Below are 57,671 nucleotides of genomic sequence, written 5' to 3' on the forward strand. Positions count from 1 at the left end.
AACAGATCGTTGCTCTGCTGCCGGTTTTTTTGTTTTAAACTAATGTGTCCCGTTTTTTATTCCTCAGTAAGAAACAAGCATATCCTCTCATCGCTAAGCGACGAGACTGATTAAATTGTTATCGGGGTCCTTAATAAGCGCATATCGCTCTCCCCACGGTGTATCTCGCGGCTCGAGGAAGCCGTCATACCCAAGCGTCGTCAACTGACGGTACACGTCGTCCAGCGCTTCGTTGCTGGAGAACTGAAAGGCGAGCTCGGTCCGGTAGCCGACAGGATCTTCCCAGCCTTCAAAAACATTCTTTACCGATTCCACCATATCGAATGCAAACACAATTCCTTCTTGCTCCACGTCTACGTGATGCGCTTCGTCGGCGCCGTCCGGAATAGCCAGCCCCAGTACGCTATAAAAATCCAACGCCCTCTTCATCTCTTCTACATAAATCGCGACTCGTTTCAACTTTACCGTCATGCTTTGCAGCTCCCCTCGCCTTGCTTAATTTTCACTCCCATTATAGTAATTGTCCCTCATTGCAAAATAGTAAAAAACGGACTTTCTCACTCCTGCTTGGTCAGCCGTTTGAGTGGAAGTCCGTAATATCGCTTAAAAACGCCAGCGAAGTGCGACTGATCGTAGTATCCGTGTTGAAGCGCCAAATCCGTTAAGCTGAAATAGTCTCCGCTGTACAATTCCTCAAGCACGCTTTGAAAGCGGACGATGCCAAGCATCTCCTTCGGGCTGAGGCCAAGCTCGAGTTCAAAAGCCCTTCGCAGATGCCTCTCGCTGAAGTTCACTTTATCCGCCAAATCCGTTACGGAAAGATTACCTTTGACCTCGTATATATACTGCATGCTCTGGTAGACCAAAGTGAGAGCAGGCGCCTCGTTCGTAGCCAATATTTGGCCCAATTGCTGCTCGACGATCTCGATCCTTTCTTGAACCGATTGGGCAATCAGCAGCTTTTCGACCCAATCGAGAGCCTCTTGTCCCCAGAGATCCTCCAAAAACACACGATTTGCCGTTAATGTCGATATGGGAGACTTCAGAATCGTGCGAGCCGACTCCGAATAGAGCCGGATTCCCCATACCGAGCGTGCTTTTGCAAATTGCAAAACTTCGACCTGCGTCGTTAGCCCCACGACATAAGCGGCCTGCCTGCTTGATGAAGCGAACAGGTCCACTATAATATCGACACAGCCATCGGGGATGACTCGATGCCCCGGATTTCCCGGTACTGGCAGGAAATTCACCGTCCAATAGGCAGCTACATGCGATGCCAGATGACGGCTCGGCGCAAACTCCCGGAAGTTGTGGGAGTGGAAATGCAGCTGCGGCTGCAATTGCGGGGCATGCAAGGGTCGGTAAGGATGGCTCATCTGCGCATCTTCCTCCTATTACGTGAAAAATCTTGACACCTTGGTGGAATTCAAGGCTAGCTTGGCTCGCCGAGGACTGTATCCGGCCTTATGAATGTATTGTAACAAATAACTGATATAAGCCGACATATGTCCTTTTCATCTCATTCTGAATAAGGGATCTCTACAAATGGACTTGTTTTGTTATCCAATCATCAATAGATCTATGTCTACCAAGCCCAACTGTGTGGAACTCATCTTTACCATCTAACTTTGATACTTAGTCGTCGGAAACGTTAAAAGCTCCTCTAGAGCGGTTACCCGGCAGTCTTAGAGGAGCAGAAAAAAAGGTTATGTACCTATGGTAGACAATTCGGGCGCGTTATGCCAATTAGAATAAACTAAGACGGATTAGAATCTACTTATTTACATCGATATTTCCTTCAAATTGGAACCCCCCCCCCGAACACCCGAATGCGGGATGGCGAAGCGTACAGTAATACCTCAATCGTTTGTTTAAAACTCGTTCCAGAAAAGCATAATAAAGGTAATCTCAGCGCGGGCTGATTCAGGAGGTGAACGATACAATGACGGCAATCTCTTTAGAAGCTTTAAAGCAGCGCCTCGCCCTAATGGAGGACGCGGAGATAATTGATCGAGAGACTACAAACGGACTTCGTTTGACATTTATTTATCTTGAAACCTTAATCGATCAGGAGCGTCTTAACGAATCGATTCTTGAGCCTGTCGTTCGGTCATTCCAAAGTTCGGTGGAAAAAAGCCTGACCACAGTCAAAATGAATCGCTTATCCAATTTGGAGCAAGCCCTCCAGTATCTCATGAAGGGTTCAGTTCTGGTTCACGACTCATCCAGCGCGCGATGGCATGCTATTATGCTTCCCAACTCGCTCACCCGGTCCATCGAAACATCCGAGACAGAAACAATAATGTTCGGCCCAAAAGACAGTTTCAGCGAGCAGCTGGAGCAAAACATTTTGCTGATTAGAAGAAGGCTTCCTTTAACAGCGCTCAAAACAGAGAGATTCTCCGTCGGCTCCTTAACCCAAACAACCGTAGTCCTTATGTACATCGACGGGCTTATCAATCCAGAATTTGTTACGATCGCGAAAAAAAAGCTTTCCAGCATCGACTTCGATATGTTTTTAGACTCTTCACATATTGCAGCGTTTATGGAAGATCATTATCATAGCATCTTTCCTCAATATCTTCAGACCGATCGGCCGGATTCCTGCGCATATGCACTAGGTATCGGAAAATTGGTCATTTTAGTCAATAACACTCCTTTTGCCTTAATCGCTCCGATTACGCTGTTTCACTTGTTTCAGTCGCCGGAGGATTATATAAACCGCTGGTTGGTAGCTAGCTTTTTGAGGCCGTTACGCTATCTCAGTTTCCTTCTTTCCATTACTCTAATTCCGCTTTACGTGGCATTAACGACTCATCATTATCAAATGCTACCCCTGCAAATTTTATATGTAATCATCGAGTCTCGTAGCAAACTGCCACTATCCCCCTTCTGGGAAGCGTTTTTTATTCTTATTACGCTAGAAATTATGAAGGAAGCCAGCCTAAGAATGCCGACCAAAACGAGCCAAAACTTGGGGGTAATTGGAGGAATCGTAATTGGACAAGCTGCGGTAGAAGCGGGATTCGCAAGTAAAGTGCTAATCGTATTGGCAGGCATTTCGGCGATTTCCAATTTTCTCGTTCCGAACTATCTGGTTACCAAATCCAGCTTACTGCTTCAATTCATGTTCTTGATTCTCTCGTCCTATCTGGGCGTTCCCGGTATCTTGCTTGGACTTGTCGGCATGATTGCCCATTTGAACGGGCTCACTTCCTTGAAACAGCCCTACCTGGCGCCGGTATCTCCGTTTTATTGGAGAGATTGGGTAGATCTCTTCGTCCGAGGGCCGTTACACGCTATGCGCATTCGTCCCGAAGCATTGCGTCCTTTGATTAAGTATCGTATTAGCCGAAGGAGAAAATGAACCTATGAAAGCTATATCGCTGTTTCGAAAAACCTCACAGCAAGAAAGCGGTTTTTACGCGCTCTTCCTCACCAATAGGATTCAAATGCTTTATTACATGATTATCATGCCCTCAGCCATCGTGCAACCTTATATGTTATTGGCGATTGTAGCAATGGGCATAGCCTCCCAATTTTGCCTATATATGCTGTCCAAGTGGTTCGCAACTCCCTACTCTACCCAAGGGTACAAGGGTTTTGAAGAATTATTTGGAAAAACAGGAATTAAAATATTAGCTTTGACAGGCTTGCCGTTCCTTCTGTTCAAGATCTCTTTCATTTCAATCAGTTATGCCGCTATCATGCAGCAATTTGTTTTTCCCACTATGGACCGAGAATGGCACATTGTGTTTCCTTTTATCTTATGCTGCTATTTGGCGCTGTTTGGAATGGAAAACATGATACGGTTCGTAACGGTCGTGTTCATTGTAACGATTGGGATCTTTTTTATGTATATTCCGTTTTTTTTGGTGCAATCAAATTCGATTCACGATCTATACCCTCTCATTCCCATTGGCCCAGAGCCGTTTGCATGGAAATCCCTACTGCTCGTTTTTTCGTCGTTTTCTGGACCGGAATTTTTAATTGCTATTTCATACTGGCTGAATCCGCAACAGAAAATGCTGAAATATTTGACGATTGCTAATACCATCTCGGTCGTCGAGTATCTCTTTATTTCCATTGCGGCCTTGCTCTTCTACGGTTCCAAATACTTGCCAACCATCAAATACCCGAACTTGGAGATGGGACGTTACCTGCAATCACCTTTATTAGAAAGGGTGGATATTATCCTGATCTCAGCATATATGTTCAGCATCCTTTACTCGCTCGCCTTGTTCGTGCTGATGGTATACGGCGCTTCCAGCTTGTTAGGCAAGACGAAGACAGGCACTAGTCGTGTTGGGCTGGTCGTCAGCTGCTTTATGGCGATAGCCTGCACTCTGCTGATCAGTAAATGGTTTTGGGAGCCTGGAATCGAACAGGCCTTTTGGCTTGACCTGCAGATGTGGTCAGGATCCACCACTTATTTATTATCACCTCTCCTCATCTGGATCGCGATCAAGCGGAAAGCCAGGACAACGTCATGAAACGCTTTATACAAGCAACGCTTGTGCTGCTATCGTCTTGTTTGTTAATACTCGAGTCCGGATGCGTCCTCTTACCGGAAAACAATATGATTGAAGAAATCACGCCGATTATTTTCTGGTCTGTGCAGGAAGCAGAAGACGGAAAGATAACAATTAGCACGCTCGTCCCTCCTCTTATCAAGGAGAAAAAACGAGTGCTTAACCTTAAGGTGTCTCTTATAAACGAAGGCAACAAAGGGTTTAATTTGAACTATCATAACGAACTGAAAGCCGGCCAAATCCGCTTGCTGTTGGTGGACGAAGCTTATGCGAAACGGGGACTAACCCGTCTTATCAATACGGTTCTGACCGATCCGAACATTTCGCAACGGTTGTATTTAGTCGTCACGAAAGGCGATTTTAATGAATTTCTCGCCAAACACTTGGATGAAACAGACAATATCGATTATTACATCTATCGTATGTTCAAACATTACGAGAAGAAAAAACAAGGCGAAATTACTGTCGTCAATTTGCACCAGTTTATGAAAATGTTGTACTCTCAGGTTTCCGATCCACAGCTACCAGTATTTCGCGCGGCAGGCGACCAGTTTCTGTATGAAGGCACAGCATTTTTCGACCAGGACACTATGGTTGCGGAGATACGTGGAAAGGACGATCAAATCAACCAATTGTTGTATAGAGACAGATTCGTACGATATTTAGTTCTTCCTGAGCTCTCGGTTACATTAGGGCATATTCGCGCGCATACCCGTAAGAAACTAACCCCGGATTTATCATCCCTGTCCATCGAAATCGACGTGAAGGGAAGAATTAATGAATTGGATTCGCTCGCAAGAATAGAGGATAACTACCAATTTGCCGCGCTCTCACAAAAAATCGAACGGTACTTGGAGGAGAATGTTATTAGCTTGCTATCCCAAATGCAAAAATTACAGATTGACCCCCTTCAAATCGGGGCGTTGACTGCTAAACCGTTCTCCAGACCAATAACGAGAGATACATGGGATCGGCATTGGTCTACTATGAAAATTAATGTAAAAGTGCGGTTACATTTAGAGCCTCTGACGAAAGTGAAATAGGAAGTCAGGATAACACCAAGTATTTTCTTTACAAAACGAACCTCACCTCTTTACTACCACATATTGGAACTACCCTGTCCATTACGTCAACAAAAGCTGCAGTGGATCTTCCGATCTCTGCAGCTTTTGCTTGACACTCTCACTCGAGATGCCGTTGGACTAACATGCGTTAGTCTCAATGGATAAGTGGTATTAGATGAAGAATCATTTATTCTTGAATACCGTCGATGTACTCTCTTCAGTAATCCACAATCCAGTCGTTATACTTTAAATATAGAGTCTTTAAGCTTCCAATAGAAACGGCATGTGCGATGCACCCTCTATCATCGTACATGTGAACCTACTTTAAACTCATCATTGCTTCATCGCTAAGTCCGATGTCCTGCTCAAATAAAGCTCTAAAACCCTTTCCTTTCGGCTCCATAGCCCAATATATTTTTTCGTTCATAGTCACTCCCTGACACCCAGTTGCACTTACTACCGCTTTAGAGACTAGCTTAGATTCAAGTGTAAACGTTAGTTCATATTGAACTCCATTGTCAGCAGGGCAACTGATTGTCCCTTGCGGAAAAGAAGGTAGGCTTAATATCTTTTCGTACAACTTCTTAACTACTTTTTTGTCATCTATGTTCTTAGATAAATGTACATCAGATTGATGCAATGGGTCTAAACGTTCCACACTAAGATTGTCAGGCTGATCAAGTTTGCCGGGTTGTTTATTAGTCGATGATTCCTTACACGAAGTCAAAACGATTATTAAACAACATGCGAGAATTACTTTTAAGAACTGATTCAAACCTCATCCTCCCATCATCGCTAACTAATAATTAGACTGTATTTATGCTTGGATTGTTGCGTTATCCTGCCCGTTACTTTAATGAAAACGGCAGCTGACCATTATGTCAGCTGCCGTCGTGTTGTCTTGAGCTATCGTTCTCTGTTAGGTTAATAAGCATTGCATAATAACCGCTTGTTGTACGAAAAGTAAATCCTTTTTGAATGTATGACCAACGAAGTATTCTGAGGATATGGCTTCCTCGCTTACTTCCTCCTCCCGAAAAAAAGGCGGACACGGATTCAACATCGCTCCATTTGGAGCCAGTTTCATTCTCTCGAGAGTGATCTGGTACTTTGCTATGTACTGTTCATTTCGAAGTTCATCAGGTAATGAATCCGTTAAAACAACATCGCTAAACCTAATGACTTCGTTGAGGTCAGTATAAAACTTATAATTTTTTGAATCGCATCTCATTTCGTGGCCCTTCAAAAAAACGTGATTAAATTTTAAATCCATCACTTCTGCTGCGGTTAACCATGACCTGCAAATATTTCCACCAGGTCCGACAAAAGTGTATGTGAGATTCTGAAATTGTTCCCTTCTTTTATGTATAGCGTATAAGTCAGATAAGATCTCACATGGATGATTAACAGCCGTCATTGCATTAATTACAGGGATATTGGAGTGGCGAGCTAATTCAGTTATTTTCAAAAAATCAGCATGCCTTACAATCACCCCGTGAGCCCAATTTTCGATGTATTTAATCACATCTTTTAATTGCTCCTTTTTGTCCAAGGCCTCTGGCGGGAATATTATGCATTCTCCTCCCAGATCTTTTATTCCTCTCTCAAAAGAGATTCTTGTCCTTAGGCTTGATTCTGGGAAGAATAAGATAAATGTTTTTCCTATCAAAAAATTTTTATGCATGCCCGTTTTTAGTTCATCTGTTAAGCGGAAGATGTTAAAGATGTCACCGTACGACAATTCATTAATGTCTAGTAGGTTCATTCAATCACCCAATCGCATATAAATTCACTATATAGTATATTTATACAATACTGGGGTTGCATTGTCCAACATTAGTCATTGGAACTATCCTGGAATAGCGTAACAAAAAAGCAGCCTATATCGGCTGCTTCCAAACGATTCTTTGGTTAAATCTGCTGCGATTAACTTATCGCTATCATTAGTGGTTCATACCCTTCATGCCATCCGTACTATTCTCGCTATTACCGCTAGTTGACTTTGATTCTGCAGGTGACAATTCGCTTTCGGTTACCCACATATGATTTTTCACCGGTGCTCCGCCATTTGTTGGGGTGTAATCAACCATGTATACAGTCGTTTGCTCAGCAGACACAATCTCAGCTGTTGCCCCCATCATGCCAGGCATATGATCAGCATTCAGTACGACTTGAGCACCCGGTTGCAGTTCTTTTTCCCCGGCGTCTTTCATTTCTTGTTGAATGACCCATTTATGGCCCCTTACTTTTTCCCCGCCATTTGTAGGTGTGTAATCCACTACATAAGCTGTTGTCTTATAAGCTCCAACAATCGTTGCAACCGCACCTTTCATCCCAGGCATATGCCCCTCTTGTATAACAGCTTGACTTCCAGGCTTATAGGTAGGGTTTGGCTCCTCTTTTAAGCCTGCGGGTATTTCACCCGAACCGGAATGGCTCATGGCGGAATGTTCCATATTGGAATTCTCCGCGTTATTGCCACAGGCGCTTAATCCTGCAATCATTACAATAGCAATGATCAAAATCCATGATTTTTTCATTGACCTAACCTCCAAGTGATTTTTTAATCCAATCTTCGTTGTCCTATCACAAGTATAACCACTACTTGTGAAGATCTTATGTAGAGTACAAAATGAGACTAATGAAGGTCGGATTTCTGTGGAAGTCGGATCGTAATGACGGCTCCATTCTGATTCTCCGCCCATACTTGTCCTCCGTGAGCAGTGACTAATTTCTTAACGATCGATAATCCTAAACCGCTGCCACCCGTTCTTCGGTTTCGCGATTTATCAGAACGATAAAATCGTTCAAATAGATAAGGAATATCCTCTTTTTCAATACCGCTGCCCGTGTCGTGTACGCGGATTAACACATCATGCCCTTCTTCAACGGCTTCCACGTGCACTTGTCCGTTTGGTGGAGTAAATTTTAGTGCATTGCTAAGCAGATTGACCAATATTTGAGTTACTCGGCTGTGATCGGCAAATATTCGGATATGCGGGCTGCAGCGAAACGTAAGATTCACCTCTTTTTCAAGATAAGCAGCGGAAACAATAGCTACTACCTGTTGGATTAAGGCAGACAGTAATTCTTGTTTTCGCACCAATTGAAACACCGGTGAGTCCATATGTGTCAAGTCCTCCAGTTCGGCCACCATTTTTGTAAGCCGCTCGATCTCTTCATAGCAAGCATGGATACGCTCGGGTGTCGGCTCCCATATCCCGTCTTCAAAAGCTCTCATATGACTTTTTAGCGTGGCTAGCGGAGTTCTTAGTTCATGAGCTATATCTTCAGTCATAATAACCCGGAGCTGCTCTTGTTTATGAAGCTGCGCGGCTAGTTCGTTAAGCGACAACGCAAGTTCAGCGAGTTCATCCTCCCCGTTCACAGTTATCCGCTTATCAAGCTGCCCATTAGCCATGCTTTCCGCTATTTTTTTCATATTTACAAGCGGCTTCGATATTCGTTTTGCGAAATAAAACCCGATTAAGGCTGCAAGAACGATTGAACCGGCAAATGTCCATATGATCGATTGGATGAGAGCTTGCTCCAAGTGGTAATCCAATCCGGACACATCATGGTTCATGCTCTCTGCTTGGTCATGGTACATCGAAATATGGTAGTGGGTAGCCAGTAAAACGCTTAACGCCGAGATCAGTAAAATGCACGCAGCGGTACCAATAATAATGAATGCTAGTCGGTTATGCAGCCGTTTATTCATGTTGCGCACCTGCAAAACGATAGCCAGACCCGTAAACCGTAACGATATACCGGGGATTTCTAGGATCCGGCTCAATCTTGTGGCGGATATTCTTGACATGCTGGTCAATAGTGCGGATATCGCCTTCGAAGGTATAACCTAGAACTTTATCAATTAATTCATCACGAGTAAAATGCCGCTGGGGATATTTGGCCAAAGCAAGCAGCAGCTTATATTCATTAGGCGTTAGATTAACGGGTTCCCCATGGCAGGAGACCGTTTGTTGCAGGGAATCGATTTCTAAATGGCCATTGTTAAAGGATAAGCGGTCGGCAAGCAGCTGACTATCATCCGTCCGCCGCAAGATTGCCCTGACCCTAGCTACAACCTCGCGCGGATCAAACGGTTTCGTCAAATAATCATCAGCGCCAACGGACAACCCCCTGATCCGGTTGTTTTCAGATACCTTTGCGGTAAGCATAAGAATAGGCAAGGAGTTCATTTTTCTGATTTTCAGGCAGACCTGTTCCCCATCCATATCCGGAAGCAAGAGATCCAGTATGACCAGATGGACAGACGAGCGTTGCAATATCTGCAAAGCTTCATTCCCAGAGGCAGCTTCTACGGTCAGAAAACCCTCCTTTTTCAGATAAGATACAACAACGTCCCGAATTTTGCTTTCATCATCCACTACCAAAATGGTTTTCAATCTTATTTGCTCCTAGTCATGCCAAGTTAATTTGTATAGTTCCCCTTTTGATACCCGTTCGACGAATTTTGAAAACTTTTCTTTCTTTTTACCCCATTCTTGAAAAACCGTAATGAGGCGGGTAACCAGGGGGATGACTTTCATCTGAACTATACAATACCCCCCTAGGGTATGTCAATGAGGCGATTTTATTTCAGTAAAAAATAGGCTTATTGTATAAACTATCCTGGCCAAGCGCTTAACAAAAAACGCAGCCGAGCGTATACGCCCGGCTGCTGCCATGCTGTTGAACTATCGTTCCGGCAGGGGATCTCTGATCTTCTGCCGGCTTGTTATTGAAATTTTATATTCTTCTGGTTTCTGAAGTTCGTATATCAAACCTTTTTCTTTTTTAATTTCGGCGGTAAGAAGCCGGCTTTTTTATTAACTTGAACATCAAAATATTCCAGCTCATTATAAGAACTATCTATTCTTTCGCCGAAATATTTTATTTTCTTTAATTTCCTTTTCATCATAAAGCCTCCCGAAAAATAATATTACACTTTATGACTAAAAAAATAATCGGACTGTGCATTAGTCTAATTAGCCAATAGTTACGTTATAGCCAAGCCTAGAGCTCTATGATCCCATAGTATATCCTCCACAACGGATACCTGATTGGCGTCACACGTTACAATGAGTATGATATCGCCTTTCTTCCCTTTTCTAAGTTGAAGCTGATTTTTGTTCCGCTTCGAAAGGTAAAGAAACCAGTTCAGGGCAACTCCAATAAGAAAGCCTATAACTGAACCAGCAATTCCCCAAATAATTGGTCCCCCTTGCCATACGAACCCTTTACTTGTACCAATGGTTCCAAACATAAAGGCAAATATCATAGCTTTATCGATAAAGGAAATCCCATCTGACCGGTGAATGCTGTCCAGAAGCCTCGGTTCTTTTTTACGCAAATCAAGCGGTACAGCGTAAATAGCTGTGATCCCCTTTTCCTCAAGTTCAGAAATGGCTATTTCAACAAAGGTTGAATGCTCGAATGTGGCCAAGACCTGCATCGTTACTTCTCTCCAATTGTGATGAGATGCCCTGCTGGCTGGTAATTTTCCAAAAGAAATTGTTTTTGAGCATCATCAAACAGTTTATTATTTTCTACGGTGTTCGTATAGGCATCATATAAGGTAAAGAAATAAAAAGAAGGGAAATACAATAACCATTGTTTATCGAGAACCGACGAGGAGCCTCTCACATCACCTAAAATTAGATCGTGAATGGCTAGCATTATGTTGGAATACCATGCGATAAAAATCGTACTGACCAAAATAAATGTGGCTAAAACAATGCGATGTAAGTACAGTTGACCAAGGCTGGGGATTCCCATGGACCAAACAAGAGCTACCCATGGTTTGCGTTTATCGAGATAATTAATCTCCAGTGCCCCGATGCTAAACTCATTAAAGCGGCCCTTTTCCCTCTTCGCCAGAAGATAGACTTTGTTCAAATCAACAGCCGTTCGATAACTATCATAAATCGCAAACAAGTAAACAGGGATATAAAGCAACAAAAATTTAGGGTCCAATACCTCTCTAGCTGCTTGGAATTGACCGTTAAATGTATGAACGATAGATAAATTCAAATGTATTTTCTGATTAATAAAAAACTCCCATAAAATTAGAGCATATCCGCGTAAATATTTATTTAAGAGTAAATGTCCAAAACCGGGAAAAGCCATTGACCAACAAGCTATACTGATCGGATTACGCTTATGTAATTGTGTTGTTCCCAATACGCTGGCGTGTGCAATGTACCGCCTGTTGCGATACTTATCCCTGAAATTGTCCACAATTAGTCCTCCCCCTAACTTTTACCAACAAGATTATATTGCCTTCCAATTAGAGGGAATATACATTTAGCTATTCTCTTGTCTGCTCTTGCGAATAATGGTATCCTGCCAATCGCTTGAAAAACAAAGAGCAGACTGCCGTGGCAATCTGCTCTTTGTTAATTCAACTAAATTTCTCCGTCAGCCGACTCGGCATGCCCGCCGCCGAACACCTCCTCGACGAGCCTCTGCATTACCTTCTGGAACGCCACTGCCAGGGACATTGCGGCGTCGTCCACATAGTTAATGGAGGCGGTCAGGGTCTTCCTGCCGTCAGGCGTGCTGTACATCAGTGCCGCGTAGCCCGAAATGCCGCCGTTGTGGGTGATGATGGTACCGTCGCCGTTCGGGCCGGCGTCCTGCACGAACACCCCCAAGCCATAGCCGACTTTGGGATGCGGCTTGATCATCTCGGCCAGCAGCGGGGCCGGGAGGAGCTTGCCGCCCATTAGCGCGGAGATGAAAGTGTGGAGATCCTGGGTGGTCGAGATCATGTCACCGCCGGTGGAAATCCAGGAGGGGTTCTGGCGGGTGATGTCAACCGTCTTCTGCTCGCCGGCGTCCTCGTATCGATAGTAGGCGTGGGCATGCGGTTCGGGGATCTCCGGCTGAGCATCTGGTACCCGTGTGCCCGACAGCCCAAGCGGCCCCAGAATGAGCCGCTGCATCTCCTCGGCGAGCGAGCAGCCGGTGACCTTCTCGATCAGCAGTCTGGCCAGCACGTAGTTGGTGTTGGAATAGCTCCAGTCCGTTCCCGGATCGAATCGTAACGGCCTGGACAATGCCAACCGTACCAGCTCCTCCGGCCGATAGGTCTTGAATCGGTTGTCTACCCACTCCTGACCCTGCCAAGGGATCCCCGGTACGACCGTTCCGTCTTCATAGTACTCGCCGGTGAAGTTGAACACCCCGCTGGTGTGTTGCAGCAACATCCGCACCGTGATCCGTCGGTCCAGCCCGAACTCGGGCAGATAGTCTACCACCGGATCGTCCAGCCCGATCCTGCCCTCGGCGACCAATTGCAGCACCACGGTCGCGGTGAAGGTCTTGGTGTTGCTGCCTATCCGGAAGTGTCCGTTTGTAGGCGGCTTCGCGGTCTCGCCCAACCTGCTAACCCCGGCGCTGCCGACCCACTCTCCCTTCTCATCGTGCACGCGCAGCTGTACCCCGAGAAATCCGGAATCGGCTATCTCCTCGATGGCCTTCTGCAGCTCCGGGCGATCCTGGTCATTAGTGAATGTTCTTTCCTTCCTATTTTCTGACGAACTTGTGATCTTTTCCATTTTGTATCCCTCGCTTTATTTTTTTTGTTTTAAACTATCCTCTATCAATGAATCCGCCTTTGTTTCTCTTTAAACGACTGTAACCTTAGACAAATAGGCATCCATGCCTTTGAGAGCAGCAAAGGTCAATTTATCCATCGTTGCACCGTCAAAGCAGATGGTTTTGATCATACGGTAGTACTTTTTAGTCAAAGTAAAGCCCGGATGGAAAGAAACATTCTTAAATGTAGCGCCCTTGAACGAAACGTCGGTTAACGCGGTTTTCTCGAACTTGACGCCAACAAACGTCTGTCCGTCCAAACATTTCCCGCTCAAATCGGCCTCCTTGAAGTCAACCCCGTCAAATAAGCAATCTTCAAAAATCGTTTTTCTAAGATCGGTTCTCGCTAACGTGACATCCGTCATTCTCACTCCTCGGAATTTGGCCCCATCCAGCACGGAGCTGGTGAAATTAGTTCGTACAAGGATCGTCTTATCGAAGCTTGCATTTGTCAGGTCAAGCGCGGTAAGTTTGCAGTCCGTCAGATCCGCGCCGTCAAAATCGCTTCCGCGCATCTCGCTGCTCTTGAACGTGCTGCCGGTCAAATTGGCGCCAGAAAAGTCGGAACCGGAGATCGCACTGCCTTTAAACTGTCCTTTAGGGGCCGTAACGCCCGCAAAATCGCTTTTTACCAGGTTGCTTCCGTTAAAGTTGGTCACTACATTCCGTTCTTTCATTGTCGATTTTTGATTCATATCATTCACATCTCCTTAGAATAGTTTTTTAGTTTTGAACTCAGGTTAGTTATACATACCAACCGATGGTATGTATAACTGTAAAAATAAAGCTGCCCTTAGGCAGTTTACTTCTTACTTCTCTGTGCTGACTTCTCTAGCTGAAATACGGAACAGTTCCTCGTATCTTTGAAGCATTTGCTCATCAAACAGGTCAAGTCCCAGGCCTTTCAAGATTTCATCGAATAGCTTTACCTTGTTTAACATCATCTCGGGCGAAGCCGGGATAACCGACGGGTTAAGCCATAGATTGGTGAGAACAAGCAACACTTCGCTAAGCTCCCTCGGATACTCGGTTCGGATCGAGCCGTCTCGCACCCCTTGTTCGATGATGGGCTGGATATAGACAGGTATCGCTTTTTCAATCATGTGCTCGATCTGGGCTGCCAGCAGCTTCGGATTGCGCAAAAGGTTTGGTGCCACAGCTGCCATTTCGCTCTGAGCGGGATTGCTGAGCGAGACGCTGGAAATCTTGCGAAGCTTCTCCAGACCATTTAACTCCTTGTCGTCCCGGACCCCGGACAACATCTCGTCAACATCTTTGTACAGATGATTGATTACGGCCTGCATGATCTCTTCCTTCGACTTGAAGTGATGATAGATGGCCCCTTTTGTCAGTCCCCCCAGTCCGTTGATGATATCCTGAATCGAGGTTTGCTCGTATCCTTTTTCAATAAAGAGATCAAGCGCCACGGTTAGGATTTGGTTGGTCGTTTCCTCCGGATATTTATTTCTTGCCATTTGCTCTCTCCTTACATACATTCGGTTGGTACGTAAACAATATATGCCACTTCCCTTTAAATGTCAACACCCTGAAACAAAAAAAGCAACCGGACACAATGTGCCGACTGCAGCCGCAAACTGCCTTTATACTACAAAAGCTGCAGCGGTTCCTTTGATCCGCTGCAGCTTTGCCCTCTGCATCGACAGGTTTTTAGTTTTCCATTTGAGTTACTCGGTGCGTTTATGTGTCTTTTACACGGTTCCAAAAAAAAGATTGAAGGCCTATTCCGACAATAACACCAGCACCGATACCTAATAACCCAAGCCAGACCGCTCCCAAAAAATACTTTGAATAAACAACACCAATCGTCCCAAAGAAGGCACCGAAAGCAAAAGGGAGTGAAGCATTCACTTTTAGCTCTTCACCTGCATCCTTGTAGGCGTCCCAAATTCCGAACATGTAGACACAAGGGTAGAACATTAGCCATTCCATATCTGCTTGCTCGATTAGCGGGAGATTCCCATGAAAGCTCGTGATAATAACCCAATTCAAATGAGACTTCAAGTTAATAAGAAATTCCAAAGTGATCAGCAGGATTCCCTTTATATATTTACCGTTAAGGAGCTGACCGAATCCTGGCAAAGCGACACTCCACAATAACGCCTCGGTGCGGGACGCTTTGGCCATTTCCTACCCCTTTGCTAGCGCATTACGATCCGCCGCTTGCGGGGGCTGTTCCATCCAGCCCAAATCGATCATGGTGTTGGCTCCATCCTCAACGTAATTTCCTACAAGGCAATCGGTAAAAAATTCACGGACATCCGGCCGGCTCATAAAAGGTACAGCGATTCCGTAAATACTGATCCCCGCTTTACTTGTATACTTTAAGTAATGCAAATAAAATTCATCGGCATACAACCGGGGAGCTTCTACATTTACGTCTTCTTCCGTATAGCCGATCGGTACCGGATGACCCTCTTGGGTGAAAATATTATCTACCGTTCTCGTGAATCGGTCGGCTAACTGAAGTGCTTCATTCAGAACATCTCGAATATTTGCATCGTCCACATTTTGCAGAAAATAGCGCAGCACGCACCGTGCCATACTGTTTCCCATATAAGTTATCCATAGTTTTCCGATTTCAGCTGACGTTAATTTATTTAGACATATCTCCTTCTGTTTGGCTCTTGTTTTCGTCTTGTAGTTTTTGCATGGGCCACCTCTTATGTATTTAAATTGTAACAACATCCTTTTTTTGTAGGTAACCACGTTATTATTTGATTTTGAGCCACAATAAATACTTAGACAATGCAAACATCGTCCAATTGACCATAGTCTAATCAGACTATATAATATTTTTAGTCTAATTAGACTATAACAGTGGTGCAAAGGAGTAAAGATTATATGATAAAGTCATTTCTAATGTTGGGCCAGTCTAATATGGCGGGCCGTGGATTTTTACATGAAGTCGATCCTATCTATCATGAAAAGATAAAAATGCTGCGCAATGGACAGTGGCAGATCATGACGGAGCCGATTAATTACGACCGTCCGGTTTCCGGTGTAAGTCTGGCGGCGTCTTTTGCCGATGCCTGGTCAAAAGCCAATCCCGATGAAGAAATTGGTTTGATTCCTTGTGCGGAAGGCGGCAGTTCCTTGAATGACTGGCATCCGGAAGGCATCCTTTTCCAACATGCTTTGTCCGAAGCCCGCTTCGCCCTGCGTTCCAGTCAAATCTGCGGAATCCTTTGGCACCAGGGTGAGAGCGACAGCTATCGTTCGCTGCATGAAACTTATTATGAGAAATTAACCCTTATCATCGAGACCCTAAGAAACGAATTGAATCTTGATGAAGTGCCGTTGATCATTGGCGGACTTGGTGATTTCCTTGGGAAGACTGGTTTTGGACAGCACGCAACAGAGTATCGGCAGATCAATGAACAATTGCAGAACTTCGCTAACGAACAGCAAAATTGTTATTTTGTAACAGCAGCAGATTTGACCGCAAATCCTGATGGCATTCATTTAGACGCGGTTTCGCAACGCAAATTCGGCTACCGCTATTTCGAGGCTTTTTCGAAAAAATGTCATGTCATGGAACCCATCCCGGGAGAGGAGCAGTCACTGAAAGTGAAGCGCGACTATTCGAAAACAGAACAGATTTACATTCATAGCATGGATTTGGCTTTGGGTAAAATGACGTATGCGGAATTCGAGGCGCAGATGGTGAAGGTGATGCAGCCTTGATCCCCTTACTCATCCTTGGCTTGCTCATCCAAAACCCCGGCGCTCACGGCTATGAACTACTGGCCTTAATGGAAAAACGCCATTACAAATATATTGTAAACTTCACGAAAGGCTCGTTTTATTACAATCTGCAGCAGCTTGAAGAGAAAGGTTGGATTGAACAGACTCAGCAGAATCCTTCAACCAGTGGTCGCGAAATTCGGAACTTTAAAATCACCAGATCGGGAATGGTTGAATTTGAAAAATTAATGGTCAAATACGGCACCAAATCTGAATATGTGAACCTGCAATTTTATGGGGCGCTGCTCTTTGCCGATGAATACGACAAAAACAAATTACTGGAACTGATCCAATCGCAAATAGATCAGACTAAAACCCGAATCGCCCTCCTTGATGAGTACCTGTCCAACACACAAGAGCTTCCCGGCACAATCGATTACTACCGCCGCATGAACGAAAATTCCCGTTCCCATCACCTGGTTAACTTAGAATGGTTTGAACAATTGAAAGCAGAAATGTCTCCTTTTTAGCAATAAGAAAACCGCCTTTTTGCAAAGGCGGTTTTCTTATTGCGTTAATTCCTCAGCTATCTGCGGATATGAACTATAAGCTCTGGCTAATTTTGAAAAACTGCCGTTCCAAAGGCGACAACTCGTAATTTGTTCGAGTAACTAAAAATTTATCAATGTACCGATATTCCTGCGGAAGCTCCATGAAATCGGTAACTCCAAACTCTCTGACAGTGGTCTTGGAAACAATATAAATCTCCCATAAATAAGGACGAAAAATACAATCAATTGTTGTGCGAGTCTGTCCTTTCGCTTAATAAAAAAGGAAGCAGCTGCGCCGGCAGTCTGCTCCATGGATAGTTCAACTAATGTTCCTCGTAATGATTTTTGCTTTTCTGCATGCCCACACGCTCCACGAACTTGAGTTGTTTTTAGTCGGGACGCGGAAATCTCCTTCTCGTATCCTCGCTTGTTTAGCGTGCGTTCAATATCGCTGATTCCCGTAGGCGAAGCCGATAGCTTTTGACGAGCGTCTCCCCGTTATTCACGTCGAACTCCTTCGCCCGTTCGAAGCCGAGACGCTCGTATAGACGAACCGCAGAATCCATCATGTCGGACGTGTGCAAATGAAGAAGCTCGGCGCCAGACGCGAGCGCGATCCCGGCGCTCTCGCGGATGAGCTGCGTCGCGACGCCATGGCCGCGGGCTTCCTGTGAGACGGCGAGCAGACGGATGATCGGCGTTTGGATGCCGACGTAACCGTATGCTTGCTCCGACGATTCGAACAGGAACACACTGCCGACGATACGGCCGTCTAATTCTGCGACGAGCCGGTTTTTTGTTGCCCCGGCGCTCGCGGCGGCGACGATGTTTTCTTTATATTGCTCCCACCGTTCTTCGGATAACGTATTCGCGTATTGCCCGTAGGCGTCCAGCAGCACGTCCCGGACCGCGTCGAGGTCTTCCGCCGTCGCTTCGCGAACGAGCACTTGTTTTTGCGCCATGAGATCCACCTGCTTTCTATTGAATAGTCGGCTATTGATCGGGATGGATAAGACTAGGCTTTGTCAGTCCCTCCAAATTCGTCCCAGTATCCGATATTATTTTGTGTCATCTTGCCTCTATTTCTACAGACCCTGTTTCATGAAGCGACGTCTTTACATGCAATAATTTAGCCATGACGACCTCTCCTATTCATTAATTTATATTCGCAAAGCACACTTTTTTCATAGGAATTATATGTTATTAGGTTTATGCTAGCATTCCATAAGTTATATCACAATACCTCAATCGATAGAAATACTTAATAAGCAATACTAAAAAATCTATATATGTATATGTATATGTATTTCTATGATTAAACGAGCACATTCGTTACTAACCTCATCCCATACTACTGATATTTCAAAATCATCAGTCACTTGTATAATTAGTCCCCCACCAGTCCGAGGCGACCGCTAAGATTACGCTGCAGTCCTCGGGTTCAATTGGAACCAAACTCCCTTTACTTTAACAAAAAAACAGCTAGCCATATAATACCGGCTGCTGCTTCGTTTTGAGTTTACCAATACAGTAATGATCCTTCTTTTTTATTGTCTCAGACTACCTCGCCGCATTTTGTTCCAACTGCTTTCGAATACCTTCGCGGTCGATCTGAATCCAATATTCGACGATTTTGTCATTCTCAATACGGTATACGGCGCTTGCGATTTCGATGACTGGCTTGCCGGTTGGCGCAAATCCGTCGATTTCCCCAACATGAATCCCTGTTTGCTTCCACCTAACATAGACACGATCCTCAGCGGCGAGGAACTCTTCGACCTGCAGATGGAATGCCCCATATGCCTTCATCATCTCCCGGACATGGTCCGCATAATTTTGTGGCGTCCGTTCGACGGTCTCCTCATTTTCCGCTGTCACCTGATGCGCCGCGACACGCGTTGCCATATAGTCATGCGCTGCATCAGGCTCAAGACCGGAGCGTACCCGCGAGAAAAATTGCTCAACTATATCTGCTACTGCCACGCCTTTACACCTCTTTTTAATGTATCTCCTAAACTATGCGGTTAAGAATAGTTAATCTTTGAACCTAGATTCAAACGTCGATCGAGGAGCGGCAGCTTCAAAATGCCCTTATACCCTCCTGAATACGATAGCATTTTCAAGTATGACGAAACATAACTTAACCTCAAAAGTATAACACATATTGTAACTATCCTACCGGTTAGCTTAATAGATCGTGCATTTTCAGGAATCTCGGAGCTGTATAGAAAATCTTGTCCTGATACGGCTTTGTATAGAAGTTCTTGTCTTGAGGTGACGACAAGAACTTCTATACATTAATGCCTTCTTCAATTCGATTTATCGTAGCTGCTAATTTGGTTGACGGCCGATTCAACGAGATCTTCTTGAAGCCCCCATTCCCGGAACACCTCGGCTACTTCTTCTCTTTCATAATCAGGAAGTTCGATGATCTCCCGCCGCTCTCTCTCTAGTTCATTCTCATAATGCTCTTGTTCGGTTCGAGCCGCTAGATCCCCCCTAAACCCATCGCTATCGAACCGGCTGCGAACTCTGCCAAGCCAGCAACAACAACAATCTGCGTCCCCGATACGGAACCCGAAAGACCAGCTGCAAGAGCAAAAGGAACCGTCAGTCCATCCGACATACCTATCACAATGTCTCTGACTAGTGCGGTCACTGTAAAGTGTTTCTCGATATGCTTGTTTTTTCCGGACTTGTGCATTTGCAGTTATTAGTTGCTAATCATGATTTCCTTTCGGAGGGTTTACCATTACGTCATTTACTTTTACACCTATACCGTCTTCATACACCATTTTTCCGCCATAATAGCCAGTACCCAAGACTAAACCGCATGAGACAATAGCAACTACAAGATAAATAACGAGCGTCAGCTTAGCGAAGGATTGTTTGCCGCGAAGCAGCAATAACAGTCTAACCACCACCATGATGCTAACGACCCACGCCGTAATGTCCGCTAACGTACTGTGAGTTTCCAAGAAAGCAGTATTGCCTCTAGCGTCCTCTTCAGGACCAGTCGCCACGGAAAGCCATGCAGATAATGCAGCGCTAACCCAAATCCAAAGCCCTTGTTTCAATGGAAGAGACCCACGCCGAATAGATACGATGAGGTCATGTAGTACAGCGATAGTGATCAAAACGATTGGGAAATGGACAAGAATAGGATGTGAGTGATCGACAATTTCATTCAACAATGGAATTCCCCCTTGATTTTTGTTCTAAACATAGCCATCATAGCAAGAGATTATTGAAATATTCTTAAAAACCAGAAAGGGATAAATCATGCGCATTCTAATTATTGAGGACGACCCTGCTTTGCTTGGTATCATTAGCGAACTATTTGAAAGTGAGAACTATTCAACAGATGTCGCTGCGACCGGAAACGAAGGTTTATTTCTTGCAGAGCAAGGAATCCATGATTTAATCGTGCTTGACATTATGCTTCCCGGAATGGACGGTATTGAAATTGTTCGGCAATTAAGAGCGAAATCAAACCCAATCCCTATTATCATGTTAACCGCTAGAGGCAGCTTGGATGACCGTGTGAATGGCCTCAATGCCGGAGCAGATGATTATTTGCCGAAACCTTTCGCCTTGGCCGAACTGCTGGCAAGAGCTAGAGCTGTACTTAGACGTAAAGGAGCAATAAGCAAGGAAGGCGAGATCATCTGTGGTCCCGTCAAATTGATCTCTTCCGTAAGAGAAGTTATTGTCGGTGATCAGAATCTTAAGCTTACTCTTAAAGAGTATGAACTTTTGGAATTTCTTTTATGCCATCAGGACCGTATATTGACTCGTGAGCAAATTTTTGACCGGATATGGGGATTTGATTCCGAGGCGGCGATGTCGGCTGTCGATGTTTATGTACATCATTTGCGTAAAAAACTATCCTCTCATGGTGCAGAAAATCTCATTCAAACCGTTCGAGGCACGGGTTACATGATCAAAGGAGGCTCAGATGTTTCGTAACATTCGCATTAAGCTGGCTTTCTTCCATTCCGCAGCATTCTTACTTATACTTACCGCACTAGGAGCCATTCTTTATTGGCATGTTCACTTTCGACTCTACAACGATATGGATGAGATCTTGCATCAGTCAGAAAGCAGAATTCGTGCGACATCGAATTTGGATGAGTTGCTTAGATCGGACTTTAGGGAACTTCAACAGGATGAGCGAACGACTTATCTGTTCTGGAGCAAGGACGGTGAATTAATAGGTCAATTGCCCGAACAAGCTTTATCTCAGAAGGAAACACAGATGTTGAAGCCCATTACAAATAAACTCCTTCAAACCGTTACTATAGATCACCAAAGCTATCGACTACTTCAGATCTCATGCAGGGACATAAAATGCAACGCAACTATACCAGTCGAATCGATTACCGTCGTAAGGAGCCTTAGAGATGTCGTGGGCATGCTTAAAAATTTGCAACAAGATCTTGCTGCAGGCATTGCGATCGGACTCCTTCTATCCATGGCGGGAGGTTACTATTTAGCCGGACGGGCGTTGGTTCCTATTCGTCAATCTTGGGAAAAGCAGCAGCGTTTCACCGCTGATGCATCGCATGAATTGCGAACACCAATCACGATTATTCAAGCACAAACGGAGATGCTGCTTAGGCATCCCTACCATACAATCGAAGAAGAATCCTCCAATATTTCTAACATTCTTAGAGAGAATAAACGAATGGGAAAATTAGTAGACGATCTGCTGACATTAACTAAAGGCGATACCCATGATTTAGCGCTTCACTGGGCACCTATATATCTAGACACTGTAATGAATGAAGTCGGGGAGCAATTCCGTTTGATCGCTGAAACAAAACAAATCCATGTCGATTCCCAAGTCCAGCCCTCTATCATTTTATGGGGCGATGAAGAACGCATTCGGCAAGTGCTTCTTATTTTACTTGACAACGCATATAAATTTACGCCGTCAGAGGGTTCCATCGTAATAGAAGCCCATCAAACATTTCATGGCATAGTTATACGCATATCAGATACCGGAATTGGAATTGCGCCCGAGGATCTGGCACATGTATTCGAGCGCTTCTATCGAGGTGACAAAGCCCGCACGCGTTCCACAGGTGGAACAGGTCTTGGGCTCTCAATTGCAGAATGGATCGTAAAATTACATGAAGGAAATATCAGGATCCAATCCATTCTAGGGCGTGGCACAACCGTGGAGATAAGCTTCCCTGGATCAAATGCGCGAATCCGACGAACCCCTTGATTCTACCGTTCAGGAGACTGCCTCGTTACGGCTAGGAAGTTGATGAAGATCTACGAAACGTAGTGGCAGCATAATCGAGCCATCATGAATTTAATCCGTCATTCCACGCTGTCGAGGCTCCTTGCGTGATTTCATTGTTACTTTTGAAGAGAAGCGTGTCTGAAGCAAATGATAAAGGTTGCCGGCGAACAGCCCGATAAACAAATACATCAGTCCGCCATATATTCCATATACAATCGTTCCGACAACGGCGGCCAATATGCCAAATATGATTTGTCCAGTAGGCTTGGCCGGTGATGTCGGAGGATCTGTTAGCATGAAGCAGCCGAAGAACAAAGTCGCGTTAATGAACGGCGGCCGGAGTGCGTCGAAAGCGTCGCCACTATGCAACAATTCCATGGCCAGCACCATTGCAAAAGTTATCATGAAAAAAGTGAATATTTGCTGATATTTATTCACGCGATTCGTTACGGCGTATCCGCCTATTAGTAACAGCGGAATATACCAGCTGGGAAGGTCCCCGAAAGCCCCCCACCAGCTTTGTTCCGTGTGGTAGATCAGTATCGACAAGAACAGTCCGAAAGCTGCTGGATTAAATATTGGTTTTTTCTTATAAACAAGTAGATGCTTAGAAATGATCGAAAGGCATGCCGTACTCGCGATAATGGGCCAAGCCGTATTGAGGCTAAGAATCAAAGCGACAATCAGTCCCGTAATAGCCGCTCCGTCAGGCATAATGCGTTTCCTCTTTTTGATTAGAGCAAAGAGAACGTCGATAACAATTGCTGTTCCAACCGCAATTCCTCCATTTTCTATGCCGCGTATACTGTGTGTTGCCCAAGAAGCAATGAAAAGATAGACAGAGATCGTGATAAGAACATATGCTTTGGGTGATTTGAACCATTGTTTCCATTTCATACTAAATTCCTCCGATCCTTTTGATACGTAAATCCCACGTCAGGATCAAACCTTGCAGGCCAGCCTCGGCGATTAATGCTATTCCTTCATCCCCGCCCATCGCAAACGCCGCGGTTGAAAAAGCATCCGCCATCATGGCGTAAGGAGCAATAACGCTGCAGCTAATCCATTCGTTAGGTGATCTGCCTGTTGCAGGGTGAACGATATGATGCTCACCTTCCTCCACTTCGCTTCGTCTCTCGTAGCTTCCTGAAGTGCATACTGAGGCATCGGAAATGTATAGCGTCTGCAGGACGGTGTTTGCGCTCTTCGGTTCGCGGATGCCGATTGTCCATTTGTCGCCTTGCTCGTCTGTCCCCCCCGCATATACATCGCCTCCTGCGTTCACGACAAATCCGGGGCAGCCTTTGAGCTCACTTACTGCCAAGTCGATGGCAAAACCTTTGGCGGTGGCGCCTAAATCCAGAATGAGCGGTTTGTGCAAGCATAATGTACGATTCGTTTCATTGAGTTCGACATCCCGGAAATTGGCGGATAAGTCAGCATCACTGTTCGTCCTTACACCGGTCAAGTAATGGCTGTTGAATCCTTTTGTTTCTAGTAACCGGCCGATGGAGGGATCGAATGAACCATCTGTCCATTCGGCCATCTCAAGTGCAAATCTTAACGGCTCGAACAAATACGGGCTGATCGTTGTGGCTTTTCCAATTCTGCGACAAGCCTGCATTAATTCACTCTCGGGACTGAAGCGGCTGCACGCTCTTTCGACTTGCCGAAAGGCATCGAATGCTCTGCTAACTCGTATATCGAGCTCTTCCTCCGACATTGTTTTACCGCAGTGTGCTTCAATCTGAACAACTGTGTCCATGAATAATTTGGCTTTTTTCATCAGTGTGGCCTCAAGTTCGAAGCGCCTGATTTAATGCATCCTGCACAGCGTCCGAGAACGCAATTGTACTATAGGTGGCGCCAGAGACATTAGCTACCTTCGCGCTTTGAATTTGCAATACTTCTTCTGGCATTCCGATGACGTCATCGATTGAATAGTGCATGGCGAAGTCGCTAATCTCGACGTCCGTAATTTGGTCATTCTTGATAGCGACCGTCACCTGAATCATGCCACGGCGATTGCTTCCCATTCCGGTGTAGGTTCCGTCGATATACTTTGAGGGTACCTCATCGTTTCCGGATACCGAGGCTTTGCTTGACACGATGGGACTGCTGTATGTCCCGTTGACAAGCATTTCCGGTTTATCGACCTCCGTGGACCAATATCCAGCGGCATAGACAGCAGCAACAGCTGTCGAACATAGCGCTACCCACTTTTTTTTCATTTTCGCCATTTTAAGTCCTCCGATCAGACAAGCTTTCATAAATTCACTTCTTAAATTCACTTTGATCAATGTAGGCCTCATTATATATTAGCAAGCTTAAAATTTTTTTAAAAAACGCCTCCATACTGTCGCGATGGAAATCCTTAAAACAAAAAAGCCGCAATTTATGCGACTTTTAATGTCATTTTTTGAAGAAACCGACCAAGTTGCTGTGAATTACACATACCCCGACCTCAATAAGATCATTTCCATTATTTACGGCTGAATTATTCGATTCCAATGCCTATGCTCGGCAATTGCATCAATAAATGACTTATAGAATGGTTTGTCTGCACTTTGTTCTTCGGCGATTAAAACGCCATTCAATTGAGCAGCTTTTTCCCCTGCAGCCTGTACGGCGCCTGCGGAAATAAGCAGACGAACACCGTCACCTACAGCGGCAATAGTCTTATAATGCTGAAATGCTTCACGAACAAATCCCGCTGATGCAACGTCGCTAAGCAGCTCGTCCACACCTTGGGCTCCGCCGCAAACATATACGGCGTCATACAGAACGGATGCAGCCGTTAGCAGCGATTGCTGAGGCTCGATAAGCGTACCGTCAACACCTTTTACTGGAGCAAGCGTTTTACTCACAATCTCCGCCGTTACTTTCGAAGCTGTCAATTCTTTTAACAGTGCTTGTACCTCTGTTGTGTGATATCCATTACCGAGCATGACCGCGACCTTGCGTGTAACAGCAGTCTTGGTCTTAGTCATCATGCTGAGCGCAGGAGATATAGTTGTCGGCGCCGCAGCGATGCCCTTAATTGGTGTTGCCCCGATGCCGTCGGCTATACGCTCCGCAAGATCCTCTGCAACCTGGCTGAACACATCTACCACACGTTGCCTAAGTTCTTTGGACATCACTTTACCAAGCTCGAACCGGAATGCGTCTACGATCTGACTTTGCTCAATCGGAGACATGCTATGCCAGAACATAGAAGCTTGGCTAAAATGATCTTCAAAGCTATTGCTTCTAGCCTTGATCTTCCGACCTTCCACCTTCTCCTCGTAATGACGGTAACCACCTTCACTCGTCGGTACTGGCGCAGGATGATTGTTTGCCAAGCTGTTTTTATGATAGCTCGTCTGCCCCTGATTAATTGTCATCCGATGCATGCCGTCCCGTTGATTGTTATGTACTGGTGCGATCGGACGATTAATTGGAATCTCCGGGAAATTCGGACCTCCTAGGCGAAGCAGTTGCGTATCCGTATAGGAGAATAGCCTTCCTTGAAGCAATGGATCATTCGTGAAATCGATGCCTGGCACAAGATGGCCGACATGGAATGCGACCTGTTCTGTCTCAGCGAAGAAATTATCCGTGTTCCGATTCAGAGTCATCTTCCCCACAATTCGTACCGGCACCATCTCTTCCGGCCATAGCTTTGTTGCATCCAGGATATCGAAGTCAAAGCTGAATTCATCTTCCTCTTTTAAGATTTGAACTCCAAGCTCGAATTCCGGGTAATTCCCCTGCTCGATTGCATTCCACAGATCACGACGGTTAAAGTCTGGGTCTTTGCCTGCTACCTTTTGCGTCTCATCCCATACCAGCGAGTGAACGCCTAGCTTCGGTTTCCAGTGGAACTTAACAAAATGTGACTTGCCTTGCTCATTTACGAATCGGAACGTATGAACGCCAAACCCTTCCATCATACGGAAGCTGCGAGGCAGCGCTCGTCCTGACATCACCCACATGATCATATGAGCGGTTTCAGTATTCGTACTTACGAAATCCCAAAATGTATCATGTGCTGACGAAGCTTGTGGAATCTCGTTTGGCGGCTCAGGCTTAACCGCATGTATGAAATCGGGAAACTTAACCGCATCCTGTATAAAGAACACCGGCATGTTATTGCCAACAAGATCATAGTTCCCTTCCTCTGTATAGAACTTAACTGCAAAACCGCGTACGTCTCGTACAGTATCGCTTGAGCCCCTTGATCCTGCCACGGTGGAGAATCGAACAAACAATGGCGTCCTGATCGAGGTATCGGTTAAAAACTTCGCCTTGGTGTATTCAGAGAGCGATTCGTATAATTCAAATTCGCCATGAGCGCCGAAGCCTCTCGCATGTACAACACGCTCGGGTATACGCTCATGATCGAAATGAGTCATTTTCTCTCGAAAATGAAAATCCTCCATTATAGTCGGACCACGCGGACCAACTTTAAGGGAGTGCTCGTCATCCTCGACTTTCAAACCTTGATTCGTTGTTAACGCCTCGCCTTTATCCGTAACACGATAGGCATCTAACTGCTTTTGTTTTATGTTATCATTATCGTTCACATATAACTCCTCCTAATTCAAGATTAGGCATAGTATCCGTAGTCTCACCCTAATTTATCCTTTTTTGCACATTATATCCTCCACTGACCTCCCTTTATAGGGGATCGTAAGCTTGCCTGAGGGGATCTGATCCGTAAGACTCTTGTTAAGTTCTCCCGGCTAACGCTGCTTATAAAAATAGGCCAACCAATATAATCTGGTTGACCGTATACTACGAAAAGCATTTTTATGTTACATTAAACCTTAAAAACTTTCTTCGTGCCCCAGTCGGACTTAATCATCTCAACCGCTTCTCTAAACCTCAACGAATGGACAATCTCACGTTCACGAAGAAACTTTAAGCCATCCTGTAAATCCACATCATCAGTCATATCGATCAGCCATTGGTAGGTGGCGCGTGCCTTCTCCTCAGCGGCAATATCCTCATACAGATCAGCGATTGGATCTCCTTTCGCCTGGATATAAGCTGCGGTCCACGGAACACCCGAAGCATTCACATACATCATTCCATTATCATGGTTGACAAAGTTCTCTCCTAACCCCGCTTCATCCAATTGTCTTGGCGTTGCATCTTTTGTTAATTTATACACCATCGTAGCAATCATTTCTAAGTGGGCAAACTCTTCAGTACACTATAGTTGTAGGTAATAAATATCATTATACAAAACGGACATTTTGTTGAAAGATTGATAGAGTTATAGATGCTACAGCGGAGATCCCTAGCCTCCATTGTCAGATGACAAGAACTTATATACAAAAACGACAAGAACTTCTATACATACATGAATGCTTCCTCTTCAAACCGCCTTAGAATTACATAACTTCTAGGGGTTAACTATTTAACGCTTAATAGTAAAACCGGCAGCGGATCTCTGATCTGCTGCCGGCCTGTTGTATTAAACTTATTTTGGTTAATTAATTTTGTCTTATTCACCTACCATGCCGTCACCATCACGATCATCCATATATTTATACAGCCAGTGGTCACTCGTTATTGGCATACTATAACCGGCTGCCTTTGTTTCTTTAATCGTTACCTTTCCGTTTCCGTTTGTATCGACACTAGAAAGATCCTCTGAACTTGTTGAATCAGAAGAATCACTGCCTGTTAATCCGAGTGATTTGTTTACTTCATCCGGGTTCATATTAACAAATGTATCAATAATTACGTTACCCTTTAACGAATATGTATACTGATAATTTGAAGGAATCTGAGTTTCTGTATTCGGGTATGTGATCATTGCTTCGAAATCAGTAGCTCCGCCTGCTTTGCGTATCGCATCTTCCATATATGCTTGATCACCATGTCGGTTGAGTGTACTATCTTGAGGGGTGATATTATAAGCATTCGATACCCCTCCGAGAGAATCGGCAATGACATGTCCTTCATCTAATACATCGCTTTCGACACCAGGGACTTTCGCCTCATCAGAGCAATATCTACCAGACGATGAGACAGACTCGTTTCTGTCATCTTGTAGAATGATTTCGTCAGCAATGACACGCACTAGTTGCCCGTGTTCGTTTGTAAATGCCCAGTATTGCGGTCCCCGTAACCAACATTCACAACGACATTAGGTTCACGATGCCCAGACAAATCACAACCATCCACTTCAATACGTTTGTATCCTGAGAATAGTTCGTTATTTGATTGGGCTGGTGTTTCCTCGGCTACCGGTTCGTCAACAACCGTCTGAGTAGTTTCTTCAGGTTCTTTATTAACTGTGGTTACTTCTTGTTGAGCATCTTCTGTATTTGTAATAGTTAAATTTTCTGCATTGGTACAACCAACCATTAAGATGATCATTAACAGTAAGACTAAATAGTTCATTTTCTTTTTCATTTAGGACTCTCCTATAATAGTTTCATACCTGTTCTCTGTTCTATTATCTTACCATAAAAGACTATTAACATATTAAATTATCCTCCCTTTAATTGAGAAAACGGCAGCTCATCATGTATGAGCTGCCGTTGTGTTTTTCTTGAGCTAATGTTCCCCGTTAGAGCTTAATCTCCAGTTAGCACGAAGAACAAACATACAAAAAAATGTTGGATAATATCTAATTTATGTACCTTCTATTCTAACTAAATATCTAACAGGGATGTTCTCTATGTCAAATAGAAAATATCCCTGTTTTACCATTCTTTCTAGTGCATACGGAGAATGCGCCCAATAATAGGAGTAAAGAATCCCGTATAGATTTTTACCCTCTATGCAATCTGCATAATAACAAGATGTGCAGAATCCGACCTGGTCCCTCCAGCTAATGGGGTAATTGTGAGTGCCGCAGCATTACCTGCAGGATTCCGAACTGTGATCACTGAATTAATGACCGTTGTTTGCACAAGCGCCATTCCTATGATTTGAGAAGTTCCAGTTGCACGCCCAACCACCGTATAAGCTAGGTCAGCGCCATTTAACGTTAAAAGCAATTGACCCGCTTCGTTTACGTTTACCTGAAACAAAACCTGATATGTGCCAATTGCCGCCAAGTTAAATGAGCTCGCATTTAAACGGGTAATTGCTGTCCCGCTAATTGGACCATCTTGCGGAAAACTAACGTCCGTATTAGGAGCCACAGTTGCTGCATTATCAGGAGGCATTAAGGCAAAGAAGTCCGCAAAGCCTAATACTCCACCTGTCGGCCCTACAGGTCCTGCTGGACCAGCTGGTCCAGTTGCTCCTGTTAGACCCGTCACTCCAGCTGCGCCAATAGCTCCTGCAAGCCCCTCCAATCCTTGGGGTCCAAGCGCGCCAATAGCTCCTGCAAGGCCTGCTGCTCCTTGGGGTCCAAGCGCTCCTGCAAGTCCTTCAGGTCCTAGTGAACCGATCGCTCCTACAAGGCCTGCTACTCCTTGGGGTCCAAGTGCTCCTGCGAGTCCTTGGGGTCCAAGTGAGCCAATCGCTCCTGCAAGGCCTGCTGCTCCTTGGGGTCCAAGTGCTCCTGCTAATCCTTCAGGTCCAAGTGCGCCGATTGCTCCCACAAGTCCTGTTAATCCTTGGGGTCCAAGTGCTCCCGCAAGTCCTTGAGGTCCAGCCTCTACAATTGCTTCAGCAAGTCCACTTAATAATTGCTGTCCGTTAAGCGGGGGACATTTTATACAAATATGCTTTTTATGCGGATGACGTTTCTTTTTCTTCCCTTTTGGATGGCATACAATAATGGGTTTCCTTTTGCACCGTTTTTTTGTATCGGGACAACTCAACCATGACACCTCCTATAAAGATTGTACAGTGTACGTGAGTTGTTTTTCTTCAGCATGGACTAATAGCTAACTATTGGCTAGACTAGAAACTATTTATAGAAAAATGGGTTAATGATAGGGAGGTTCATGTAACTATCCTCCCTCTATGGAGAATCACTTTTCTCTTAAATTCTCATGTTTCCTTAGATTTTGAACGTTTTTCTTTCGTACCAGACAACCATTGAATGGAACAAGGTTGTAGAAGATGTAAAATATGGGGCGGGGAAAGCGCAAAAATATATCCACCCAGACCACTCGTTTTAAAAAGTGGACATTCTGGAGATATATGGTTGCACTTTTGGATCTCCACTTAGGCTCATGGCGGTCAACCCTCCCATGTCTCACAGAGTCTTCGCTCCCACATTCCTTCATTCAACCTGTCCATGAGGTGGAGGTCGGATATGCTGCCCGACAGGATCTTCGTCCGTATGATAGTTCTGTTCCGACTCATCCGTGCTTCAATTGTCTGTATTCCGTATTAATGTTCTACTAAGAAAGCATACAATCTAAGCTGCTAACGACAATGCCGTAAACTGGGGGATATCCTGTAACATCGTTTCTTCACTAAACCAATGCCCCTTTTTCAGGACACCAAAGAGAACTCGAATTAGCTTGTTGCATAACGCAATGAGCGACTGCATCTTTTTCAAGGGATTATTTGGTCGTTTCGTATAATACTGATGCAATGCCTTAAACGCTCGGTTCTTAGCCACCAGTGGCATCATGACGCGAAATAGCAACGCTCGTAGTCGCTTACGACCTCGCTTCGTAATCTTCGTTTGTCCCTTGTGTTTACCGGACGTGTTTTCTTTTAGGTTCAAGCCGGCGAGCTTAATGATTTGTTTCGAATGCCGGTAATACGTAATGTCACCAACTTCAGCGAGAAAACCGGCTATACTGTCCCGGCCAATGCCTTTTATGTCCAGTAATTGCTTCACATGGGGGATTTGCTCCAAGAGCTCATCCAGCCTTACCTCAAGCTCTTCAAACTTACTCTCAAGCAACTCGTACTGCGTTAACAACAGTTGAAGCTCTAGTTTTGCTAGTGCGGTCCCTTCTCGTATACCAACAGAACGGCTTGCCGCTGCTTTCAGACTTCTCATACGCTCGATGCCCAGACCTCGCTTGGCAACCTTTCTGAGGTGACTCAGCAGCGCTTCCTCAGACTCAGAAACCAGCTCATGGGGCAACAAACAAAGACTGAGCATTTGGCGTGCTGACTTGCATTCCCAGTCCTTAAATACCGTGAGAAACTCTGGAAAGTACCGATCCAACCAGTTATGAACGCGGCCTTGCACCACGCGCAGGTCAGTCGACAGATGATCGCGTATTTTCATTGCTTCCCTTAGTTCGGCATAGATGCCCTGGGGAAGGTTAGGTACGGCGTATCTCCCGTCTTTGACGAGCTGTGCGATGACTTTAGCATCTTTTATGTCATTCTTGGTTGGTGAATTGTCATCCAATTCTTTGCTTTTCTTCATGTGGAGCGGATTAACCACAGCGCACGTAACATGCTGTTCTCTTAAAAAATGGGCCAGGTTCAGCCAGTAGTGGCCGGTTGGTTCCATGCCAACGATGACATCCTGGAACCCTTGCTCCGTCGCAAGCTTTCTGAACCAGCTAACGAACATTTCGAAGCCTTCACGGTCGTTCTCAAACGCAATTGATTTCCCGAACTCGACCCCGCGGTAGTCTTGTGCTCGAACAACATGTTTGAATTTAGCGATGTCTACACCGACAATTAAGGTAGAAGAAGTAATTTGATTAATGCGTTCATTTTGAGTAAAATTCATTTTGTAGTCTCCTTGGTTTGTATTTGGATCCGGTCGCTGGCGAGCATCTGGTGACCCTCATACATCATACCAAGGAGTCTTTTTGTTTCTCAAACCTCGTATTTCATCAATATAGGAATGCTGCCCGTTAGCGTAACAAAAAAGCAGCCGATATCGGCTGCCTAAATGCTATTTCTAGGTGATCTTAATTTCTGAACTACACCTTGAATACCTTCTTGGTACCCCAATCGGACTTAATCATCTCAACCGCTTCTCTAAACCTCAATGAATGAACAATCTCCCGCTCACGAAGGAACTTTAAACCATCCTGCAAATCCACATCATCCGTCATATCAATTAGCCAATGGTAAGTCGCTCGTGCTTTCTCTTCTGCTGCAATATCCTCGTACAAATCGGCTATGGGGTCGCCCTTGGTTCCAATGTATGCGGCCGTCCAAGGTACTCCAGAGGCATTCACATACATCATTCCATTATCATGGTTCACAAAATTTTCGCCAAGCCCTGCCTCCTCCAGTTGTCTAGGCGTGGCGTCTTTTGTCAATTTTTTTACCATTGTGGAAAACATTTCCAAGTGCTCAAACTCTTCAGTACACTATAGTTGTAGGTGATAGAACCTCCATTAATTCTAGCGTTGCAATCGTAGGCTACCGGCGTGTAAGAAGGAATTTGGAGTGACTGACTACTTATCTTTGCAATTGCAAAGCCGATTCTTTCAGCATCATGATGGTGCGCAATATGCTCCTCACTATAAGTCAATTGGGGAGCTAAGAAAACTATTCTGAGAGGGAGGCATATAGTAACTCAATGATAATATGAATATTGTTTGCTTGTGCAATCCCAATACTCAACAAGTTGTTAATAACTTTTGGCTAGATAATGTTTGAATTAATCTCCATTTCTAATCAGACGCCAAAATGCGTAACACCGCCATCAACAAACAAGTTTTGCCCTGTAATGTAACCCGAACCTTCTGAACAAAAAAATAGGACTGGTGCGATCATTTCCTCTAAATGGCCGAACCTGCCCATTGGAGTCCGCTGCTCAATTAACGACCTAAATTCCGGATCGTCAAGGGCTTTTGCGTTAAGCGAAGTTCGAATGAACCAAGGACTGATTGCATTTACAGTTACGCCGAATTTAGCCCATTCATTGGCGAGCTGTCTCGTTAAATGCACAACAGCTGCTTTACTTGGTCCATAGGCTGATGAGAAGGATAATGTTAGTTCGGAAGCCGCAGAAGCAATATTGACGATACGTCCGCTTTGGCGTTCCACCATATGCTTGCCAACTGCCTGAGACATAAGAAAAACGGATTTTACGTTTGTATCGACTAGGAAATCCCATTCTTCCTCGCTGAGTTCAAAAGCTGTCTGACGAACATTCGTACCGGCATTATTAACTAATATATCAATATTGCCGAAATGGTCTAAAACTTGCTGAACCATTGAATCGATGGACTGTTTATTGGTAACATCGCAAGCAATGCCCAGCGTGCGCCGCCCGGTAGCCTGATTTATATCATCTGCAGCCGTAAGTACTTCTGCTTCAGTCCGTGCCGTCAAAATGACATCTGCTCCCGATTGTGCCAAGCCTTCGGCAATAGTACGTCCTATCCCACGACCAGCACCGGTAACGATAGCTACTTTTCCGTTTAATTCGAAATTGATGATTGTAACGCACCTCCCGCTAAAAAAGTTTTTATTGCTATAGCTTTTCCAAACTTAGCCAAACCAAACTTGAAGCTATAATCATACTTCGCTCCTATATAGATGATTGATCCAGCTGAGATACCTTACTTTTCTCAGGAGAATCTTGTTTTTGTTTTATTGAAGTGAAAATCATACCGGCTATCGTAATGAGACCTCCGACAACTTGTGAAATCACAAGTCCCTGTCCTAAAATAAACGAAATGATTGCTGTAAAAACAGGAATCAAATTCATTGTAATGCCGGCTTTACCTGCCCCTAACACCTTAACGCCTTGATTCCAAAAAATAAACGAGCCAACAGCCGGGAATACCCCCAAATAAATGATTCCTATAATACCGAAAGAAGTTACTTCCTGAGTCCGTAGTGGTTGCAGAAATAAAAAAGGAATCATCAGAATTATACCGACTATCGCTATATTTGTTACCAAAGTAACCGGTGGAATTCCCTTTGCTTTCTTCAAAAGCAGTGAGTAGACCGACCAGCATAACACGGCCAGAAACATGAGGGCATCGCCCTTATTATACTGATTTTGAAACAATTGCAGCAGATTACCTTTGGTTAAAACAATGAGGACACCAATGAATGAAGTGATCAATCCAATGAACTGAAAGATGCTCACCTTTTCTTTTAAGAATAGTAACGAAAAGATCAAAATCAGAGCTGGAGTGAGCGTGTTAATTAAAGCACCGTTTGTTGGTGATGTGAACCGTAATGATGCATACGACAAATAACTATAGATCACAATTGCTATTGCGCCTAATAAAATAAAAAAAGCCCAGTTTTTTTTCCATATTTGAAGCCATGAAGGTTTCTCCATGAAATGGGCAATGGGAATAAGTAAAATTAATGCGACTGCCCATCTTAGAAAAGCTGTCCATACTGCGGGGAATTCAACTGCGCTGAATTTACCAAATATCATATTACCCGCCCAAAACAGATTAGCTAATATAAGAAAGATCCATGCTTTATATTTCACAATGTTTTCCTCCTGAATCGGTTTGGCTTTGCTACACTCAGATGATAAGTAACCTAAAGGAAATGCTTGGTTTTACGATCGGTCGTGATTAAAAATTCTTCCCATGCTTTTCTGCATCCGTCATAGCTTTGCTAATAATGTCATTTGCTCCTTCTCTGTTAATTCCATGTCCTTCCACATATAATACTTCTACATTTTCTATGCCAATAATGTTAAGCACTTGCTTTAAATAAGGGTGACTATGATCCATTTTCATGAAGGGTTCTTGCGAATAAATACCGCCGCTTACTTGAATATGAATGGCTTTTTTACCTACTAAATGTCCCACAGGACCATTTTCGGTGTAATGAAATGTTTTACCGACCACTACGATGGAATCGATAAATGCTTTTAATCGTGGTGGAATACTCCAGTTCCACATCGGAGATACAAATACGTATTTATCCGCACTCGCTACACGATCAATAAATTGATTTAAAGCATTGATTTTTTGTTTTTCTTCTTGACTCATCTCTGAAAATGGAATTCCTCCTCGTATTTTTTCCCAGGCGGAGAGAATATCACCATCCAAGATTGGAAAATTCTCTTTATATACATTTATTTCCTCAATGTCATCATTTGCGTGAGTTTCGCGATAGGCTTGAAGAAAAGCTTGTCCTACTCGATGACCAATTGAGCTTTCAATTGATTTTGGATTAGCAGTAATATACAGAACTTGTGCCATATTTAAACGCTCCTTATTTTGAAATTTGAATTAAATACTGAGTAATTACAGATATACTGAATCGACGATAAGATCGAACTCTAATATAAACAGTATAATTATCTTTGTCAAATTAAACCCGTTACAAGTTATTGATGGTAGCGTCAAGAAGTTTGTGTAGTAGGGATTTCCATCGGGACGATGGAAATGAATATTTAGCTGTTGACCTTCTAGAGGGCAAAGCCCAAGCGAAGGCGCGGGAACTCATTCTTCTTTAAATGAATTGTTTGCGTAACGCTCACTGTACATGGCTTCAAACGCAGCTCTGGTACCAGGATCACTAAAACCACGAACGGCTCTACCACACCAATTCTCGTTGTAATCAATGGCTTGTAAGTAAATAATCTTCTCTGCAGCTTCAATGTTAGTTAGGCTGTTCATTGGTTTTAGCCGCTTTCGCAGTTCTTTGTTCATGCGCTCGATCGGATTCGTCGTGTAGATCGCATTTCGGACTAATGACGGGTACTTGTAGAATGTAAGCAAAGTTGGAAGCTGCTCTTCCCACGACTTCACTTCCTTTGGATACCGCTTGCTCCATGTACTTTTGAAGCCGTCAAACACAGCCAGGGCAACATCCCTATCCATAGCGGTGTAGACTTGTTTCAGGTCGCTCAGAAACGCCGTCTTATCCGCCATACGGATTTTTGGGAAAGTAGCACGGACTTTGTGGACGACACAATGCTGAACATCAGCCATTGGGTAGATCTCACGAAAAGCGTCTTCCAGACCAGGTAGGCCATCAAATACGCCGAGCAATACATCTGTGGCACCACGCTTCTTAAGGTCTTTGAGTACCTCGCGCCAACCGTTTGAGCTTTCGTGACCGCCAACGTAGAAGCCGAGGATTTGACGAATTCCTTTCTCATCAATTCCCATCACTAAGTACACGGCTTCGCTGCTTACCGTGTTACGTTTGAGTTTGACGTAGAGACCATCCAAGTAGAGGACGGAGTAGCGTTTCTCCAGGGGGCGTGTTTGCCACTCTTCAATGTCCTCCATAACCGTTTGTGTAATGTTACTGACCGTTGTTGGAGAGTAGTGTGTGCCAAACATACTTTCGATGAACTTAGCCACCTCGCGCGTACTCATACCACCTTTGTACATGTGAATAATGGCCTCCTCTAACCATCCTTCTCTGCGTTGGTATGGCTCGAAAAGTTGCGTCTGGAAGGTCCCTTTACGGTCACGTGGAACCCGAAGTGCGTTAATGGTGCCATAGCGCGTCTGGAACGAACGCTTGTAATGTCCGTTTCGGCTATTGGATGAAGTCGGTTTTTCAATGGTCATGTAATTCTTAATTTCTTCTTGAAGGAGCAGTTCAAGCTTTTCTTGGAGCAGCTTAGTAACAGTATTTTCAAGTAGATTATGAAAGGCATTTTCGGGTATATTAGTCATCGAGTAGGGTCCTCCTCTTGGTGATGTCGCAATCCCGAGGATACCCTACTTTTTTGCGTTCTGGAAAGACTCCAGATCTTGGTACACAGACTATTTTACGTCATCTTATTGATCAAATGCGTTAACATCGTAAGCCATCTTAAACCATGGATAGCAAGTTAATAACCATAAAATAGACCACCAACGGTATGATACCGCTGATGGCCTACGCAAAATCACCAAATTTATATGTTTAAATTAGCACACAGATATCAACAAAAATATGGTAGAAATCAAAAGGTGGGAGATGCATAGCGCGGGGGCCCTTGTGTCTTCTCGATTGTTATGTAGACGGATTCCTGATGAAACACACCGCAATGGTTCCGAGGTAGATTAAAGGCGTACATACCTGCATTCAAGCGGGGGCAGCTTCTCTTGCTTCGCATTAGTAGTCACGAATAAGTAGTGGTCCACGCATGTTGACAGCTGATGCAGCTTTTGCCAAACATGATCGACGGATGTGGTTGTGTACAACCATGATCGTTTCGAGCTGAAGAAAGAATGTGGCTTTATGATAATTTGTTTTTCTGTTCTAGCCTTGCCACGAGCGTGATGAAAATTTGCTACTCTCCTGCCACACTAATTGATTTCGTTTATGGAATCATCCTTTGCGAAGAAGGCCCGGGTATTCTTACGAGTCTGCGCGGGCAAAACACGATCCAACTCCTCTTCCAGCCAAGACAATTTCTTACTGCGTAAATAATTTTGCATAAGCTCTTCGGCTTGGAGCATAACTAAGTTAATTGAGCAGGAGCTTGTGGAAACTGTACAGTCTGAGCAGTCGCGATTGCGATATAGATAGCTTTTATCCTTTATGTTCTGGCACTGGAAAATTGGCTTCTTGCCCTCCACTGCCTCTACCACATCCCAGAAGGAAATTTCGTCCGGATCCCTTGCGAGCTTATATCCACCCTTGACTCCAGGAACCGACGAAATGATACCTGCTTTAGCAAGCTTTGTGAATATTTTGGATAAGTAGGTCTCCGGAATGCCTTGAAAAAATGCAAGTTCCTTGATACCAATTTTTGATTCATTTGGTATTAGGTAAACTAGACAATGTAGTGCATATTCGACTCCGACACTATACTGCATAATAACTCCTCCCATTTTTAGTATGGGTAAATACTTATACGTTAATGAAAAGCATGCCAATTGTCAACTGTAGGAGAACTATAAAAATGAATTTGACTTAAGCAATAGCATTGCAGTATATTGGAGTCAGATTTTATCGGCGATTAACATTGTCGCTAATTAAACAATAGGAGTGGAAACATGGAAAAGTTACTTGTTATTAATGCGCATGCCACTGTTGATTCCCCTGACTCAGTAAGTCTTGAAGTAGGCAAACATTTTATTGAGAACTACCGCAAGATGAATCCGAATGAATCAATCGAACAAATTGATTTGTATGACGAAGAAATTCCGGAAATTAACAGCATTGTTTTGAGCGCTTGGGGGAAATTTGCATCTGGTGGAGAGTTAACGGAAGAAGAGAAACGCGTTACCAGTAAAATGAACGAACTTTTGCAGCAATTCAAGAGCGCGAAAAAATACGTGATTATCATGCCGCTTCACAACTGGAATATCCCCTCTCGGCTTAAGGATTACATGGATAACGTTATGATCGCCCGCGAAACCTTCAAATATACGGAAAATGGCGGAGTAGGTTTATTAACGGACGGACGTAGTCTGCTTGTAATTCAAGGAAGTGGCGGCATCTATACAAATAACGATTGGTACACAGATAATGAATTCTCTCACAAGTATCTTAAATCGATGTTTAATTTTCTCGGCGTTGAAGATTACCAAATCATCCGAGCTCAAGGTACAAACATACTTGACAAAGCAGATGTACTGAATCAAGCGAAAAACGAGGCCGAAGAAGCGGCAGCGCGTCTGGCAAAGAAAGTAACTGTCTAGCCATGTAACGATCAATTAGGTTAGTCGAACATTATAAGGGGGTATTTATGGATGAATTTAATCGCTGATATAAAGATTCCGGATAGTAAATTAGCCGTTGAAGCTGCTGAGTTAGTACGCGAGCATACCAACGACCTTCTATGGAACCACTCAAACCGGGTATTCCTATTTGCGGCGATGAAGGGTAACTTAAATCAAATGAAATACGATGCTGAATTGCTTTATATTAGTTCGCTTTTCCACGATCTTGGCCTTACTCCTGCATACCGAAGCAAGGACAAGCGCTTTGAGGTCGATGGAGCTAATGCTGCACGCGATTTTCTTAGAAGCCGCGGTGTCCCGGAAGAATCCGTTCGGCTTGTATGGGATGCCGTTGCCCTGCATACTACAATCGGAATCGTTGAATATAAGGAAACCGAAGTAGCTCTTATGAATTTTGGCGTCGGGTATGATGTCGTCGGGAAGAATTTCAATGCCATCTCAACAGATGCTCGGCAGAAAGTCGTCCAAGCTTTTCCCCGCAACCATTTCAAACAAAAAATCTTAGATGAATTCTTGGAAGGCTTCAAACACAAACCTGAGACGACATACGGAACAATTAACGCCGACATTTGCGAAATGCTTCTTCCTGGATATAAGCGACCTAACTTCTGCCATCATGTCCTTCATTCCATTTGGGATGAGTAATCGGTATGAATGGTTTACGATAGAAAAAGAAATTAGACAGATTCATTGAGGGTCTGCTTGCACCTCTTAGAATGGACATTGGAAAAACCCCTAGGTTAATCCGATGTACTTCTAGCGGGTGCATTTTTTATGAATATTAAAATTTATCCAATGTTATTTCAAAGGGGTGTTACCAACTGCAAAATATTATTTTGTTTTAAGTTGACGCTGTTTTTTTATGTAGCCTACGATTAGCATCAGAAGAGGAAGCCCCACCATAATGATGGGAAAAACCATCGGTGCCCAAATCATCTCGGCGTAATCCTTTGTAACCAAAGTTATATTCTCCGGTAGTAAAGCCGATACGAACATAATTACCGCAAACCACCAGATGATATTTTTCCAATTCTTGATTCCAAGCCATTGAGCCGTTCCGTATGAACAGATAAACATATAAAGGGACAGCTTGAGGAAGACGGCAAATAACCATACCAGCATTAACCATATATCCATATTCTCAATAAACTCGAGCAGGGAAATAAACCGAACGGCAAAGAAGTACGGATACAAAAAATTAGCCGGATAATTGGGCCCAAACAGCATTATGATAAAAATGGTCGCGAGAGCAACTGTTACTGTTGTTGTCAGAATGACCAGAAGTAAATCCTTACTAGCTTTCTTAGGAGTTCTAAGAAACGGCATCAGCATGAAAATGAAATACGTCTCACCCAAGAAAGAGGCATACATGATGGAACCTTTCAAGATAGCTTTCAACCCCGTATCTTCGTAGATTGGCCTAATGAGATGTGGTTGAATGTTTTTCAAATTAAACAGAAAGGTTGTGATAATTACAACAAGTAATAAAGGGCCGGTTATTTCGCTGAATCGACCCAGAGCCGGCAAACCTCCCCGATAATTGATGTACAGCATGAGAAGCAAAATTACGGTGACAATCGGATACATGGGAGTTTTGCGAAATAAAACAAGCTGCAAGAAATCTGCTGAATCACGCAAAATTACAGCCGTGACGGAGTACCAGACAACGATATACAGCAGAGATACAATTTTGCCGAGCCACCTGCCGAAAATAAATTCTGAGAACTTCATTAGGGTCTGATCGGTAAATAGCCCAGAGATCCGCGCCATTAGGAATGCTATGCCAGCTCCGATGCAACCTCCTGCAAGGATTGATATCCAGCTGTCTTGTTTAGCTATTTTGAGAGCGGGTCCAATGGTAAGCCATATGGTCATACATACTTCCAAAGTCATCATCATGCAAAAAAATTGCCAACGTGTAAGCTTCATATTAATCTCTCTCTCCTAATAGCCCCATTTAAAAAATGTTACCTTGTTGGGGCTTCGGCCCATATACGCCGATGCGCTTCAAATGAACTTGTGCATTCACACTTATGTCAAGCTCATGGAAATGCTTCTCCCAGTCGGTCCGAAGAGATTTCCATTCTTTCGGATGCTGCTCATGTATTTTTTCACCTAAGCCGAAAATATCTGTGCTGTAGCTCTTCTGCACCCTTCGTATCGTATCTTCGGCCAATTTCTTCACGTAACGATTCACAGCCTCCTCAACAATGGCAAGCTCGCTTGAGTCGCTTAAATCAAGATCGGTCAAATTCTCCCTTACAGTTCCGACTCCCTTAAGATAGATGTGGATTGTGGGCTTTCCGTCTATAATATTGGTTTTAACAGTGGATAAGAGATTCGTTTCGTCCACTGTCACATAACCTTTCCCCTCCGGAACGTAGCTCGTTAAATAATATAGTTTCAGGCGATTGATGATCCACAGCGTGACCATAGATTCGTCGTTATCCAATAAACCGACCATTTGCATTTTTTTATTAAATACGGCTAGCTGATTAATATCCACGACGTTCTTCTTCTCGTCTCTATTTAACAATTTGGAATCGATCGCAGATAAAATTGGACATGTTCCCTCGGAAGAAAATGAGACGAATAAATCGCGCGCGGCAATATCTCCGATTTTGGAGAATTTATCCTGCCGTAAGATGGCATCTGAAGAGAATGGATTAAATGGGCTTTCCAGTCTCAGTACTTCCTCCGGAGGTTTGCCTATCACTACAAACATTCCCGAGCGCAATGACAGTTCCGGATTCCGAGAATACATGTCCAAAAGCTCATTAAGCCCTTCACGTGCCAGCCTTTCGGATATAAAGACAGCCCTGCGATGCCCGATAAATATACGGCGCGGTAATCGATTTTGAATCGTTTGGCAAGTGTCTAGAAGAGTATTTCCTTCAGCGCTAATGACGATATTGCTACGCCCCGTCCCGCTTTTTTTCGATTCGGCGCCAATTTCCTTCGGTATCGCGATTTGTGCGCTTACTTTCACTTTCTTATTCTCGGACTTGTCAATCGCCGTTCCCATCCAAAATGCGTAATCGTTGATTTCCGTTCGATCCCAGCAGCCATCTAGCAGTATTAAAGAGCAGCACGCTAATAGAAATCTCATGTATCTCCCCTTCATTATGATCCTTTCCTTTCCCGCGGTGCGCGTACGACTGTATCCTTCAGTTGTTTGACATGCAGCGGAGCAATCGGTGTAAAGTACGGCGTTCCGAACGACTCCAAGGCACAAAGATGAATAAGTATAGCCATGATGCCTGCTCCGATACCGAAAAAACCAAACGTGCCAGACAGTACTAACAGTGGGAATCTCAGTAATCGAAATGGCAAACTCATGCTGTATCGGGGAATCGAAAACGAGGCAATTCCCGTACTTGCTACTATAATGACGATAGGGGCTGAGATAAAACCAGCCTGTACGGCAGCCTCGCCGATAACGAGGGCTCCGACAATACTGACTGCAGAGCCGATAGCTCTTGGCAAACGGAGTCCTGCTTCGCGAAGCCCTTCGAACATGATTTCCATCAACAATGTTTCAACAACGGTTGGGAACGGGATTCCTTCCCTGGATGAGGAAATACTCATCATGAGCGCTACGGGAATCATTTGCGGATGAAACGTCGTTAAGGCCACATAGAAAGAAGGAAGCAAAAGCGACATGACAAAAAGGATGAATCGAATGATCCGTACGGCAGTCACATACAAAAATTTTTCATAATGATCCTCGGCTGCTTGGAAACCATTCCAAAATGTCATCGGCGTCAACAGGACGTTTGGAGAACCGTTCACCAGTATTGCTATTTTTCCTTCCATTAAGCTGGCTGCAACGGTATCTGGCCTTTCCGTGTTTTGAATTTGCGGAAACGGCGAGTAGCGGTGGTCTTCGATATATTCTTCTATATAGCTCGAATCCAGAACTGTTTGGAGTTGGATCCGCTGGAGACGCTTTCGGACTTCATGAATCAACTCGGGAGTGACCGCTCCCTCCAAATAAGCTAGGACTATTTCAGTGGGTGACACGCTGCCGATACGCATCGTTTCCATCTTCAACATTGGGGTGTTAAGCTTTCTCCTAATTAAGCTTGTATTTGTACGCAATACCTCCGTGAACCCTTCCCTTGGCCCTCTGATGGAAGCTTCAAGGGCAGGCTCTTCGACGGAGCGCTTAGGAAATTTAGTGAAGTCAGCGAGTAGAGCGTGTGGCTCGCCTTGTGTCATCACTGCCGCCTTACCACTTAAAATGCCACACACGATCTCGGTTATATCTGAGGAAGTACTAATCTGCGCGGCGGGAAGCAACCCCTCCCTTATGACTTTTCGAAGATACGATAGACCCTCATTCTCCCGCATCTCTATCTCATAAATGAATGGCTTTAAAAAGACTTGTTCCAGTTCAGCAGTGTCGATTAATCCGTCCGTATAAATAAGCAATATTCCCGATTGTTCTTGAGAGGGAATTTTTCGAAAAACGACATCAGAACAATTAGCGAGAATTTGGCGTAACACCTCTTCGTTCTTTTGCAATTGATTCGTGAGCTTACCCAAATAAGGCATGCGGCTGGATGTGGGATCGACCATTATGAAATCACTCCCTTAAACTGTAAACATTAAGGGTTATTATGGCGACTAAACTAATTTTTTATGTAAAAATATCCTTATCTAAATATCTAAATCGAATTCCAAAGCATGGTCCTTAATGAGTTTATAAATCGGCAGTATAATCGAGACTTTGATTGATTTCTTTGGTGGCTTAGAGTTTGGATGTCACTGGTGTGGATACGGATTTCTCTCCATATACTAATTCTTATGCGTAGCGAATGGAGGTTCACTGCTTATTACGTTCCGCTCAGGGTACGCGTACTTGGAACAATCAGATTACAACCTTGACATTCCCTGATATGTTCCGGGAACTAGCCGGAGTCGAACTGGAGTAATTTGATTCCGTAAACTTTGGAAGAACAGTAAACATCAACGGGTCCTTCGGTGCAGGGACAGCATCCATGTGGTGCGATGTTCTAAAACTTACAGGAGCAGAAATGCTGGCAAATTATGAAAGCCACTATTACAAAGGGACCCCTGCTGTCACCGTCAACACTTTCGGAAAAGGCCATGTTTATTATGTTGGCTGCGATCTGGACGATGTCGCACTAAACAAGCTGATGAACTTGATTATCGAGCGCGAAGGTATCGCCCGAAGCTTACCCCTAAAGTATGATGGTGTCGAAGCGATCGAGAGATCCAAGGATGGTCAACGCTATTTGATGCTTCTCAATCACAAGAACGAATCCATCGAAGTGGAATTGAGAGGAACGTTCGAAGATGCTTTAAGCGGGGAAGCGATTCAGAATCGGATTATTCTCGAGCCCTATGCCGCACATGCTTTACTGAAGAGGTAATAGATGTAAGAAAAACCGCCTTGTTTCATGGCGGTTTTTCTTTACTTATCGAGAAAAATGTTTATTTACGAGTGAGGAGCTGACATCTCCAATACTAACTACTCTTTCACAGAGCCAATCATAACACCCTTAACAAAATGCTTCTGTACAAAGGGGTAAATCACTAATATCGGAATTGTTGTGATGACAATAAGCGAATACTTCAACAGTGTCTCCATGTTTTGCATTAATGTGAGCTTTTGCGCGTCAAGCGTTGCCGACATGCCTGAGTAGTCAATTTTGTTCTCTACCAGTATTTGTCGCAAAACAAGCTGCAACGGGTATAGAGATTGTGAATTCAAAAAGATCAGGGCATTAAAATAGGAATTCCATTGGCCTACTGCTGCCCATAATACAAGAACAGCCAATATTGGCCTTGATAGCGGAATTGCGATGCTGATCATAAATTTAAAATCTCCGCACCCATCAAGTTGTGCCGCCTCATAGATTTCTTTCGGCAATGAGGTCTGAAAGAATGTTTTTGCTATGATAATAGAGAAGACATTTAATGCAGTTGGCACGATTAAGGCTAGTGGCGAATCCAGCATCCCCAGATCCTTGACTACAAGATAAAACGGGATAAGTCCCCCGTTGAACAGCATGGCAAATAAAATGGCCCAAATCCATATCTTACGCCCTGCCATTTCCTTTCTTGACAAGGGATACGCCATCATAATGGTCAGCGCTACGCTTAATACAGTCCCTCCTACTGTATAAAAAATGGAATTAGCAAAGCCTGTCCAGACCGCATTATACTTAAATACGCCAATATAACCATCCAGCGTTGGATCAACCGGCCATAGCCATACTTTACCGCTTTGCACAGCCGCTGCCGAGCTAAAGGATGAACTGACAATATAAATAAGCGGGTACAGGACCATGACGAGGACGAGACTCAGGCCAGCATATACACAGAATAAAAATATACGGTCTTGTTTGGATTCCCGGATCGTGGATATCTGTTTCACTAGAAGCTCTCCTTTCTACTTAGAACAAGCTGTTGTCCGATACTTTCCTGGCCGTATAGTTGACGATTGATATAAGAATTAATCCGATGATGGCATTAAACAGACCGATAGCGGCAGCAAAACTGAAATCAGCATTTACAAGCCCCGCTTTATACACGTAAGTCGAAATAATCTCCGACCGGCTTAAATTAAGATTATTTTGCAGCAGATATACTTTCTCGAATCCTACACTTAATAATCCTCCAACACTTAGAATCATTAAAATAATAATCGTTGACTGGATCCCCGGCAGATCAATATAACGGATTTTTTGCAATCGGGTTGCCCCGTCTATCTTGGCTGCTTCATACAACTCCGGATTTATGCTTGCTAACGCCGCAAGATAGATGACAGCTCCATACCCGGTTTCCTGCCAGATCCCGGACCAAACATAAGTGGACGAGAATCCATCTGCGCTCGCCAATACATTAGGCGGATTTGCATCTCCGAATAAATGAAACAATAACGCAAGCGGTCCGCTTGTAGGAGAGAGGATGATCTGAATCATGCCCACCAATATAACGGTTGAGATAAAATAAGGAGCGTAAGTGAACATTTGCACCGTCTTCTTAAAGCGTGCATGCCGCACTTCGTTTAACGCGATAGCCAAAAGAATGGAACAAGGAATCGAAACAGCGAGCGAATATATGCTTAAAGACAGCGTGTTTTTAACTAGCGGCCAAAAATAGGGGGATGAAAGAAATAAATCAAATTGCCGGAATCCAACCCAAGGGCTTTTCCATATTCCATATACCGGGCTGTAATTACGAAAAGCGATTTGTACCCCCAGCATAGGCCAATAACTGAACACAATTAAGAAGGCAGTCGGCAAAGCGATAATGGCATATAAAGGCCAATGTCTCCTAAGAGCAATACTCCGTTTCATTCCTATCATTCCTTCTTTTAAAATAAATTGTGTCATCCCCCCGCGATGAGAAGGATGACACCTTTTTTGTAATCTTTTCTCGGCACGTCTAATGCGATTAAGACTTCTGGCTTATTTGAGAGACTCCAGGTTCTGAATGACAGTTTCATCTCGTTGGAAGCCGCTAGTATCAAAAGGCTTGACCATAGCTTTCTGGGTAATGGACAGATATTGATCCAGACCAAGCTTTTTGGCACCATCGACATACGTCTTCCAATCCTTAGAGATTGATTTATTGCCTACAATAAACTCAGCCGTCCACTGCTTAACGTAGTTATTGATGTTAGTCTTCAAGAGAGAGTACGATTGTGAATCTTTTGGATCAATCCAGATGGATGCAGGAACGACTTCCTTCGGCTGTTTACCTTTGTAATCCTTTTCCGTATAGTATTGCAGAAGCGCCTCTGAACCCGATCCGTCCGCCGAAAAAGGAGGCTTGGCGACAATACTGTTGCGCCATTCTTCCGACTGATAAATAGGCCCAAGCTGGTTCCAACCCCAAGTGAATGGTGTTGGAGGCTGGAAATTAATGTCGAACAAGGCTGGATTTCCGGTTAATCCTTTTTCCCCATCCTTAGCCTTAGTCCAATATTCTCCTTCGGGACCGTAATCCGTAGTCGTAGTCCCCTCGGTCGTCCAAATATAATTCAGCATTTTCATGACCGCAATTTTCTCATCCTTTGATGCTTTGTTGGTAATGGTAAACACAGCGCCGCTAACACCGTTACCGCTGAATGCCGCATACGAGATACCGTTTGGCCCCTTAAGAGGGGGAACTGTCTCCCAGTTCACGATATCATTCATATGTTCAGCGCCAACTACGCAATTCATGCAGCCCCAAGGCACGACTCCCGCTTCGTGATTAATTGCCTGCTTGCTGAGCACGTCATTGGTTTGCGTAAATGCCGCGCTGCTAATTAAGCCCTTTGAGTATAATCTGTTCATATATTCCAGCCCTTGCTTCCACTCATCCTGAATGGCCGACAGCTCTACCTTTCCGTCCGTGACTCGCAAGAAGCTTCCGCCATCATGATAGGCAAAGGCATTCATCAGAAAGGTAGTCGGATCCGAATTCCAGCCATCCGTGGAACCGGTTAATGGCAAAATACCGTTCTCCTTGAACACCTCGAGCATATGCTCAAACTCGTCTGTCGTAGTTGGCATGCTCAGATTAAACTTCTCCAGAAATGGCTTATACACCCACATCTTGCTGGAATAGTAGCAATGCAAGCAGTAGTTGTAGAAAGGCAGTCCGTAAATGTTGCCATCAGGCGCGATGATTCCCTGTTTTAGAGCCGGAGTATTCTCAATCGCACCCCAGACATTTGGGGCGTAGGTCTTAAGCAAATCATTTAGCGGGACGAATACCCCCTGCTGTCCGTACTTCAGCAAATCCTCGTTACTGAATGCGCCCGCCCAAAAGACGGAAGGATAGTCTCCGCTTGCAAGCAAAAGCGGCTGCTTGGTTGCCACATCGGTATTCGGGACCGTAATCCAGTTAATGTTCATATTAAAATTCTCTTCCGCATATTTGGTGAACCAGTTGCTGTCCAGATTTCCGTTAAAGCTGGATGTCCCTGCAAATAGATTGACGGTTACCGGTTCTGATACTGCTTCTGTGTTTGTGCTTGTTTGTTGACCGGCATCCTCATTTGATAAGCCGGCATTTTTCGAAGGCCCCCCGCTATTTTGCGAACAGGCAGCAAGCAGCGACAAAATCATAACAAAGGTTAAAAATGTGGCTATTCGTTTTCTCAAGTTCATATTCGGCACCCCTTTATATTTCGTTCGTTCAGCAAAATCACACTTATACAAAGTTGCTCCTAAAAACACTCCAAAATAAACAGAATATTCCGATAATTACTTATATAAAATACTTCTCTTTCATGACTCCTCAAACAAATACATAGGTCCTTAGCAGTGCTCCTAGAAACAGGTCAGCTGTAAGCACTTACAAAAGATTATTTAAGCCAGTTTCCCCACCCTTTCCGTACATATTTCCATTTATTATCTAAATTATATAAGATAGATTGCGGAAGGAAAATCAGGTATAATGCAAGTATGATATAAAAAAATGAAAGTAGAGATGCCATGAAGCACTATATGAAGCAAATGTTAGTCACCGCTCTGGATCGGACTTTGCCCATCTATATCGAGCTATTAGGATGGAATGAATGGCAGGATGAATTCATACGCCCTCAGGGCTACCACTGTTATCATTGGCTGCAGACGACAGGCGGAGAAGGACAGTTTGAATGCGAAGGCAAAACCATGATTCTAGGTCCGAATCAGGGCATCCTGCTGCCTCCGAACGTTCCGCACCGTTACAGTACGACATCTTACCCTTGGTCGACCTGGTATATTACGTTCAACGGCAATATGGCATCCATTTTGGTCTCTTCCCTTGGTCTCTCGACTTGCACTCCAATCAGTTGGGATCCTCATTCCCGACTATCCGGCATGCATCGGAGAAGCCGGAATCTAGCCAGTAGCAATTTTGAATTTAATGGCATGGACGGTTCAGCATTCGTGTACCGCTTCCTGATGGAATTAAAGCGCTCCGGACAAGTAGATAACCAGCGCTCCTTTTCCCAGCATACAGCTCGCGTCATTCCGTTAATCCGATACTTGGAAGAGAGTTATTCCGATCCTTCCCTTGGATTAGACAAACTAGCCGAATATGCCGGCATTAGCTCGCAGCGTCTGAACTACTTGTTTCGGATGGCAACGGGTATGAGCCCTTATCAATATCTCATTCACCTAAGAATTCAGAAGGCCAAGGAATGGCTAGTGAATGAAAAAAACCTCACCGTTAAAGCTATCGCTTTAAAAGTGGGTTTTTTAGATGCCAGTCACTTTGTATCTACATTCCGCAAAAACGAATCGATTACGCCTCAGAGTTATAGGGAGCTAAACTAGGCCAAGCGTCTGTCTCATCAGAACTTGTCAACTTTATACCAGAATAGAGGAAGAGGAAACCAGCCAGCCGGTACAGGGATAGGCATAAATCGACCATGCTGCGTAAGCAATAGCCGCTGCGCCTCTTCCTTGCTGAGAACAATAGCATCGGGCATAGCCGTTCGCTTAACGTCAACTCCGTTCGAGTCTACGCACGCCGTTACCGGCTGCCCGTTCATTACAGCGGAGAATTGCCCCTGTACGAGCCCGGTCGTCGTATATTTAAGCGTCAAATATGCCTCCAGCACATTGGCAAAGTCCAAGATATTGTACATATCGGAATTCTCAATGACGAAATCTTCAGCAAAGCTGCCAAGAACGGCATTTAGCGAAGCCTCATATTCGGGGGTGTAAATAACAATGCGCTCCTTGCCGCTGTACGCCAGATACGCCTTGATGGTTCGCGATAAATCCTCCGTATTCTCTAGCGCAATTTCGGATATATCATCGCCTTCTTGGTTCGTAATCAAATATCCTATCAATTTGCCGTTCTCCAGCACGCCCAGCGCCTTCTGATTAAGAGTGGTCAATATAAGAGGCTGCAGCTGCCGGTCACGCTGAACGTATGCAGACCGCGCAGCGTTTATTGCAAAGGCGAAATCCTCTCCCCCCTCGATATCAAATAGAGACCGAAAGGATATCCCCTTCCCGTCTACGTGCTTCAACGCATGACGCACGTTGGTATCTGTCACCGTATATTTGAACTTTACACCGCCAAGCGTGAAGCCGAAATACTCATATCTTTGGCGTTGGCCGTACAAAACGACCATATCGTGGTTATTGCCCAATTCCTCCAGCCACTTGTCCATGAGCACCTTCATATGTCCCTCTCCTCGTGACCGGGGATGCACCGATACAGTACCCAGATAACCGATCTTCAGGGAAGAGTTGCCCACCTTCACCAATTCCGGAAAAATGGCCACCTGTCCCCGAAGCTTTTCCCGCTCGTCCACAGCAACCATATGCATAGCGCTGGAAACGACATTCTTACCGTATGCTTTCGGCATAAGAGCTTCAAAATCCAAATGAAAAGCGTAATTCGCTAGATCAATACACTCCTCGCGTTCATCAGGTCTTGCCATTCTATATTGAACCATTTAACAAAGCCCCTCCTTAATAATAAAAACAATATTTGAAAGCGTTTTCAATTGTAGGCACATTAAACATTATAGCAAAAAATCAATCCTTTCGCCGCAGCGTTACCAGGACCTTAACTTTGAAGCTATTACCTGAACTCCTGCGGCGTTACTCCAAAATGCTCTTTGAAGACTTTAATGAAATAAGTCGGGTTCTTGTAACCCAGCATGCTTGCGATTTCGTATACTTTGTAGCGACTGTCCTTCAATAGAAAGACAGCCCTCTCCATTCGCAAACGAAGCAAATATTCGGATATATTTTCTCCCGTTTCGCGTTTGAATACTTTGGATAAATGAGTAGGGTGCATATACACGTGATCGGCAATCGCCTGCAGCGACACGTCTTCCGATAAATATGCCTGCACAAACTGATGAACTCTGGAGACGATGGAATGCCGGGAAGCGGACAATTCCGTGTTCAAATGCTCGCGAAGTCTGTTCAGCATCATCATGGCCCAGTGCTCCAATTCACCTAGGCTTTTCATTTCCCTTGACTCATGCAGCCCATAGTCGGCGAGTAGCCCCCCGTTTTTGTGCACGAAATAAGAAAAAGCGGATTTTAGCGAATAGTAAATTTCCGTCAGATGCTCATTAGAACCGCTGTACTTCTCATTCCATTCCAGGAAAATCTCCATCAACTTCCGGCTTGCTGCCTCCCAATTGCCCGCTTCCAGTAAGTGAGGCAGCAGTGGAGGCGTATACAACGAAGCTACTACATGGGAAGTGGTTCTAGCGTTATCCACCCCAAGACGAGCGGTATAATCGCCTTCTTGATCAACTTGCGAGCGTAAAGTTGCCAGACAGCGCTGATACAATTCTTCCATTTGAGATGGCAGGGAGCCCAAGGGAGATAGGATAACCGTAATGGTCAGGTGCAGCAGATCATTAACCGTCTTTTTAATCAGATCAACCAGTTCTTTGAATAGCTTCGACTGTTCAAGATTACGGTTTGGCGGTTGTACAGCGAACAATAGATGACCATACAAATCTTCACAGTTCCAGTAGTTAATCTGGTGATCCAGAAGCAATTCTTCTACGATATTGGCTACGGCGTACCCCATAATGGACATATCCGAAGGCTCATAGCGCCGCCCCCGATCCTCGATTCGTATCAAAACGAGGGATACCGGCCTGTCCGTATCGATTGCAATTCCGTACAGACTGAGCTGATCTTGCAGCTTTTTTTCGGGCAAAACCCTTCCCTGAATTATATTGTTCAGCAAATTGGAGCGGAGAACGGGCAAATTGAGATGAATCATAGATTGAGAATGCAGGTAGGCCAGCTTACGTTCCTGCTCCCGCTGCAAGCCTTCGGCAGCTTCTTGCACGGCTGCGAGCAATTCCTCATCCTTCACTGGCTTTAGCAAGTAATGAGAGGCTTTATTCTTTAGCCCTTGCTGCGCATAATCGAATTCGGCATGCCCGGTAAGCAGCAGACACTCTGTGTCCGGCCAATTGCTCTTAATCTCTTTAATTAATTCAATACCATTCATCCCGGGCATACGAATATCGGTAATGACAATATCCGCACCTTCTGCTTCCATGACAAGAAGAGCTTGTTTAGCGGAATAAGCTGTGAGCACATGGCTCATGCCTATTGTCTCCCACCCCCGCATGGCAGCGATGCTTTCGACCAAATGCTCTTCATCATCTACGATTAACAGCTTCAAGCTTCTCCTGCTCCTCTCTCCAACGCAACTCCACACGAAGTCCAGATTCGTTATTGATGGACAGGTGTAGTCCGGCACCCTCGCCATATCGAAGCTGAAGCCTCCGATGAACATTCTGAAGCCCACAGCTGTCGGCCCCTTCAGCAACCCTAGTAAGTAACCGAACTCTCAGCGAGTTCAGCTGCTCAGGAGTCAAGGTCCCTCCATTATCCTCAACCGTTATCTTGTGTTCCCCGTCGTTGCAACTCCCAACAATCTTTATAAACCCGATATCCTCCAAATTTTCAATCCCGTGGATGAGGGCATTCTCAACTATCGGTTGCAAAAACAAGCGAGGCACCTTAACCTTCAGCATGCTTGGATCCACATGGATGAAGTAATTGATTCTTTTCATGCGCAAGCGGTGAATTTCCAGATAGTCCTCTGCATTCTTAAGCTCTTCCCCCAATTCCACCATCTGCCGCTCCACTCGGGTCGAATACCGGTAGTAATCGGATAGATGGTAAGCCATCTGAAGCACGGCATCCTTTCTATCCAACTTGGTCATGCTGATTACATAGGAGAGACTGTTATATAGGAAGTGAGGATTGATTTGGGATTGCAGCTGCTTCAGCTCAGCCTCGCGCGCATGCAGCTTTTGCTCCAGCACATTCTCTATTAAAGTTTGAATCTGCTCCGCCATTTCGTTAAACCTGGAAATGATCAGCCGGAATTCGTTGCTGGCTTGGAATGAAATTCTGGACTTGTATTGCCCCAGCTTTATTTGCTGTACGCCTTTAATCATGGCACGAAGCGGCAATTGAACATTGCGGTACAACATCCAGGAAACGGCGATGCCAACGATTAGCAATAATCCAAGCACAAGATAATCCAACTGATTCGTCTTTCTTAGCGGCGTTAAAATATCGTGTAGAGGAACAATATTAACGACGTATCCATTAAGCGAATCAATCTTGGAATACGCAACTAGATAGGAGACCCCGCCCATAAATAAGGTAATATCCCCTTCTTTATTAAGAAGGGAATCATTTAGTAACGACAACGCCCCCTTAAGAAGCATCGGCGGCATTGAATTGGCAGCAAGATAAGTATTTTTATTTCTGTAAAAAAAAGCATCTCCGCTGTCTTGCGATTGAAATTGATTCAGTAATCGAACAATATCGTTCATATCAAAGCTGATTTCAATAATGGAATTAGCTTTACTAATGCCATCATTTCCTTGATGAGGTTCATAGGTCAGGTGTATAACCCTGCCGCGATCACCAGACCCGCTGTCGTTCCATACGAAATTCCAATTCTCTCGACTTAATTTCTCTAATCGGTCCACCTCATAACGAATACCATGAACGGTTGACAAAAGCTCTCCCGTATTGGGGGAATATACCGTGATGTCGTTGATCCAGTTTGTCGAAGCGCTTTGCAAATACAGCTTGTCCTGAATAACCTTTTTTCGTTTAACCTGTTCGTAGTAGCTGTTGGTCAATAAAGACAAATCCTGAAATTCAATGACATTCGGATCTCTGATCAACATTTGAGAATAGGTTTCCATCTGCATAATAATATGGTCTATCTGGTCAGCCAATGTGGATATACGGCCTGTACTCGATTCCTTTATCTGCTGGGTAATCACGCGTTCATTAACCTGGTTTGAATAGACAGAAACAATTAATACGGGGAGCAGCAATAATATAAGTGCACCTACCAGTTTCGAAAAGAGACTGCGTTCCTTGTTGATCATTGATGATAACTCCCGGTACCGATTTTTTTGCCTATTCTATTCCTTTACAGCGCCCATAGTCAATCCTTGCACAAAAAAACGCTGCAAAAACGGGTACACGATTAATATCGGGAGCGCCCCGATTAATATTTGAGCAGAACGTACGGTTCTTTCCGATAGGATCTGCAATTGTCCCGGATCGATATTCGTATTCCTCATATCGCCGCTTTGTATGATTGTTTGAAGGAAAGTAGCCAGCGGATATTGTCTATAATCGGTCATATAGATTAATCCGTCAAACCATGAATTCCAGTGCCAGACCATGGCAAACAATGATAGCGTGGCCAGAGAAGGAAGCGACAAAGGAAGATAGATTGAAGTTAAGGATCTTAAGTAACCTGCCCCGTCTATAAGCGCCGCCTCTTCGAGCTCCTTTGGAATGGCTCTAAAAAACTGCATCATGAGAATCGTATTAAAAACATTAACGGCAGACGGCAGAATAAGAGCCCAGAGCGTATTGGTCAAATGAAGTCCGGTAATGACCATATAGGTAGGAATGAGTCCGCCGTTAAAGAGCATGGTAAAGACAAAAAACCAGGAATAAAAGGACCTCCCGTAAAACGAGCGCGACAAGGTATAAGCGGCGGTAACGGTAAGAAACATGGACAGCAGGGTACCCGCAATCGTCCTCTCTACGGATAGAAACAATGATTGCAGGAACAAAGGATTATCCAGCGTTCTCAAATAGGCTTCTTTCGTAAATCCGACTGGCCAGAAATAAACCTGATTTGCCGTAGCAGCAGAACTGGAACTGAAAGAAACAGCAGCCACATGCAGAAGCGGTAGAATACACAGAATGGATATAGCCGTAAGCAGCAACGCATTGGTTGATGCAAACCAACGATAACGGAGTGTGTTACGATACATAGGATCAGCCTGCCTTTACTTAGAAAATACGGTAGTTACCAAACCGGTAAGCTAGTCTATACGACACGACAATCAATACAAAGCTGACTGCCGATTTGAACAAGCCGACTGCTGTCGCAAAGCTAAACGATCCGCCCATCAGACCAACCCGGTAGACAAAGGTGTCAATGATATCCCCTTCCCGGTAAACAAGCGGGTTATACAAGTTAAAGATCTGGTCGAACCCGGCATTCAGAATGTTACCCAGAGCAAGCGTACTCACAACGAGTATGACGGGCACCATGGCCGGCAAAGTAACGTGAAGAGTCTGTTTGAAACGGCCGGCTCCATCAATTTCGGCTGCTTCGTATAAGGCCATATTGATTCCGCTCATGGCTGCCAGATAAATAATCGTAGAGAATCCAAACTCTTTCCACACATCGCTTATAATGACCGTAATCCTGAACCATGTGCCGTCCCCCAGAAAGAAAACAGGGTCAGTGCCAGTCAAGGAGAGCAAATGGTTGACAATACCTTTATTGCCCAGTACGTCTGTAAGGATACCGCCTAGAATGACCCACGACAGAAAATGCGGCAAATAAACAAACGTTTGAACAAATCGCTTGAATACGATCGCTCTCACTTCGTTAAGAAGGAGTGCGAACACGATAGGCACCACGGTGTTTGCCGCTATTTTGAGAGAGGCTATCAGTAAAGTATTGTATATAACCTGAACGCTATCCGGATACGAAAACATATACCGAAAATGCTCAAGTCCTGCCCACGGCGAATGAAGAATGCCAAGACGAGGCTTATAATCCTGAAAGGCCATAAGCAAACCAGCCATAGGAGCATAATTGAATATAAGCAGACAGATGATTGAAGGCAATATAAGAAAATGTAGGGGCAGCTGGCGAATAAACCTTACCCTGCCTTTTTTCCATTCCATGATTTGTACAGCCCCTTTCTTCGATTTCATTGAGTAAGGCAGGCCTAACCTTATCATTGTTGCGAAAGGCCTGCCGCCATTGGCTTGTCTTTATTTTTTAACCGATTGGTACCAATCGTTTACTTCTTTCGTAATCTCGTCACCGCCCGAGGATTTCCATTTATCAACAAAGCTGTCGAACGAATCAGGCGACTCCTGCCCATAAATAATTTTCAGGAAGGTCTCGTTCTCCATTTTGCGAAGCAATTCGCCTTTTTGTGCCATCGTCTTCGTTGGCGGCCCGGTAAATTGATCATATACCGCAGCGTCATCGATGTAGGTCTGGAGAACCGCAGCAGCATCAGCCCATTTTTTCGGTCTTGCTGAGAAATACTTCTCGTAAGGGGTCTCAGGTTTAACCCCTTGACCTAGCTTAGCCATTACTTCAAGCTCTTTCTTTGGCGTTTGGATATCATTGCCATAAATCGAATATTTCTTCACGTCGATCCATCCGCCTGGAATTTTATCATGGTCATACACCGGCTCTCCGTTAACCATGACATAGTCGTAGCCTTCCGCCCAACCGTTGGCGAGCTCCGATTCAGGGTCATAGAAGCCTGGTCCCATAATAGCATCCAGATAGTTAAAGAAGGCCTCCATGTATTTGAAATCCTTATTGAAATAGAACCGAACGGATGATTGCGGCTCGCTGCCAAACCCCATATTGCCGTCTATGCCCGCAGGAATCTGCACAGGTACATAATTAAACTTCATATCCGCGTTAAACGGGTAAGTCGCCATCCAAGTAGGTCCAAATACCATGCCCGATTTCCCTTGGACGAAGCTCTCCGCTGCCTTCGCTTCATCCTGCACGCCGGCATCCTTGTCCAGATAGCCTTTGCTCATCCATTCGCTAAGTTTCGTAAGTCCTTCCTTGACCGTTGGTTGAATAGATCCGTATTGCAGGGTTCCATCCTCTGCTTGCGTCCAATAAGTCGGAACGGCTTTTTTTCCGAAAATAAAGTCACTCGAAACCATATACGTATCTTTAACGGCCGATACGCCTTTTTTTAGGGATACGGATAAGCCAATGGTATCCTTCACCCCATTGCCGTCCGGATCTTTATTTACAAATGCATCCATGACGTTTTCCATTTCATCAATCGTTTTTGGCGCTTTGAGCCCCAGCTTGTCCAGCCAATCTTGACGAATCCACAAGACGCTGAAGGAGCTGTTCGCATTAAACGTCGGAAGACCGTAATGCTTGCCGTCGTAGGTGACCGTATTCCAGATTTCAGGATACTTGGCGTACAGTTCTTTGATTCGCGGCGAAGCAAATTTATCAAACGCTTCATCTATAGACATTACTTTGCCGGAATCAACAACCTGGTTCTCTAGAGTAGGATCGCTTAATGTAAACACATCCGGCAGCTTGTCATTGGAATTAAGCAGCAATCGCAGCCTAGTAGCGTAAGCCTCCCCCGTGCCGACAGTCCAGTCCACCTTAAAATTAATACCAAACCTTTCCTTCGCCCAACGGGTATGAACGTTATCTTCGATACTCTCGCCATTCTTAAATTGGTTGTCAGAGCCGACAACGCGTCCGAGCGTAATGGTGGCTTCTTTACCCGCGGTATTCCCGTTGTTTCCTTGCCCATTCTGATTCGCGCTCGAGTTGGAATTCGGGGCAGTCGAGCTGCATCCCGCCGCTGTCAGTAGAGCAAGGCCTGCAATCAGGGCGACTGACGTCTTTCTTGTGAATCTTTTTTTCATTTCATGACCTCCTTGTATATGACTGAATTCCAGTATACTTCCCTCTCCCTAATC

Annotated in this window: 54 protein-coding genes and 4 pseudogenes; 11 read left to right on the plus strand and 47 right to left on the minus strand. The window is 44.5% G+C overall.

Annotated features, from left to right (window positions below):
• Positions 1-93: 93 nt before the first annotated feature.
• Positions 94-471, minus strand: coding sequence for a VOC family protein (locus tag ACR9FF_RS22205; RefSeq protein ID WP_435164840.1), 378 nt, complete (start codon positions 469-471; stop codon positions 94-96).
• Between the two features lie 86 nt (positions 472-557).
• Positions 558-1,376, minus strand: coding sequence for a DUF6597 domain-containing transcriptional factor (locus ACR9FF_RS22210; RefSeq protein ID WP_435164843.1), 819 nt, complete (start codon positions 1,374-1,376; stop codon positions 558-560).
• A 566-nt stretch (positions 1,377-1,942) separates the two neighbouring features.
• On the opposite strand from ACR9FF_RS22210, the gene ACR9FF_RS22215 reads away from it, so the two are divergent.
• The 3 genes from ACR9FF_RS22215 (at position 1,943) to ACR9FF_RS22225 (ending at position 5,575) form a co-directional block, all read left to right on the plus strand.
• On the plus strand, positions 1,943-3,367 hold the full coding sequence (locus ACR9FF_RS22215; RefSeq protein ID WP_435164846.1) for a spore germination protein: 1,425 nt from the start codon (positions 1,943-1,945) through the stop codon (positions 3,365-3,367).
• 4 nt (positions 3,368-3,371) lie between these two features.
• A complete protein-coding gene (locus ACR9FF_RS22220) occupies positions 3,372-4,493 on the plus strand; it encodes a GerAB/ArcD/ProY family transporter (protein WP_435164849.1) in 1,122 nt (373 codons plus the stop codon).
• A gap of 86 nt (positions 4,494-4,579) precedes the next feature.
• Positions 4,580-5,575: a Ger(x)C family spore germination C-terminal domain-containing protein gene (locus tag ACR9FF_RS22225; RefSeq protein ID WP_244935601.1), complete on the plus strand. Its 996-nt coding sequence runs from the start codon at positions 4,580-4,582 to the stop codon at positions 5,573-5,575.
• 238 nt (positions 5,576-5,813) lie between these two features.
• Here the strand turns inward: ACR9FF_RS22225 and ACR9FF_RS22230 are convergent, their stop codons facing one another.
• The 14 genes and pseudogenes from ACR9FF_RS22230 to ACR9FF_RS22295 all read right to left on the minus strand — a co-directional run bounded on the left by ACR9FF_RS22230 (position 5,814) and on the right by ACR9FF_RS22295 (position 15,907).
• Positions 5,814-5,909, minus strand: coding sequence for a DUF3885 domain-containing protein (locus ACR9FF_RS22230; protein ID WP_435164852.1), 96 nt, complete (start codon positions 5,907-5,909; stop codon positions 5,814-5,816).
• A 6-nt stretch (positions 5,910-5,915) separates the two neighbouring features.
• A complete protein-coding gene (locus ACR9FF_RS22235) occupies positions 5,916-6,371 on the minus strand; it encodes a hypothetical protein (protein ID WP_127495506.1) in 456 nt (151 codons plus the stop codon).
• Positions 6,372-6,515: 144 nt separating this feature from the next.
• The gene (locus ACR9FF_RS22240) at positions 6,516-7,361 is read right to left on the minus strand and encodes an ornithine carbamoyltransferase (protein WP_435164855.1); all 846 of its coding nucleotides are present in this window, start codon (positions 7,359-7,361) and stop codon (positions 6,516-6,518) included.
• A gap of 178 nt (positions 7,362-7,539) precedes the next feature.
• Positions 7,540-8,136 carry a YdhK family protein gene (locus ACR9FF_RS22245; protein ID WP_435164858.1) on the minus strand — a complete coding sequence of 199 codons (597 nt, stop codon included), beginning with the start codon at positions 8,134-8,136 and terminating at the stop codon, positions 7,540-7,542.
• Between the two features lie 98 nt (positions 8,137-8,234).
• Positions 8,235-9,317: a sensor histidine kinase gene (locus tag ACR9FF_RS22250; protein WP_435164861.1), complete on the minus strand. Its 1,083-nt coding sequence runs from the start codon at positions 9,315-9,317 to the stop codon at positions 8,235-8,237.
• The gene (locus tag ACR9FF_RS22255; RefSeq protein ID WP_435164864.1) at positions 9,310-10,005 is read right to left on the minus strand and encodes a response regulator transcription factor; all 696 of its coding nucleotides are present in this window, start codon (positions 10,003-10,005) and stop codon (positions 9,310-9,312) included. The genes ACR9FF_RS22250 and ACR9FF_RS22255 overlap by 8 nt, the downstream gene beginning before the upstream one ends.
• 374 nt (positions 10,006-10,379) lie before the next feature.
• On the minus strand, positions 10,380-10,517 hold the full coding sequence (locus tag ACR9FF_RS22260) for a hypothetical protein (RefSeq protein WP_435164867.1): 138 nt from the start codon (positions 10,515-10,517) through the stop codon (positions 10,380-10,382).
• Between the two features lie 81 nt (positions 10,518-10,598).
• Complete coding sequence (locus ACR9FF_RS22265) at positions 10,599-11,054, minus strand: hypothetical protein (protein WP_435164870.1); 456 nt, start codon at positions 11,052-11,054, stop codon at positions 10,599-10,601.
• Between the two features lie 2 nt (positions 11,055-11,056).
• Entirely contained in the window at positions 11,057-11,839 is a 783-nt protein-coding gene (locus ACR9FF_RS22270) for a hypothetical protein (protein ID WP_435164872.1), read from the minus strand.
• Between the two features lie 167 nt (positions 11,840-12,006).
• The gene (locus ACR9FF_RS22275) at positions 12,007-13,161 is read right to left on the minus strand and encodes a serine hydrolase domain-containing protein (RefSeq protein ID WP_435164875.1); all 1,155 of its coding nucleotides are present in this window, start codon (positions 13,159-13,161) and stop codon (positions 12,007-12,009) included.
• A gap of 69 nt (positions 13,162-13,230) precedes the next feature.
• Positions 13,231-13,872, minus strand: a pseudogene (locus ACR9FF_RS22280) (pentapeptide repeat-containing protein); the annotation flags it as partial.
• A gap of 138 nt (positions 13,873-14,010) precedes the next feature.
• Positions 14,011-14,676, minus strand: a complete 666-nt coding sequence (locus ACR9FF_RS22285; protein ID WP_127495515.1) for a TetR/AcrR family transcriptional regulator — start codon at positions 14,674-14,676, stop codon at positions 14,011-14,013.
• Between the two features lie 223 nt (positions 14,677-14,899).
• Complete coding sequence (locus ACR9FF_RS22290) at positions 14,900-15,346, minus strand: hypothetical protein (RefSeq protein ID WP_435164879.1); 447 nt, start codon at positions 15,344-15,346, stop codon at positions 14,900-14,902.
• A gap of 3 nt (positions 15,347-15,349) precedes the next feature.
• Positions 15,350-15,907 carry a DUF3231 family protein gene (locus tag ACR9FF_RS22295; protein ID WP_435164882.1) on the minus strand — a complete coding sequence of 186 codons (558 nt, stop codon included), beginning with the start codon at positions 15,905-15,907 and terminating at the stop codon, positions 15,350-15,352.
• Between the two features lie 156 nt (positions 15,908-16,063).
• Here ACR9FF_RS22295 and ACR9FF_RS22300 point away from each other — a divergent pair, with 156 nt between their 5' ends.
• Positions 16,064-16,906 carry a sialate O-acetylesterase gene (locus tag ACR9FF_RS22300; protein WP_127495517.1) on the plus strand — a complete coding sequence of 281 codons (843 nt, stop codon included), beginning with the start codon at positions 16,064-16,066 and terminating at the stop codon, positions 16,904-16,906.
• Entirely contained in the window at positions 16,903-17,436 is a 534-nt protein-coding gene (locus tag ACR9FF_RS22305) for a PadR family transcriptional regulator (protein ID WP_435164885.1), read from the plus strand. The genes ACR9FF_RS22300 and ACR9FF_RS22305 overlap by 4 nt, the downstream gene beginning before the upstream one ends.
• A 452-nt stretch (positions 17,437-17,888) precedes the next feature.
• Here the strand turns inward: ACR9FF_RS22305 and ACR9FF_RS22310 are convergent, their stop codons facing one another.
• From ACR9FF_RS22310 to ACR9FF_RS22330, 5 genes are all read right to left on the minus strand, one after another.
• Positions 17,889-18,419 carry a GNAT family N-acetyltransferase gene (locus ACR9FF_RS22310; protein WP_435164888.1) on the minus strand — a complete coding sequence of 177 codons (531 nt, stop codon included), beginning with the start codon at positions 18,417-18,419 and terminating at the stop codon, positions 17,889-17,891.
• Between the two features lie 598 nt (positions 18,420-19,017).
• On the minus strand, positions 19,018-19,440 hold the full coding sequence (locus tag ACR9FF_RS22315) for an ester cyclase (protein ID WP_201007527.1): 423 nt from the start codon (positions 19,438-19,440) through the stop codon (positions 19,018-19,020).
• 326 nt (positions 19,441-19,766) lie between these two features.
• Positions 19,767-20,027, minus strand: a complete 261-nt coding sequence (locus ACR9FF_RS22320; protein ID WP_435172181.1) for a VIT1/CCC1 transporter family protein — start codon at positions 20,025-20,027, stop codon at positions 19,767-19,769.
• Positions 19,946-20,161 (minus strand): VIT1/CCC1 transporter family protein, encoded by a 216-nt coding sequence (locus ACR9FF_RS22325; protein WP_435164891.1) that lies wholly within the window; start codon positions 20,159-20,161, stop codon positions 19,946-19,948. Before ACR9FF_RS22325 ends, ACR9FF_RS22320 begins: the two co-directional genes overlap by 82 nt.
• Before the next feature lie 16 nt (positions 20,162-20,177).
• Positions 20,178-20,651 carry a DUF2231 domain-containing protein gene (locus ACR9FF_RS22330; protein ID WP_435164894.1) on the minus strand — a complete coding sequence of 158 codons (474 nt, stop codon included), beginning with the start codon at positions 20,649-20,651 and terminating at the stop codon, positions 20,178-20,180.
• Between the two features lie 88 nt (positions 20,652-20,739).
• Between ACR9FF_RS22330 and ACR9FF_RS22335 the strand changes: the two genes are divergently transcribed.
• Both ACR9FF_RS22335 and ACR9FF_RS22340 read left to right on the plus strand, forming a co-directional pair.
• On the plus strand, positions 20,740-21,426 hold the full coding sequence (locus ACR9FF_RS22335; protein WP_127495528.1) for a response regulator transcription factor: 687 nt from the start codon (positions 20,740-20,742) through the stop codon (positions 21,424-21,426).
• On the plus strand, positions 21,416-22,690 hold the full coding sequence (locus ACR9FF_RS22340) for a sensor histidine kinase (protein WP_435164898.1): 1,275 nt from the start codon (positions 21,416-21,418) through the stop codon (positions 22,688-22,690). Before ACR9FF_RS22335 ends, ACR9FF_RS22340 begins: the two co-directional genes overlap by 11 nt.
• Positions 22,691-22,780: 90 nt before the next feature.
• Here the strand turns inward: ACR9FF_RS22340 and ACR9FF_RS22345 are convergent, their stop codons facing one another.
• The 14 genes and pseudogenes from ACR9FF_RS22345 to ACR9FF_RS22410 form a co-directional block, all read right to left on the minus strand.
• Positions 22,781-23,608, minus strand: coding sequence for an RnfABCDGE type electron transport complex subunit D (locus ACR9FF_RS22345; RefSeq protein WP_435164901.1), 828 nt, complete (start codon positions 23,606-23,608; stop codon positions 22,781-22,783).
• A gap of 1 nt (position 23,609) precedes the next feature.
• Entirely contained in the window at positions 23,610-24,497 is an 888-nt protein-coding gene (locus ACR9FF_RS22350; RefSeq protein WP_435164904.1) for an FAD:protein FMN transferase, read from the minus strand.
• A 10-nt stretch (positions 24,498-24,507) separates the two neighbouring features.
• Positions 24,508-25,002: an FMN-binding protein gene (locus ACR9FF_RS22355; RefSeq protein ID WP_435172183.1), complete on the minus strand. Its 495-nt coding sequence runs from the start codon at positions 25,000-25,002 to the stop codon at positions 24,508-24,510.
• Positions 25,003-25,197: 195 nt separating this feature from the next.
• Positions 25,198-27,276 carry a catalase gene (locus ACR9FF_RS22360; RefSeq protein WP_435164907.1) on the minus strand — a complete coding sequence of 693 codons (2,079 nt, stop codon included), beginning with the start codon at positions 27,274-27,276 and terminating at the stop codon, positions 25,198-25,200.
• A gap of 236 nt (positions 27,277-27,512) precedes the next feature.
• Positions 27,513-27,905 (minus strand): annotated as a pseudogene (locus ACR9FF_RS22365) (manganese catalase family protein); the annotation flags it as partial.
• Positions 27,906-28,202: 297 nt separating this feature from the next.
• A pseudogene (locus ACR9FF_RS22370) lies at positions 28,203-29,119 on the minus strand (DNA/RNA non-specific endonuclease).
• Positions 29,120-29,487: 368 nt separating this feature from the next.
• Positions 29,488-30,492: a collagen-like protein gene (locus ACR9FF_RS22375; RefSeq protein WP_435164910.1), complete on the minus strand. Its 1,005-nt coding sequence runs from the start codon at positions 30,490-30,492 to the stop codon at positions 29,488-29,490.
• Positions 30,493-31,028: 536 nt separating this feature from the next.
• Positions 31,029-32,315: an IS110 family transposase gene (locus ACR9FF_RS22380; RefSeq protein WP_435164913.1), complete on the minus strand. Its 1,287-nt coding sequence runs from the start codon at positions 32,313-32,315 to the stop codon at positions 31,029-31,031.
• Positions 32,316-32,511: 196 nt separating this feature from the next.
• Positions 32,512-32,904: pseudogene (locus tag ACR9FF_RS22385) on the minus strand (manganese catalase family protein); the annotation flags it as partial.
• Between the two features lie 313 nt (positions 32,905-33,217).
• A complete protein-coding gene (locus ACR9FF_RS22390; RefSeq protein WP_435172185.1) occupies positions 33,218-33,985 on the minus strand; it encodes an SDR family NAD(P)-dependent oxidoreductase in 768 nt (255 codons plus the stop codon).
• A gap of 91 nt (positions 33,986-34,076) precedes the next feature.
• Positions 34,077-35,000 carry a DMT family transporter gene (locus ACR9FF_RS22395; protein WP_435164916.1) on the minus strand — a complete coding sequence of 308 codons (924 nt, stop codon included), beginning with the start codon at positions 34,998-35,000 and terminating at the stop codon, positions 34,077-34,079.
• Between the two features lie 88 nt (positions 35,001-35,088).
• Positions 35,089-35,724 carry an FMN-dependent NADH-azoreductase gene (locus tag ACR9FF_RS22400; protein WP_435164919.1) on the minus strand — a complete coding sequence of 212 codons (636 nt, stop codon included), beginning with the start codon at positions 35,722-35,724 and terminating at the stop codon, positions 35,089-35,091.
• 243 nt (positions 35,725-35,967) lie between these two features.
• A complete protein-coding gene (locus ACR9FF_RS22405; protein WP_317982533.1) occupies positions 35,968-37,158 on the minus strand; it encodes an IS256 family transposase in 1,191 nt (396 codons plus the stop codon).
• Between the two features lie 618 nt (positions 37,159-37,776).
• Positions 37,777-38,289: an Rrf2 family transcriptional regulator gene (locus ACR9FF_RS22410; protein ID WP_435164923.1), complete on the minus strand. Its 513-nt coding sequence runs from the start codon at positions 38,287-38,289 to the stop codon at positions 37,777-37,779.
• Positions 38,290-38,469: 180 nt separating this feature from the next.
• Between ACR9FF_RS22410 and ACR9FF_RS22415 the strand changes: the two genes are divergently transcribed.
• The gene (locus tag ACR9FF_RS22415) at positions 38,470-39,117 is read left to right on the plus strand and encodes an FMN-dependent NADH-azoreductase (protein ID WP_435164926.1); all 648 of its coding nucleotides are present in this window, start codon (positions 38,470-38,472) and stop codon (positions 39,115-39,117) included.
• A gap of 51 nt (positions 39,118-39,168) precedes the next feature.
• Entirely contained in the window at positions 39,169-39,804 is a 636-nt protein-coding gene (locus ACR9FF_RS22420; RefSeq protein WP_435164929.1) for an HD domain-containing protein, read from the plus strand.
• 186 nt (positions 39,805-39,990) lie between these two features.
• On the opposite strand, the gene ACR9FF_RS22425 is transcribed toward ACR9FF_RS22420, so the two are convergent.
• Genes ACR9FF_RS22425 through ACR9FF_RS22435 form a run of 3 tightly spaced genes read right to left on the minus strand, consistent with a single transcriptional unit; the run spans position 39,991 to position 43,740 of the window.
• Positions 39,991-41,088, minus strand: coding sequence for a GerAB/ArcD/ProY family transporter (locus ACR9FF_RS22425; RefSeq protein ID WP_435164932.1), 1,098 nt, complete (start codon positions 41,086-41,088; stop codon positions 39,991-39,993).
• Positions 41,089-41,116: 28 nt separating this feature from the next.
• The gene (locus tag ACR9FF_RS22430) at positions 41,117-42,268 is read right to left on the minus strand and encodes a Ger(x)C family spore germination protein (RefSeq protein ID WP_435164935.1); all 1,152 of its coding nucleotides are present in this window, start codon (positions 42,266-42,268) and stop codon (positions 41,117-41,119) included.
• A gap of 14 nt (positions 42,269-42,282) precedes the next feature.
• Positions 42,283-43,740: a spore germination protein gene (locus ACR9FF_RS22435; protein WP_435164938.1), complete on the minus strand. Its 1,458-nt coding sequence runs from the start codon at positions 43,738-43,740 to the stop codon at positions 42,283-42,285.
• 389 nt (positions 43,741-44,129) lie between these two features.
• On the opposite strand from ACR9FF_RS22435, the gene ACR9FF_RS22440 reads away from it, so the two are divergent.
• Positions 44,130-44,558, plus strand: coding sequence for a beta-galactosidase trimerization domain-containing protein (locus ACR9FF_RS22440; protein WP_435172187.1), 429 nt, complete (start codon positions 44,130-44,132; stop codon positions 44,556-44,558).
• A 98-nt stretch (positions 44,559-44,656) separates the two neighbouring features.
• Here the strand turns inward: ACR9FF_RS22440 and ACR9FF_RS22445 are convergent, their stop codons facing one another.
• From ACR9FF_RS22445 to ACR9FF_RS22455, 3 genes are all read right to left on the minus strand, one after another.
• Entirely contained in the window at positions 44,657-45,565 is a 909-nt protein-coding gene (locus ACR9FF_RS22445) for a carbohydrate ABC transporter permease (protein WP_435164941.1), read from the minus strand.
• 19 nt (positions 45,566-45,584) lie between these two features.
• Complete coding sequence (locus ACR9FF_RS22450) at positions 45,585-46,526, minus strand: ABC transporter permease (protein WP_435164944.1); 942 nt, start codon at positions 46,524-46,526, stop codon at positions 45,585-45,587.
• 75 nt (positions 46,527-46,601) lie between these two features.
• The gene (locus tag ACR9FF_RS22455) at positions 46,602-48,293 is read right to left on the minus strand and encodes an ABC transporter substrate-binding protein (RefSeq protein ID WP_435164947.1); all 1,692 of its coding nucleotides are present in this window, start codon (positions 48,291-48,293) and stop codon (positions 46,602-46,604) included.
• Between the two features lie 339 nt (positions 48,294-48,632).
• Between ACR9FF_RS22455 and ACR9FF_RS22460 the strand changes: the two genes are divergently transcribed.
• A complete protein-coding gene (locus tag ACR9FF_RS22460) occupies positions 48,633-49,448 on the plus strand; it encodes a helix-turn-helix domain-containing protein (RefSeq protein ID WP_435164950.1) in 816 nt (271 codons plus the stop codon).
• A gap of 17 nt (positions 49,449-49,465) precedes the next feature.
• Here the strand turns inward: ACR9FF_RS22460 and ACR9FF_RS22465 are convergent, their stop codons facing one another.
• The 6 genes from ACR9FF_RS22465 to ACR9FF_RS22490 all read right to left on the minus strand — a co-directional run bounded on the left by ACR9FF_RS22465 (position 49,466) and on the right by ACR9FF_RS22490 (position 57,617).
• A complete protein-coding gene (locus ACR9FF_RS22465) occupies positions 49,466-50,584 on the minus strand; it encodes a GNAT family N-acetyltransferase (RefSeq protein ID WP_435164953.1) in 1,119 nt (372 codons plus the stop codon).
• A gap of 128 nt (positions 50,585-50,712) precedes the next feature.
• Positions 50,713-52,293, minus strand: coding sequence for a response regulator transcription factor (locus ACR9FF_RS22470; protein ID WP_435164956.1), 1,581 nt, complete (start codon positions 52,291-52,293; stop codon positions 50,713-50,715).
• Positions 52,271-54,031, minus strand: coding sequence for a sensor histidine kinase (locus ACR9FF_RS22475; RefSeq protein ID WP_435164959.1), 1,761 nt, complete (start codon positions 54,029-54,031; stop codon positions 52,271-52,273). The genes ACR9FF_RS22470 and ACR9FF_RS22475 overlap by 23 nt, the downstream gene beginning before the upstream one ends.
• A gap of 36 nt (positions 54,032-54,067) precedes the next feature.
• The gene (locus ACR9FF_RS22480; protein ID WP_435164962.1) at positions 54,068-54,937 is read right to left on the minus strand and encodes a carbohydrate ABC transporter permease; all 870 of its coding nucleotides are present in this window, start codon (positions 54,935-54,937) and stop codon (positions 54,068-54,070) included.
• Positions 54,938-54,956: 19 nt separating this feature from the next.
• Positions 54,957-55,865, minus strand: coding sequence for an ABC transporter permease (locus tag ACR9FF_RS22485; RefSeq protein ID WP_435164965.1), 909 nt, complete (start codon positions 55,863-55,865; stop codon positions 54,957-54,959).
• 90 nt (positions 55,866-55,955) lie between these two features.
• Positions 55,956-57,617: an extracellular solute-binding protein gene (locus ACR9FF_RS22490; RefSeq protein WP_435164968.1), complete on the minus strand. Its 1,662-nt coding sequence runs from the start codon at positions 57,615-57,617 to the stop codon at positions 55,956-55,958.
• Positions 57,618-57,671: the final 54 nt, after the last annotated feature.

The sequence above is a fragment of the Paenibacillus glycanilyticus genome, assembly GCF_051200795.1.
GTDB classification, from domain to species: Bacteria; Bacillota; Bacilli; order Paenibacillales; family Paenibacillaceae; genus Pristimantibacillus; species Pristimantibacillus glycanilyticus.

Coding starts and splice junctions, on each gene's coding strand:
- ACR9FF_RS22205 (WP_435164840.1), bottom strand. CDS start 471: ATGACGGTAAAGTTGAAACGAGTCGCGATTTATGTAGAAGAGATGAAG.
- ACR9FF_RS22210 (WP_435164843.1), bottom strand. CDS start 1,376: ATGAGCCATCCTTACCGACCCTTGCATGCCCCGCAATTGCAGCCGCAG.
- ACR9FF_RS22215 (WP_435164846.1), top strand. CDS start 1,943: ATGACGGCAATCTCTTTAGAAGCTTTAAAGCAGCGCCTCGCCCTAATG.
- ACR9FF_RS22220 (WP_435164849.1), top strand. CDS start 3,372: ATGAAAGCTATATCGCTGTTTCGAAAAACCTCACAGCAAGAAAGCGGT.
- ACR9FF_RS22225 (WP_244935601.1), top strand. CDS start 4,580: ATGATTGAAGAAATCACGCCGATTATTTTCTGGTCTGTGCAGGAAGCA.
- ACR9FF_RS22230 (WP_435164852.1), bottom strand. CDS start 5,909: ATGTACGATGATAGAGGGTGCATCGCACATGCCGTTTCTATTGGAAGC.
- ACR9FF_RS22240 (WP_435164855.1), bottom strand. CDS start 7,361: ATGAACCTACTAGACATTAATGAATTGTCGTACGGTGACATCTTTAAC.
- ACR9FF_RS22245 (WP_435164858.1), bottom strand. CDS start 8,136: ATGAAAAAATCATGGATTTTGATCATTGCTATTGTAATGATTGCAGGA.
- ACR9FF_RS22250 (WP_435164861.1), bottom strand. CDS start 9,317: ATGAATAAACGGCTGCATAACCGACTAGCATTCATTATTATTGGTACC.
- ACR9FF_RS22260 (WP_435164867.1), bottom strand. CDS start 10,517: ATGAAAAGGAAATTAAAGAAAATAAAATATTTCGGCGAAAGAATAGAT.
- ACR9FF_RS22265 (WP_435164870.1), bottom strand. CDS start 11,054: ATGCAGGTCTTGGCCACATTCGAGCATTCAACCTTTGTTGAAATAGCC.
- ACR9FF_RS22275 (WP_435164875.1), bottom strand. CDS start 13,161: ATGGAAAAGATCACAAGTTCGTCAGAAAATAGGAAGGAAAGAACATTC.
- ACR9FF_RS22285 (WP_127495515.1), bottom strand. CDS start 14,676: ATGGCAAGAAATAAATATCCGGAGGAAACGACCAACCAAATCCTAACC.
- ACR9FF_RS22290 (WP_435164879.1), bottom strand. CDS start 15,346: ATGGCCAAAGCGTCCCGCACCGAGGCGTTATTGTGGAGTGTCGCTTTG.
- ACR9FF_RS22295 (WP_435164882.1), bottom strand. CDS start 15,907: ATGTTGTTACAATTTAAATACATAAGAGGTGGCCCATGCAAAAACTAC.
- ACR9FF_RS22300 (WP_127495517.1), top strand. CDS start 16,064: ATGATAAAGTCATTTCTAATGTTGGGCCAGTCTAATATGGCGGGCCGT.
- ACR9FF_RS22310 (WP_435164888.1), bottom strand. CDS start 18,419: ATGGCGCAAAAACAAGTGCTCGTTCGCGAAGCGACGGCGGAAGACCTC.
- ACR9FF_RS22325 (WP_435164891.1), bottom strand. CDS start 20,161: ATGCACAAGTCCGGAAAAAACAAGCATATCGAGAAACACTTTACAGTG.
- ACR9FF_RS22335 (WP_127495528.1), top strand. CDS start 20,740: ATGCGCATTCTAATTATTGAGGACGACCCTGCTTTGCTTGGTATCATT.
- ACR9FF_RS22340 (WP_435164898.1), top strand. CDS start 21,416: ATGTTTCGTAACATTCGCATTAAGCTGGCTTTCTTCCATTCCGCAGCA.
- ACR9FF_RS22345 (WP_435164901.1), bottom strand. CDS start 23,608: ATGAAATGGAAACAATGGTTCAAATCACCCAAAGCATATGTTCTTATC.
- ACR9FF_RS22350 (WP_435164904.1), bottom strand. CDS start 24,497: ATGAAAAAAGCCAAATTATTCATGGACACAGTTGTTCAGATTGAAGCA.
- ACR9FF_RS22380 (WP_435164913.1), bottom strand. CDS start 32,315: ATGAATTTTACTCAAAATGAACGCATTAATCAAATTACTTCTTCTACC.
- ACR9FF_RS22400 (WP_435164919.1), bottom strand. CDS start 35,724: ATGGCACAAGTTCTGTATATTACTGCTAATCCAAAATCAATTGAAAGC.
- ACR9FF_RS22405 (WP_317982533.1), bottom strand. CDS start 37,158: ATGACTAATATACCCGAAAATGCCTTTCATAATCTACTTGAAAATACT.
- ACR9FF_RS22410 (WP_435164923.1), bottom strand. CDS start 38,289: ATGCAGTATAGTGTCGGAGTCGAATATGCACTACATTGTCTAGTTTAC.
- ACR9FF_RS22415 (WP_435164926.1), top strand. CDS start 38,470: ATGGAAAAGTTACTTGTTATTAATGCGCATGCCACTGTTGATTCCCCT.
- ACR9FF_RS22420 (WP_435164929.1), top strand. CDS start 39,169: ATGAATTTAATCGCTGATATAAAGATTCCGGATAGTAAATTAGCCGTT.
- ACR9FF_RS22425 (WP_435164932.1), bottom strand. CDS start 41,088: ATGAAGCTTACACGTTGGCAATTTTTTTGCATGATGATGACTTTGGAA.
- ACR9FF_RS22430 (WP_435164935.1), bottom strand. CDS start 42,268: ATGAGATTTCTATTAGCGTGCTGCTCTTTAATACTGCTAGATGGCTGC.
- ACR9FF_RS22435 (WP_435164938.1), bottom strand. CDS start 43,740: ATGGTCGATCCCACATCCAGCCGCATGCCTTATTTGGGTAAGCTCACG.
- ACR9FF_RS22450 (WP_435164944.1), bottom strand. CDS start 46,526: ATGACACAATTTATTTTAAAAGAAGGAATGATAGGAATGAAACGGAGT.
- ACR9FF_RS22455 (WP_435164947.1), bottom strand. CDS start 48,293: ATGAACTTGAGAAAACGAATAGCCACATTTTTAACCTTTGTTATGATT.
- ACR9FF_RS22460 (WP_435164950.1), top strand. CDS start 48,633: ATGAAGCAAATGTTAGTCACCGCTCTGGATCGGACTTTGCCCATCTAT.
- ACR9FF_RS22465 (WP_435164953.1), bottom strand. CDS start 50,584: ATGGTTCAATATAGAATGGCAAGACCTGATGAACGCGAGGAGTGTATT.
- ACR9FF_RS22475 (WP_435164959.1), bottom strand. CDS start 54,031: ATGATCAACAAGGAACGCAGTCTCTTTTCGAAACTGGTAGGTGCACTT.
- ACR9FF_RS22480 (WP_435164962.1), bottom strand. CDS start 54,937: ATGTATCGTAACACACTCCGTTATCGTTGGTTTGCATCAACCAATGCG.
- ACR9FF_RS22485 (WP_435164965.1), bottom strand. CDS start 55,865: ATGGAATGGAAAAAAGGCAGGGTAAGGTTTATTCGCCAGCTGCCCCTA.
- ACR9FF_RS22490 (WP_435164968.1), bottom strand. CDS start 57,617: ATGAAAAAAAGATTCACAAGAAAGACGTCAGTCGCCCTGATTGCAGGC.